Origin of the sequence: Kluyvera sichuanensis (genome assembly GCF_040930405.1) — a bacterium.
Classification (GTDB): Bacteria; Pseudomonadota; Gammaproteobacteria; order Enterobacterales; family Enterobacteriaceae; genus Kluyvera; species Kluyvera sichuanensis.
In genome coordinates, this window is sequence record NZ_CP162271.1 from 4,920,277 (window position 1) to 4,976,903 (window position 56,627).

53 protein-coding genes and 1 other RNA gene (2 of these 54 only partly in view) are annotated in these 56,627 nt (G+C 55.5%); 34 read left to right on the forward strand and 20 right to left on the reverse strand.

Annotation, left to right across the window (positions count from 1 at the left end; all coding sequences use genetic code 11):
* The 9 genes from bolA to AB2B48_RS23400 all read left to right on the forward strand — a co-directional run.
* Positions 1–308: the 3' portion of a transcriptional regulator BolA gene (gene bolA / locus AB2B48_RS23360; protein WP_035894301.1), read on the forward strand. The gene continues 10 nt to the left of window position 1, outside the view; only the last 308 of its 318 coding nucleotides appear in the window; the start codon falls outside the window, past its left edge; its stop codon occupies positions 306–308.
* A gap of 346 nt (positions 309–654) precedes the next feature.
* Positions 655–1,953: a trigger factor gene (gene tig / locus AB2B48_RS23365; protein ID WP_368300395.1), complete on the forward strand. Its 1,299-nt coding sequence runs from the start codon at positions 655–657 to the stop codon at positions 1,951–1,953.
* A gap of 240 nt (positions 1,954–2,193) precedes the next feature.
* The gene (gene clpP / locus AB2B48_RS23370) at positions 2,194–2,817 is read left to right on the forward strand and encodes an ATP-dependent Clp endopeptidase proteolytic subunit ClpP (RefSeq protein WP_185667147.1); all 624 of its coding nucleotides are present in this window, start codon (positions 2,194–2,196) and stop codon (positions 2,815–2,817) included.
* A 134-nt stretch (positions 2,818–2,951) separates the two neighbouring features.
* Complete coding sequence (gene clpX / locus AB2B48_RS23375; protein ID WP_220439719.1) at positions 2,952–4,226, forward strand: ATP-dependent protease ATP-binding subunit ClpX; 1,275 nt, start codon at positions 2,952–2,954, stop codon at positions 4,224–4,226.
* Positions 4,227–4,409: 183 nt separating this feature from the next.
* Positions 4,410–6,764, forward strand: coding sequence for an endopeptidase La (gene lon / locus AB2B48_RS23380; protein ID WP_185667145.1), 2,355 nt, complete (start codon positions 4,410–4,412; stop codon positions 6,762–6,764).
* A 209-nt stretch (positions 6,765–6,973) separates the two neighbouring features.
* Positions 6,974–7,246, forward strand: coding sequence for a nucleoid-associated protein HU-beta (hupB, locus tag AB2B48_RS23385; RefSeq protein ID WP_035895161.1), 273 nt, complete (start codon positions 6,974–6,976; stop codon positions 7,244–7,246).
* Positions 7,247–7,444: 198 nt separating this feature from the next.
* Positions 7,445–9,319 (forward strand): peptidylprolyl isomerase, encoded by a 1,875-nt coding sequence (ppiD, locus tag AB2B48_RS23390; RefSeq protein ID WP_368300396.1) that lies wholly within the window; start codon positions 7,445–7,447, stop codon positions 9,317–9,319.
* Positions 9,320–9,467: 148 nt separating this feature from the next.
* Positions 9,468–9,845: a helix-hairpin-helix domain-containing protein gene (locus AB2B48_RS23395; protein WP_220439721.1), complete on the forward strand. Its 378-nt coding sequence runs from the start codon at positions 9,468–9,470 to the stop codon at positions 9,843–9,845.
* A 109-nt stretch (positions 9,846–9,954) separates the two neighbouring features.
* Positions 9,955–10,353, forward strand: a complete 399-nt coding sequence (locus AB2B48_RS23400) for a YbgC/FadM family acyl-CoA thioesterase (protein WP_185667142.1) — start codon at positions 9,955–9,957, stop codon at positions 10,351–10,353.
* Between the two features lie 86 nt (positions 10,354–10,439).
* Here the strand turns inward: AB2B48_RS23400 and queC are convergent, their stop codons facing one another.
* Both queC and AB2B48_RS23410 read right to left on the reverse strand, forming a co-directional pair.
* Positions 10,440–11,135 (reverse strand): 7-cyano-7-deazaguanine synthase QueC, encoded by a 696-nt coding sequence (gene queC, locus AB2B48_RS23405; RefSeq protein ID WP_333499012.1) that lies wholly within the window; start codon positions 11,133–11,135, stop codon positions 10,440–10,442.
* Between the two features lie 67 nt (positions 11,136–11,202).
* Positions 11,203–12,903: an SgrR family transcriptional regulator gene (locus AB2B48_RS23410; RefSeq protein WP_368300397.1), complete on the reverse strand. Its 1,701-nt coding sequence runs from the start codon at positions 12,901–12,903 to the stop codon at positions 11,203–11,205.
* A gap of 99 nt (positions 12,904–13,002) precedes the next feature.
* On the opposite strand from AB2B48_RS23410, the gene cof reads away from it, so the two are divergent.
* Positions 13,003–13,821: an HMP-PP phosphatase gene (cof, locus tag AB2B48_RS23415; protein WP_368300398.1), complete on the forward strand. Its 819-nt coding sequence runs from the start codon at positions 13,003–13,005 to the stop codon at positions 13,819–13,821.
* Positions 13,822–13,865: 44 nt separating this feature from the next.
* On the opposite strand, the gene AB2B48_RS23420 is transcribed toward cof, so the two are convergent.
* Positions 13,866–14,915, reverse strand: coding sequence for a PLP-dependent cysteine synthase family protein (locus AB2B48_RS23420; protein WP_368300399.1), 1,050 nt, complete (start codon positions 14,913–14,915; stop codon positions 13,866–13,868).
* A 115-nt stretch (positions 14,916–15,030) separates the two neighbouring features.
* Between AB2B48_RS23420 and AB2B48_RS23425 the strand changes: the two genes are divergently transcribed.
* From AB2B48_RS23425 to AB2B48_RS23450, 6 genes are all read left to right on the forward strand, one after another.
* Positions 15,031–15,489 carry an Lrp/AsnC family transcriptional regulator gene (locus AB2B48_RS23425; protein ID WP_185667138.1) on the forward strand — a complete coding sequence of 153 codons (459 nt, stop codon included), beginning with the start codon at positions 15,031–15,033 and terminating at the stop codon, positions 15,487–15,489.
* An 87-nt stretch (positions 15,490–15,576) separates the two neighbouring features.
* Positions 15,577–17,352 (forward strand): SmdA family multidrug ABC transporter permease/ATP-binding protein, encoded by a 1,776-nt coding sequence (locus AB2B48_RS23430; RefSeq protein ID WP_368300400.1) that lies wholly within the window; start codon positions 15,577–15,579, stop codon positions 17,350–17,352.
* Complete coding sequence (locus tag AB2B48_RS23435) at positions 17,345–19,123, forward strand: SmdB family multidrug efflux ABC transporter permease/ATP-binding protein (protein WP_368300401.1); 1,779 nt, start codon at positions 17,345–17,347, stop codon at positions 19,121–19,123. The genes AB2B48_RS23430 and AB2B48_RS23435 overlap by 8 nt, the downstream gene beginning before the upstream one ends.
* Before the next feature lie 209 nt (positions 19,124–19,332).
* Positions 19,333–19,671, forward strand: coding sequence for a P-II family nitrogen regulator (gene glnK / locus AB2B48_RS23440; protein WP_004858743.1), 339 nt, complete (start codon positions 19,333–19,335; stop codon positions 19,669–19,671).
* A gap of 33 nt (positions 19,672–19,704) precedes the next feature.
* Complete coding sequence (gene amtB / locus AB2B48_RS23445; RefSeq protein ID WP_185667316.1) at positions 19,705–20,991, forward strand: ammonium transporter AmtB; 1,287 nt, start codon at positions 19,705–19,707, stop codon at positions 20,989–20,991.
* Between the two features lie 357 nt (positions 20,992–21,348).
* The gene (locus tag AB2B48_RS23450) at positions 21,349–21,609 is read left to right on the forward strand and encodes a hypothetical protein (protein ID WP_368300402.1); all 261 of its coding nucleotides are present in this window, start codon (positions 21,349–21,351) and stop codon (positions 21,607–21,609) included.
* A 54-nt stretch (positions 21,610–21,663) separates the two neighbouring features.
* On the opposite strand, the gene tesB is transcribed toward AB2B48_RS23450, so the two are convergent.
* Positions 21,664–22,524, reverse strand: a complete 861-nt coding sequence (gene tesB, locus AB2B48_RS23455) for an acyl-CoA thioesterase II (protein ID WP_185667134.1) — start codon at positions 22,522–22,524, stop codon at positions 21,664–21,666.
* A 218-nt stretch (positions 22,525–22,742) separates the two neighbouring features.
* Here tesB and AB2B48_RS23460 point away from each other — a divergent pair, with 218 nt between their 5' ends.
* Complete coding sequence (locus AB2B48_RS23460; RefSeq protein ID WP_185667133.1) at positions 22,743–23,243, forward strand: YbaY family lipoprotein; 501 nt, start codon at positions 22,743–22,745, stop codon at positions 23,241–23,243.
* 122 nt (positions 23,244–23,365) lie between these two features.
* On the opposite strand, the gene AB2B48_RS23465 is transcribed toward AB2B48_RS23460, so the two are convergent.
* Positions 23,366–23,677, reverse strand: a complete 312-nt coding sequence (locus tag AB2B48_RS23465; RefSeq protein ID WP_185667132.1) for an MGMT family protein — start codon at positions 23,675–23,677, stop codon at positions 23,366–23,368.
* 165 nt (positions 23,678–23,842) lie between these two features.
* On the opposite strand from AB2B48_RS23465, the gene ffs reads away from it, so the two are divergent.
* The 3 genes from ffs to AB2B48_RS23480 all read left to right on the forward strand — a co-directional run bounded on the left by ffs (position 23,843) and on the right by AB2B48_RS23480 (position 24,739).
* Positions 23,843–23,939: signal recognition particle sRNA small type (ffs, locus tag AB2B48_RS23470), an RNA gene on the forward strand.
* A 339-nt stretch (positions 23,940–24,278) separates the two neighbouring features.
* Positions 24,279–24,527, forward strand: a complete 249-nt coding sequence (locus AB2B48_RS23475; protein WP_185667131.1) for a hypothetical protein — start codon at positions 24,279–24,281, stop codon at positions 24,525–24,527.
* Positions 24,524–24,739 carry a hypothetical protein gene (locus AB2B48_RS23480; protein WP_035895186.1) on the forward strand — a complete coding sequence of 72 codons (216 nt, stop codon included), beginning with the start codon at positions 24,524–24,526 and terminating at the stop codon, positions 24,737–24,739. The genes AB2B48_RS23475 and AB2B48_RS23480 overlap by 4 nt, the downstream gene beginning before the upstream one ends.
* A gap of 88 nt (positions 24,740–24,827) precedes the next feature.
* On the opposite strand, the gene AB2B48_RS23485 is transcribed toward AB2B48_RS23480, so the two are convergent.
* Positions 24,828–26,252, reverse strand: a complete 1,425-nt coding sequence (locus AB2B48_RS23485; protein ID WP_368300403.1) for a PLP-dependent aminotransferase family protein — start codon at positions 26,250–26,252, stop codon at positions 24,828–24,830.
* An 89-nt stretch (positions 26,253–26,341) separates the two neighbouring features.
* Between AB2B48_RS23485 and AB2B48_RS23490 the strand changes: the two genes are divergently transcribed.
* From AB2B48_RS23490 to AB2B48_RS23500, 3 genes are all read left to right on the forward strand, one after another.
* Positions 26,342–26,956: a YczE/YyaS/YitT family protein gene (locus AB2B48_RS23490; protein ID WP_368300404.1), complete on the forward strand. Its 615-nt coding sequence runs from the start codon at positions 26,342–26,344 to the stop codon at positions 26,954–26,956.
* Between the two features lie 75 nt (positions 26,957–27,031).
* On the forward strand, positions 27,032–28,111 hold the full coding sequence (locus tag AB2B48_RS23495) for a LacI family DNA-binding transcriptional regulator (protein ID WP_368300405.1): 1,080 nt from the start codon (positions 27,032–27,034) through the stop codon (positions 28,109–28,111).
* A gap of 93 nt (positions 28,112–28,204) precedes the next feature.
* Positions 28,205–31,288: a beta-galactosidase gene (locus AB2B48_RS23500; RefSeq protein WP_368300406.1), complete on the forward strand. Its 3,084-nt coding sequence runs from the start codon at positions 28,205–28,207 to the stop codon at positions 31,286–31,288.
* Positions 31,289–31,303: 15 nt separating this feature from the next.
* Here the strand turns inward: AB2B48_RS23500 and AB2B48_RS23505 are convergent, their stop codons facing one another.
* Positions 31,304–32,143 (reverse strand): nickel/cobalt efflux protein RcnA, encoded by an 840-nt coding sequence (locus AB2B48_RS23505; protein WP_368300407.1) that lies wholly within the window; start codon positions 32,141–32,143, stop codon positions 31,304–31,306.
* Between the two features lie 135 nt (positions 32,144–32,278).
* On the opposite strand from AB2B48_RS23505, the gene AB2B48_RS23510 reads away from it, so the two are divergent.
* Positions 32,279–32,551, forward strand: a complete 273-nt coding sequence (locus tag AB2B48_RS23510) for a metal-sensing transcriptional repressor (protein WP_185667125.1) — start codon at positions 32,279–32,281, stop codon at positions 32,549–32,551.
* Here the strand turns inward: AB2B48_RS23510 and AB2B48_RS23515 are convergent.
* The 6 genes from AB2B48_RS23515 to AB2B48_RS23540 all read right to left on the reverse strand — a co-directional run bounded on the left by AB2B48_RS23515 (position 32,532) and on the right by AB2B48_RS23540 (position 38,853).
* The gene (locus AB2B48_RS23515) at positions 32,532–34,109 is read right to left on the reverse strand and encodes an EAL domain-containing protein (protein ID WP_368300408.1); all 1,578 of its coding nucleotides are present in this window, start codon (positions 34,107–34,109) and stop codon (positions 32,532–32,534) included. The two genes, AB2B48_RS23510 and AB2B48_RS23515, sit on opposite strands and share 20 nt — an antisense overlap.
* Positions 34,110–34,204: 95 nt before the next feature.
* Positions 34,205–34,864, reverse strand: coding sequence for a methionine ABC transporter permease (locus AB2B48_RS23520; protein WP_368302000.1), 660 nt, complete (start codon positions 34,862–34,864; stop codon positions 34,205–34,207).
* On the reverse strand, positions 34,861–35,652 hold the full coding sequence (locus AB2B48_RS23525; protein ID WP_368300409.1) for a methionine ABC transporter ATP-binding protein: 792 nt from the start codon (positions 35,650–35,652) through the stop codon (positions 34,861–34,863). The genes AB2B48_RS23520 and AB2B48_RS23525 overlap by 4 nt, the downstream gene beginning before the upstream one ends.
* Entirely contained in the window at positions 35,649–36,455 is an 807-nt protein-coding gene (locus tag AB2B48_RS23530) for a MetQ/NlpA family ABC transporter substrate-binding protein (protein ID WP_368300410.1), read from the reverse strand. Before AB2B48_RS23530 ends, AB2B48_RS23525 begins: the two co-directional genes overlap by 4 nt.
* A 25-nt stretch (positions 36,456–36,480) precedes the next feature.
* Entirely contained in the window at positions 36,481–37,512 is a 1,032-nt protein-coding gene (locus tag AB2B48_RS23535) for an isopenicillin N synthase family dioxygenase (RefSeq protein WP_368300411.1), read from the reverse strand.
* Between the two features lie 231 nt (positions 37,513–37,743).
* Entirely contained in the window at positions 37,744–38,853 is a 1,110-nt protein-coding gene (locus AB2B48_RS23540) for an ABC transporter ATP-binding protein (protein WP_368300412.1), read from the reverse strand.
* A 346-nt stretch (positions 38,854–39,199) separates the two neighbouring features.
* Between AB2B48_RS23540 and AB2B48_RS23545 the strand changes: the two genes are divergently transcribed.
* The 6 genes from AB2B48_RS23545 (at position 39,200) to AB2B48_RS23570 (ending at position 46,335) form a co-directional block, all read left to right on the forward strand.
* Positions 39,200–40,432: an extracellular solute-binding protein gene (locus AB2B48_RS23545; protein ID WP_185667119.1), complete on the forward strand. Its 1,233-nt coding sequence runs from the start codon at positions 39,200–39,202 to the stop codon at positions 40,430–40,432.
* A gap of 53 nt (positions 40,433–40,485) precedes the next feature.
* Positions 40,486–41,793 carry a carbohydrate ABC transporter permease gene (locus tag AB2B48_RS23550; RefSeq protein ID WP_185667118.1) on the forward strand — a complete coding sequence of 436 codons (1,308 nt, stop codon included), beginning with the start codon at positions 40,486–40,488 and terminating at the stop codon, positions 41,791–41,793.
* A 9-nt stretch (positions 41,794–41,802) separates the two neighbouring features.
* Complete coding sequence (locus AB2B48_RS23555) at positions 41,803–42,654, forward strand: sugar ABC transporter permease (protein ID WP_035891868.1); 852 nt, start codon at positions 41,803–41,805, stop codon at positions 42,652–42,654.
* 4 nt (positions 42,655–42,658) lie between these two features.
* On the forward strand, positions 42,659–43,861 hold the full coding sequence (locus tag AB2B48_RS23560) for a glycoside hydrolase family 53 protein (RefSeq protein ID WP_220438639.1): 1,203 nt from the start codon (positions 42,659–42,661) through the stop codon (positions 43,859–43,861).
* Positions 43,862–43,890: 29 nt separating this feature from the next.
* Positions 43,891–45,948: a beta-galactosidase gene (locus AB2B48_RS23565; RefSeq protein WP_185667116.1), complete on the forward strand. Its 2,058-nt coding sequence runs from the start codon at positions 43,891–43,893 to the stop codon at positions 45,946–45,948.
* A gap of 72 nt (positions 45,949–46,020) precedes the next feature.
* Complete coding sequence (locus tag AB2B48_RS23570) at positions 46,021–46,335, forward strand: glucose PTS transporter subunit EIIB (RefSeq protein ID WP_220438636.1); 315 nt, start codon at positions 46,021–46,023, stop codon at positions 46,333–46,335.
* Positions 46,336–46,539: 204 nt separating this feature from the next.
* On the opposite strand, the gene AB2B48_RS23575 is transcribed toward AB2B48_RS23570, so the two are convergent.
* A complete protein-coding gene (locus AB2B48_RS23575; protein WP_185667114.1) occupies positions 46,540–47,805 on the reverse strand; it encodes a maltoporin in 1,266 nt (421 codons plus the stop codon).
* 269 nt (positions 47,806–48,074) lie between these two features.
* Between AB2B48_RS23575 and AB2B48_RS23580 the strand changes: the two genes are divergently transcribed.
* The 3 genes from AB2B48_RS23580 to ykgO all read left to right on the forward strand — a co-directional run bounded on the left by AB2B48_RS23580 (position 48,075) and on the right by ykgO (position 49,672).
* Positions 48,075–49,148 (forward strand): LacI family DNA-binding transcriptional regulator, encoded by a 1,074-nt coding sequence (locus AB2B48_RS23580; RefSeq protein ID WP_368300413.1) that lies wholly within the window; start codon positions 48,075–48,077, stop codon positions 49,146–49,148.
* Positions 49,149–49,268: 120 nt separating this feature from the next.
* Entirely contained in the window at positions 49,269–49,532 is a 264-nt protein-coding gene (locus tag AB2B48_RS23585) for a type B 50S ribosomal protein L31 (protein ID WP_035891863.1), read from the forward strand.
* Complete coding sequence (gene ykgO / locus AB2B48_RS23590; RefSeq protein ID WP_003859006.1) at positions 49,532–49,672, forward strand: type B 50S ribosomal protein L36; 141 nt, start codon at positions 49,532–49,534, stop codon at positions 49,670–49,672. Before AB2B48_RS23585 ends, ykgO begins: the two co-directional genes overlap by 1 nt.
* Here ykgO and AB2B48_RS23595 read toward each other — a convergent pair.
* On the reverse strand, positions 49,669–50,379 hold the full coding sequence (locus tag AB2B48_RS23595; protein ID WP_333010170.1) for a GNAT family N-acetyltransferase: 711 nt from the start codon (positions 50,377–50,379) through the stop codon (positions 49,669–49,671). The genes ykgO and AB2B48_RS23595 overlap by 4 nt on opposite strands.
* A 104-nt stretch (positions 50,380–50,483) precedes the next feature.
* Here AB2B48_RS23595 and AB2B48_RS23600 point away from each other — a divergent pair, with 104 nt between their 5' ends.
* Positions 50,484–51,941 carry a PLP-dependent aminotransferase family protein gene (locus AB2B48_RS23600; protein WP_368300414.1) on the forward strand — a complete coding sequence of 486 codons (1,458 nt, stop codon included), beginning with the start codon at positions 50,484–50,486 and terminating at the stop codon, positions 51,939–51,941.
* Here AB2B48_RS23600 and AB2B48_RS23605 read toward each other — a convergent pair.
* From AB2B48_RS23605 to acrB, 5 genes are all read right to left on the reverse strand, one after another.
* Positions 51,910–52,380, reverse strand: coding sequence for a YlaC family protein (locus AB2B48_RS23605; protein ID WP_368300415.1), 471 nt, complete (start codon positions 52,378–52,380; stop codon positions 51,910–51,912). The genes AB2B48_RS23600 and AB2B48_RS23605 overlap by 32 nt on opposite strands.
* A 105-nt stretch (positions 52,381–52,485) precedes the next feature.
* Positions 52,486–53,040 carry a maltose O-acetyltransferase gene (gene maa, locus AB2B48_RS23610; protein ID WP_368300416.1) on the reverse strand — a complete coding sequence of 185 codons (555 nt, stop codon included), beginning with the start codon at positions 53,038–53,040 and terminating at the stop codon, positions 52,486–52,488.
* 139 nt (positions 53,041–53,179) lie between these two features.
* Positions 53,180–53,398, reverse strand: coding sequence for an HHA domain-containing protein (locus AB2B48_RS23615; protein ID WP_064547995.1), 219 nt, complete (start codon positions 53,396–53,398; stop codon positions 53,180–53,182).
* Between the two features lie 25 nt (positions 53,399–53,423).
* The gene (gene tomB, locus AB2B48_RS23620; RefSeq protein ID WP_185667108.1) at positions 53,424–53,798 is read right to left on the reverse strand and encodes an Hha toxicity modulator TomB; all 375 of its coding nucleotides are present in this window, start codon (positions 53,796–53,798) and stop codon (positions 53,424–53,426) included.
* 522 nt (positions 53,799–54,320) lie between these two features.
* Positions 54,321–56,627, reverse strand: partial view of a multidrug efflux RND transporter permease subunit AcrB gene (acrB, locus tag AB2B48_RS23625; protein ID WP_185667107.1) — the 3' portion only. Its footprint extends 840 nt past the window's final position; the window shows 2,307 of its 3,147 coding nt (coding positions 841–3,147); its start codon lies beyond the right edge, outside the window; it ends in the stop codon at positions 54,321–54,323.

The following is a 56,627-nucleotide window of genomic DNA, read 5'->3' on the forward strand; positions in this document are numbered from 1 at the left end:
GTGAACAAATCGAAGAAAAACTGAGGGCAGCGTTTGAACCTGTTTTCCTGGAAGTCGTAGACGAAAGCTACCGCCACAACGTACCGGCCGGCTCTGAGAGCCACTTTAAAGTTGTGCTGGTGAGCGATAAGTTTACCGGGGAACGTTTTCTGAATCGTCATCGGATGATCTACGGAACGTTAACAGAGGAGTTTGCGTCCACCGTCCATGCGCTGGCATTGCATACTTATACGCGAAAAGAGTGGGAAGGTTTGCAAGATACCGTCATTACCTCACCGCCATGCCGCGGAGCGGGTACTATCGCGTAGAAAAGGCATTTGCAACACGGAACTTTTCCAGTATGTTGCGTACAGATTATGAGAAAACGGCCTGCGGGCCGTTTTGTTTTGTCTGAATTTTGAGCTATTTCGACAGCGTTCAGACAAAAATTAGCCGGGAATTGTGAAAAATGCCGCAGCAACGCGTGATAACCGTTCTCGACTCATAAAAGTGATGCCGCTATAATGCTGCGTCTTATTTTTCGGAATGTCTTCGGGATGATTCTGACGACAGGGAATGTGATTGATTACGAGAGCATCCCAGGTCCGCAACGCCAGCTTTTCGAGCTTGCGGAGTAGAGTTGACCGAGCACTGTGATTTTTTTGAGGTAACAAGATGCAAGTTTCAGTTGAAACCACTCAGGGCCTTGGCCGCCGTGTAACGATTACTATCGCTGCTGACAGCATCGAGACCGCTGTAAAAAGCGAGCTGGTCAACGTAGCGAAAAAAGTACGCATTGACGGTTTCCGTAAAGGTAAAGTACCGATGAATGTTGTTGCTCAGCGTTATGGCGCTTCCGTGCGTCAGGACGTTCTGGGTGACCTGATGAGCCGCAACTTCGTTGACGCGATCATCAAAGAGAAGATCAATCCAGCTGGCGCGCCTAACTACGTTCCAGGTGAATACAAGCTGGGTGAAGACTTCACCTACGCAGTAGAATTCGAAGTGTACCCAGAAGTTGAACTGCAGGGTCTGGACGCTATCGAAGTTGAAAAACCAGTCGTTGAAGTGACCGAAGCTGACGTTGACGGCATGCTGGACACTCTGCGTAAGCAGCAGGCAACCTGGAAAGACAAAGACGGCGTTGTTGACGCTGAAGACCGCGTTACCGTTGACTTCTCCGGCTCTGTAGACGGCGAAGAATTCGAAGGCGGCAAAGCGACTGATTTCGTACTGGCAATGGGCCAGGGTCGTATGATCCCAGGCTTTGAAGACGGTATCAAAGGTCACAAAGCAGGCGAAGAGTTCGTCATCGACGTTACCTTCCCAGAAGAATACCACGCTGAAAACCTGAAAGGTAAAGCGGCTAAATTCACGATTACCCTGAAGAAAGTTGAAGAGCGTGAACTGCCAGAACTGACTGCAGAATTCATCAAACGTTTCGGCGTTGAAGATGGTTCCGTTGAAGGCCTGCGCGCTGAAGTGCGTAAAAACATGGAACGCGAACTGAAAGGCGCGGTACGTAACCGCGTTAAATCTCAGGCAATCGAAGGTCTGGTAAAAGCGAACGAAATCGACGTTCCTGCTGCCCTGATCGACAGCGAAATCGACGTTCTGCGCCGTCAGGCTGCACAGCGTTTCGGTGGCAACCAGCAGCAAGCGATGGAACTGCCTCGCGAACTGTTCGAAGAGCAGGCTAAACGCCGCGTAGTTGTTGGCCTGCTGCTGGGCGAAGTGATTCGTACCCACGAGCTGAAAGCTGACGAAGCACGCGTTGCTACCCTGATCGAAGAAATGGCTTCCGCCTACGAAGATCCGAAAGAAGTTATTGAATTCTACAGCAAAAACAAAGAGCTGATGGAAAACATGCGCAGTGTCGCTCTGGAAGAACAGGCTGTTGAAGCGGTTCTGGAAAAAGCGAAAGTGACTGAAAAAGCAACTTCCTTCAATGAACTGATGAACCAGCAGGCGTAATTTCGCTTACCGGTTTACGGTTTTGAGAAAAACCCGTTGCCTTTTGGTGACGGGTTTTTTTATTGCAGTAATAACCAAAGCTTGCGTGATAAAACGGCTTTTCGGTGTTAGCGTATCAACAAAATATTGTTATGCTTGAAATAGGGTAAGATCGTACCCATTACTGAGGGAACGAATCACTCGCCGCATCTCTATAATTAGCAGGCTGTGGCTATTTTATTTATTATCCAGGAGACGGAAATGTCATACAGTGGCGAACGAGATAATTTTGCACCCCACATGGCCCTGGTGCCGATGGTCATTGAACAGACCTCACGTGGCGAACGTTCTTTTGATATCTACTCCCGTCTACTTAAAGAGCGCGTAATCTTTCTGACCGGTCAGGTCGAAGACCACATGGCAAACCTGATTGTGGCGCAAATGCTGTTTCTGGAAGCGGAAAACCCGGAAAAAGACATTTATCTGTACATCAACTCCCCAGGCGGCGTGATCACTGCAGGGATGTCTATTTATGACACCATGCAGTTTATCAAGCCGGATGTCAGCACCATCTGTATGGGGCAAGCGGCATCAATGGGCGCGTTCCTGCTGACGGCAGGCGCAAAAGGTAAGCGTTTCTGCTTACCAAACTCCCGCGTAATGATTCACCAGCCGCTGGGCGGTTATCAGGGCCAGGCGACGGATATCGAAATCCACGCCCGTGAGATCCTGAAGGTGAAAGGACGCATGAATGAGCTTATGGCGCACCATACTGGCAAATCTCTGGAGCAGATTGAGAGCGACACTGAACGTGACCGCTTCCTGTCCGCTTCTGAAGCCGTCGAGTATGGCCTGGTTGACTCAATTTTGAGCAAACGTAACTAATGTCATGACGGCACGTGCCGCTGCACGGTATATACTACTAAGGGCGGCACAACGCTTGCGTAGCAGCTTGCGCTTAAGAATGGCATTTGCGTCGTCATATGCGGCACAAAGAACTTAAAAAGAGGTTTTGACTCATGACAGATAAACGCAAAGATGGCTCGGGCAAACTGTTGTACTGCTCTTTTTGCGGCAAAAGCCAGCACGAAGTGCGTAAGCTCATCGCCGGCCCATCCGTGTATATCTGCGACGAATGCGTCGACTTATGTAACGACATCATTCGCGAAGAGATTAAAGAAGTGGCGCCGCATCGTGAACGCAGTGCTCTGCCGACGCCACACGAAATTCGCCACCACTTAGATGACTACGTTATCGGTCAGGAACAGGCGAAAAAGGTGCTGGCCGTTGCGGTCTACAACCACTACAAACGTCTGCGTAACGGTGATACCAACAACGGCGTTGAGCTCGGCAAAAGTAACATTCTGCTGATTGGCCCAACCGGTTCCGGTAAAACCCTGCTGGCCGAAACGCTGGCACGCCTGCTGGACGTTCCGTTCACCATGGCTGATGCAACCACCCTGACCGAAGCTGGTTACGTGGGTGAAGACGTTGAAAACATTATTCAAAAACTGCTGCAGAAGTGCGACTACGACGTACAGAAAGCCCAGCGCGGTATTGTTTACATCGATGAAATCGACAAGATTTCTCGTAAGTCTGACAACCCGTCGATTACTCGTGACGTGTCCGGCGAAGGCGTACAGCAGGCGCTGCTGAAGCTGATTGAAGGCACCGTGGCAGCCGTTCCGCCGCAGGGTGGCCGTAAACATCCGCAGCAGGAGTTCCTGCAGGTTGATACCTCGAAGATCCTCTTTATCTGCGGCGGCGCGTTTGCCGGTCTGGATAAAGTGATCGGTAACCGCGTTGAAACCGGTTCGGGTATTGGCTTTGGCGCAACGGTGAAATCTAAAACGGATAAAGCCAGCGAAGGCGAACTGCTGACCCAGGTTGAGCCAGAAGATCTGATCAAATTTGGTCTGATCCCTGAGTTCATCGGCCGTCTGCCGGTGGTTGCAACCCTGACTGAGCTGAGCGAAGAAGCGCTGATTCAGATCCTCAAAGAGCCGAAAAATGCCCTGACCAAGCAGTATCAGGCGCTGTTTAACCTCGAAGGCGTGGATCTGGAATTCCGTGACGAAGCGCTGGACGCTATCGCCAAGAAAGCAATGGCGCGTAAAACCGGTGCTCGTGGTCTGCGTTCTATCGTTGAAGCCGCACTGCTCGAAACCATGTACGATCTGCCTTCTATGGAAGACGTCGAAAAAGTGGTTATCGACGAGTCGGTGATTGCCGGTCAAAGCGAACCGCTGCTGATTTACGGCAAGCCGGAAGCGCAGCAGGCATCTGGCGAATAATTCACCAGTTCATACAATCAGTTAACCAAAAAGGGGGGATTTTATCTCCCCTTTTATTTTTCCGTATTCATGGCGTTGAATGTGTGGAATACATCCCCATATACTGGTTACATGTTAATGGTTGTGTGAAGCACAGTCGCATGACCAGTTTACCTGGCGGACACTAAACTAAGAGAGAGCTCTATGAATCCTGAGCGTTCTGAACGCATTGAAATCCCCGTATTGCCGTTGCGCGATGTGGTGGTTTATCCGCACATGGTCATCCCCTTATTTGTAGGGCGGGAAAAATCTATCCGTTGTCTGGAAGCGGCCATGGATCATGATAAAAAAATCATGCTGGTCGCGCAGAAAGATGCTTCAACGGATGAGCCGGGTGTAAACGATCTTTTCACCGTCGGGACCGTGGCCTCTATTTTACAAATGCTGAAGTTGCCTGACGGTACGGTCAAAGTACTGGTTGAAGGGCTGCAGCGTGCGCGTATCTCTACGCTCTCTGATAACGGCGAACACTTCTCCGCGAAAGCAGAGTACCTGGAATCGCCGGCGATTGAAGAGCGCGAGCAGGAAGTGCTGGTACGCACCGCAATCGGTCAGTTTGAAGGCTATATCAAGCTGAACAAAAAAATCCCACCAGAAGTGCTGACGTCGCTGAACAGCATCGACGATCCTGCACGCCTGGCGGATACCATCGCGGCCCACATGCCGTTGAAGCTGGCAGATAAACAGTCTGTACTCGAGATGTCAGACATCAACGAGCGCCTGGAATATCTGATGGCGATGATGGAGTCAGAAATTGATCTGCTGCAGGTTGAGAAGCGTATTCGCAACCGTGTGAAAAAGCAGATGGAAAAATCTCAGCGTGAGTACTATCTGAATGAGCAAATGAAAGCCATTCAGAAAGAACTCGGCGAGATGGACGAAGTTCCTGACGAAAACGAAGCGCTGAAGCGTAAGATCGACGCAGCGAAGATGCCGAAAGAGGCGAAAGAGAAAACCGAAGCCGAACTGCAAAAGCTGAAAATGATGTCGCCGATGTCAGCAGAAGCGACCGTGGTTCGTGGTTATATCGACTGGATGGTGCAGGTGCCGTGGAATACGCGCAGCAAGGTTAAAAAAGACCTTCGCCAGGCGCAGGAAATCCTCGATACCGACCATTACGGCCTCGAGCGCGTCAAAGACCGTATTCTTGAGTATCTCGCGGTTCAAAGCCGTGTGAACAAGCTGAAAGGGCCAATCCTGTGCCTGGTAGGGCCTCCTGGTGTGGGTAAAACCTCTCTGGGGCAGTCCATTGCTCAGGCGACCGGACGTAAATACGTTCGTATGGCGCTGGGCGGCGTGCGTGACGAAGCGGAGATCCGCGGTCACCGTCGTACCTACATCGGCTCTATGCCGGGTAAACTGATCCAGAAAATGGCCAAAGTGGGCGTTAAAAACCCGCTGTTCCTGCTCGATGAAATCGACAAAATGTCTTCGGACATGCGCGGTGACCCGGCCTCCGCTCTGCTGGAAGTGCTTGATCCAGAACAGAACGTAGCGTTCAGCGATCACTACCTGGAAGTGGATTACGATCTCAGCGACGTGATGTTCGTTGCGACCTCGAACTCCATGAACATTCCAGCGCCGCTGCTGGATCGTATGGAAGTGATCCGTCTGTCCGGTTATACCGAAGACGAGAAGCTGAACATTGCTAAACGTCACCTGCTGCCGAAGCAGATCGAACGTAACGCCCTGAAAAAAGGCGAGCTGACGGTAGACGATAGCGCGATTGTTGGCATCATCCGTTACTACACCCGTGAAGCGGGCGTTCGTAGCCTGGAACGTGAAATTTCGAAACTGTGCCGTAAAGCGGTTAAACAGCTGCTGCTGGATAAAGAGCTGAAGCACATCGATATTAACGGCGACAACCTGCACGACTATCTCGGCATTCAGCGCTTCGACTATGGTCGCGCGGATGAAGAAAACCGCGTTGGTCAGGTTACCGGCCTGGCGTGGACGGAAGTGGGCGGCGATCTGCTGACCATCGAAACCGCCTGTGTACCGGGTAAAGGCAAACTGACCTACACCGGCTCTTTAGGTGAAGTGATGCAGGAGTCCATTCAGGCTGCGCTGACCGTGGTGCGCGCGCGCGCAGAAAAACTGGGCATCAACCCAGATTTCTACGAAAAACGCGACATTCACGTTCACGTACCGGAAGGGGCTACGCCGAAAGACGGTCCAAGTGCGGGTATCGCGATGTGTACCGCGCTGGTTTCCTGCCTGACCGGTAACCCGGTGCGTGCAGACGTGGCGATGACAGGGGAAATTACCCTGCGCGGCCTGGTGCTGCCAATCGGTGGCCTGAAGGAAAAACTGCTCGCAGCACACCGTGGCGGCATTAAGACTGTTCTGATTCCTGATGAGAACAAACGCGATCTGGAAGAGATTCCGGACAACGTTCTGGCCGATCTGGAGATTCATCCGGTTAAGCGCATCGAGGAAGTTCTGGCGCTAGCGCTGCAAAATGAGCCGTCTGGCATGCAGGTTGTAAGCGCAAAATAGTGACCTCGCGCAAAGAGCGTTAATAAAAACAAGGCTGGCAAGCGTAAACTGACTTGCCAGCCTTTTTTTGTCTCGCTAATTTAGACGGCTGGCAGGTGTGTCGATGACGACGGGTGTTGTAAGGGCATGGGAGTCCTGATATAACTGCTCCGCGATTGCATCGTGAAGGATTCAGGTGCGATATAAATAATAAAGAGAGGAAGAGAACAGTGAATAAATCTCAACTGATTGACAAGATTGCTGCTGGCGCGGATATCTCCAAAGCTGCAGCTGGACGTGCGTTAGATGCTTTAATTGCTTCTGTTACTGAATCTCTGCAGGCAGGGGATGATGTTGCACTGGTAGGTTTTGGTACCTTTGCTGTTAAAGAGCGTGCTGCCCGTACTGGCCGTAACCCTCAGACTGGTAAAGAGATCACTATCGCCGCTGCTAAAGTACCAGCGTTCCGTGCAGGTAAAGCACTGAAAGACGCGGTAAACTGATCGCTTTCCCGCGTAGGGAATGTGGCACAGTACAAGGGCGCATCATCTGATGTGCCTTTTTTTATGGCTTATTGTGTACTTTTAAGCGTTTATATTCGGTGTCATGCTGACAAGCGCCCCGGTTTCTTGTCAAAATAGCGGCCACACGTGCTATGCTGCACGAGGTATTTGTCACCTACAGCGGAGTGTTGTTACACCATGATGGACAATTTACGCACGGCAGCCAACAGCGTCGTGATCAAAGTCATTTTCGGGCTCATTATCGTGTCGTTCATTTTGACCGGCGTGAGTGGTTACCTGATCGGCGGTAACAATAATTTTGCCGCGAAAGTAAATGGCCAGGAAATTGGCCGCGGCCAGTTTGAAAATGCCGTTGCTAGCGAGCGCAACCGCATGCAGCAGCAGCTTGGCGACCAGTACTCAGAGCTGGCGGCCAATGAAAACTACATCAAAACGATGCGTCAGCAGGTGCTGAACCGCCTGATCGACGAATCGCTGCTGGATCAGTACGCGAAGACTTTAGGTCTTAGCATCAGCGACGAGCAGGTGCGTAAAGCGATTTTCGCCACCCCAGCTTTCCAGACCGACGGCAAATTTGATAACACCCGCTACAACGCGCTGGTGAATCAGATGGGCATGACGGCGGATCAATACGCACAGGCGCTGCGTAACCAACTGACGACCCAACAGCTGATTAACGCCGTTGCCGGTACCGACTTTATGCTGCCGGGTGAAACCGACCAGCTGGCCGAACTGGTTGCGCAGCAGCGCCTGGTTCGCGAAGCGACGATCGACGTGAATGCGCTGGCGGCGAAGCAGCAGGTTTCCGATCAGGAAGTTTCTAGCTACTACGAGCAGAACAAGAGCCAGTTTGTGGCGCCGGAGCAGTTCCGCGTGAGCTACATCAAGCTGGACGCTACCTCCATGAGCGAGCCTGTTTCTGACAACGACATTCAGTCTTACTACGACCAGCATCAGGATCAGTTCACTCAGCCGCAGCGTGACCGCTACAGCGTGATTCAGACCAAAACTGAAGCGGATGCGAAAGCGGTACTGGACGCCCTGAACAAAGGCGCTGACTTCGCTGCTCTGGCAAAAGAGAAATCTGCTGACATCATCTCCGCACGTAACGGCGGCGATATGGGTTGGCTGGAAGCCTCTACCACGCCTGACGAGCTGAAAAATGCCGGCCTGAAAGAAAAAGGCCAGCTGTCCGGGGTGATCAAATCCTCCGTGGGCTTCCTGGTCGCGCGTCTTGACGACGTACAGGCTGCACAGGTGAAACCGCTGGCTGACGTGCGCAAAGAGATTGCGGACAAAGTGAAGCAGGAAAAATCACTCGACGCTTACTATGCACTGCAGCAGAAGGTGAGCGATGCGGCGAGCAACGACAACGACTCTCTGGCGGGTGCAGAGCAGGCGGCTGGCGTGAAAGCGGTTGAGACCGGTTGGTTTGACCGTAACAGCCTGCCGGCTGAACTGAACTTCAAGCCGGTATCTGATGCTATCTTCAACGGTGGTCTGGTTGGCGAGAACGGCATGCCGGGCAGCAACTCAGACATCATCACCGTTGACGGCGACCGCGCCTTCGTCATTCGCGTGAGCGAGCACAAAGCCGAAGCGGTGAAACCGCTGGCGGAAGTGAAAGCGCAGGTGACCGATATCGTTAAGCACAACAAAGCAGAACAGCAGGCCAAACTGGATGCTGAAAAACTGCTGGTGGCGCTGAAAGACGGTAAAGGCGACGACGCGATGAAAGCGGCAGGCCTGACCTTTAGCGCCAGCAAAACCCTGAGCCGTGCCGGTCAGGATCCGCTGAGCCAGGCTGCCTTCGCACTGCCGCTGCCGCAGAAAGACAAACCAAGCTACGGTATCGGCAACGATATGCAGGGCAACGTGGTTCTGCTGGCGCTGGACGAAGTGAAAGCGGGCGAAATGCCGGAAGCGCAGAAGAAAGCGATGGTTCAGGGGATTACCCAGAACAACGCGCAAATCGCCTTCGAAGCGATGATGAACAACCTGCGTAAATCCGCGAAAATTAAGCTCGGCGACATCATCGACCAGCAGCAATAATCGGAATTCGCTTCGCATAATTTTGTAATGCGATGTACATATCAAAGGCCGCTTTCGCGGCCTTTTCCACATTTGAAATCTGCCTTTTGAACCGTTGCGCGCTAACCGTTATGGTGCTTTCGCTATCAATCAACAAGGAGAAATCAAGATGAAACGTGGAATCAAAATGTCTGTTATGGCGGCGGTACTGGCGTGTGCGGGGATGAGCTTTAGCGTTCAGGCGGCAGCGCCTGCTGCGGCGAAAACGCAGGCGGCGCAGACAAAAGCCAGTGCGGATACCGGAGAGCAGGTGAAAGCCGCGCCAGCCGCTAAAACGGCGGAAGATGAAGGGACCAGGGTTAGCATCAATACCGCGTCGGCCGAGGCGTTAGCGCAGGCGATGAACGGCGTAGGGTTGAAAAAGGCGCAGGCCATCGTTAGCTATCGTGAAGAGTACGGCCCGTTCAAAACGGTGGACGATCTCAAGCAGGTGCCGGGAATGGGTAGCTCGCTCGTTGAGCGTAATCTGGCGCATCTCACGCTTTAATTTGCATCAAGTGTTTGCACTCGTCTGAAAATTTGCCAGACTAAAGAGGTCATACCAGTGGTGTGACCTCTGACTCTATGTAAAAACAAAATAATAAGGCTATGGCGCTATGCAGACACAAATCAAAGTTCGCGGTTATCACCTGGACGTCTATCAGCACGTTAACAACGCTCGCTATCTGGAGTTTCTTGAAGAGGCCCGCTGGGATGGGCTGGAGAGCAGCGCGGGGTTCCAGTGGATGAGCGCGAACCACATCGCCTTTGTGGTGGTGAATATCAATATTAACTACCGTCGTCCGGCGGTGCTGGGCGATCTGCTGACGGTGACCAGCAAGGTGCAGCAACTGAACGGTAAAAGCGGCGTATTAAGCCAGGTGGTCACGCTGGAGCCCGAAGGGCAGGTGGTTGCCGACGCGCTGATTACCTTCGTCTGTATCGACTTAAAAACGCAGAAGGCGTTGGCGCTGGAAGGGGAATTGCGGGAGCATCTGGAAGCGATGGTTGAGTAATGTGCTTGTCCCGGGAACGGCGTAAACGCCTTGCCCGGAACAGGTAGCCCGGGCGAGCGCAAGCGACCCCGGGAACGTCTCCAGACCTATTTCAGCCCGGTTTTCTGCTTCATCGCTGCCATCACCCCTGGCTTATCCGCCAGATAATGATTCAGGCCATTTGCGCGCAGATTACAGGCCGCGCAGTGGCCGCAGCCATTGCCTTTGATGCCGTTGTAGCAGGTGAGCGTTTCGGTACGCACCAGGTCCAGTTTGTCCCAGTAGTCCGCCAGCGCCCAGGTCTGCGCTTTATCGAGCCACATCAGCGGCGTTTCGAAGCGAATGTCTTTTGCCATGCCCAGGCTAACCGCATGGTTCAGCGCCTTCACGAACTCATCGCGACAGTCCGGATACCCGGAGAAGTCGGTCTCGCAGACGCCGGTGATGACGGCTTCTGCCTTCACCTGATAGGCATAAATAGCCGCTAGCGTCAGGAACAGAATATTGCGCCCCGGTACGAAAGTATTGGGAATACCGTTGGCATCCGGTTCGTAGTCCGGCACGGGAATGCTATCGCGGGTCAGGCTGCTGACCGCCAGTTCATTGAGCAGGGTAACGTCCAACACCTTGTGCGCGCGCGCGCCCAACGTTAAGGCCAGTTCACGGGCGACATCAATTTCAGCGCGATGGCGCTGGCCATAATCAAACGTGACGCAGTGAACTTCATCATATTGATGCAGCGCCTGTACCAGGCATGTTGTGGAATCTTGTCCACCGCTAAAGACGACAACGGCACGTTTCATGGCTTTTCCTGTTTGTGGTTCTAAAGGCCGTTATGGTAACGCCTGTACATCGCGGCGACCAGCTCCTTCACCGCGTGGTTGGCGGCAGCCAGGCGGCGGAAAAATCAAACCAGCCGCGCGCGTTCAGGCGAATACCGTTGACCCCGGGCGGCGCGCTGATCTGGTATTGGTAGTTAAACAGCGGCGTCAGCATCGCGTCACTCATCAGGCGGGTAAAGATGTGCTTCAGCGCGGCGATTCGCTGGCTATCGTTTGGCAACGCCTGAGCGTCGTCTAATGCCAGACGAACGCGGCTTGCCTGCTGTTCGGTAAACAGCGCGGGCCATAGCGCATCGCAGCGTAGCCACTGCTCCAGGGCGTACTCCGGCATCTCGCCAATCAGGCGGTCGCCCATAAACAGGTCGGCTTTTGGCAGGTCCGGACAGCCGGTCCAGCTTTTAGCATCATAAAAAATCACCGTCAGCTCGCAGCCCAGTTTCGCCAGGGCTGTTTTTAGCTCTTCGGCCATGGTGTGCAGTTCTACCGGCAAATGGTAGAGAAGCGTCAGGTGGGGCGGTAGGGCAACATCGGGGGCGTCTTTCGGCAGCGGGATATCCCAGCCGGGCAGCATCTCTTCGCTGGGGGTAATCAGGTTTTCCCCCAGCGGTAGGCTTTGCAGCAGGCCGGAGCGGTGAATCAGCCCGATGACTCGCTGTGCCTGTGCGCTGCTCAGGCGTGGGCTCTGGCGCAGTGCCAGATAGCAAAACCCCAGGCTGATGCTGTGGCTGACGAGCCGCAGTTCGCCAAGCTCCTCAGGTTTGCCAATGGCAATCTGCACCGGGTGCTGGCAGCTGGTCCCCAGCCCCTGCTCGAAAAGCTGCGGGGTGATCCAGTATTCAATGGCCTGCAGCAGCGGGTGGCCCTGGTGATAGCGATGATGGCTCTCAATGCGCACCAGTTCCGGCTCAAAAATTTTCAGCATAAACGGGCCGGTGCCCTGCGACGGTTCGTCCGGATGTGCCAGCACGCTACAGTAGCTTGCCAGCCGATGCGGTAGCCAATAATCCGGATGATGCAGCGTGAAGGTCAGACACTGCGGATGCGTCTGCGTAATGGCTTTCACGCTGGAAAAGAGCTTCGCCAGTTCGGGCAGTTTCAGCAGCATCAGCAATCGTCGGCGAAGCTGCTCGGTCTCAACGGCATCGCCGTTATGCCAGTGCAGGGTTGAACGAATATAAAACTGCCAGCACAACCCATCGTCGGAAACCGACCAATGGTGCGCCAGGTCGCCCTGCGGCTGTGAGGCTTCATGGTTAAAGCGGGTTAGGCCAGAGTAAATCTGCCCGGCAAGGTGCTGCTCGGCACGACCGGCAAGGAAGCCAGGATGCAGTGGATCTAGCGGGCGGTAATAGGGAATACGCAGCGTCGGCGTGTTGTTTTGCCACTGGCCGCCGAGAAACGGGTGCAGCAACGCCCTCAGCTCAACCGGGGCAATCTGCGCCAGCTCCAGCGCATTATGCTGCTCGCCGCGATTCAGTGCGGTTTCCATCATCTCATTGCGCAGCGTCTCCGGCGCGGTGTGAAACCGTAACCGCCCGCGCTTGCCGCGCCCGGACTGCGCTTGCCAGCTCAGCCAGCCCGCCTCTTGTGCCTGACGCAGCAGGGTGCGCACGTGCCGCTCGCTGCAAAAACAGCGGGCGGCCAGTTCGGCGATGGTGACCTGTTGATCTTCTCCCTGCGACGGTAGCCACAGGCGCTGGAACTGATTTAAACGGTTTAACTGGCGCATAGAAACCCGGAACAATAAATATCAACTATTCAGTATTACTTCCGTATATCCCAGCAGATACTGGGTGGCAAGAGAGAACGATCACAGGCGGGATAAAAGATGGCAAGACTGGCAGCATTTGATATGGATGGCACCCTTTTGATGCCGGACCATCGTTTAGGCGAGAGAACCGTGGCGGTGCTGAAGCGCCTGCGCGAACGGAACATCACGCTGACCTTTGCCACCGGTCGTCACGTGCTGGAAATGCGCCCGCTGGTGGAGAAACTGTCGCTGAATGCCTTCCTGATAACCGGCAACGGTACGCGTATTCATACCCAGCAGGGTGAAGTGCTGCACCGTAGCGATCTCTCCCCGGACGTAGCGGAAGAGGTGCTGCACACCCATTGGGATACGCAGGCTAGCGTCCATGTCTTTAACGACGGCGGCTGGTTTACCGGGCACGAAATCCCAGAAATGTTAAAGGCGCACGTGTATAGCGGCTTCCGCTATCAGCTTCGTGACCTGCGCATGATGCCAGCGCATCAGGTGACAAAGATCTGCTTCTGTGGCGATCACGACGATCTCTGCCGTCTGCGGGTGCAATTAGTCGAGGCGTTCGATAAGCGCGCAGATATCTGTTTCTCCGCCATCGACTGCCTGGAAGTGTTGCCGCTCGGCAGCAATAAAGGGGCGGCGCTGTCGGTGCTGAGTCGCCATCTGGGCGTGAGTATGGATGAATGCATGGCCTTTGGCGATGCGATGAATGACCGTGAAATGCTGGGGCTCGTAGGGCGCGGCGTGATCATGGGGAATGCAATGGGGCAGCTTAAAGCGGCGCTCCCCCATCTACCGATTATCGGAAACTGCAAAAACCAGGCGGTTTCTCACTATTTAACGCATTGGCTGGACACACCTAATCTTCCTTATTCCCCCGAATAGAGAGACCTTCCAGCAAGCCAGGCTCAGTTGATGCCTGGCTTTTTTTATTTCCCAAGCAGAGTGTTAATAGCCTGTAGCCACGGTGCCGTGTCGCCGATGTTATTCGCCACCCATTCGGCGTTGTAGTAGGTGTCGAGGTAGCGCTCACCGCTGTCGCACAGCAGCGTCACGATCGAGCCGGTTTTCCCTTCATCTCGCATCTGTGCGGCTAACTGTAGCGCACCCCACATATTCGTTCCGGTAGATGCGCCAACCTTACGGCCAAGCTGCGTTTCCAGCCACTGAGCGGTGGCTACGCTTGCGGCATCCGGCACGCGCAGCATGCTATCAACCACATCAGGAATAAACGACGGCTCGACGCGAGGGCGACCAATGCCTTCAATTTTACTGCCGACGCTGCCGCGAAGATTCACATCGCGGTGCTGCCAGTAGTCCATAAACACGGAGTTCTCCGGGTCGACCACCATCAGCTGGGTTTCATAGCCCTGGCAGCGAATGTAGCGGCCAATGGTAGCTGAGGTACCGCCGGTGCCCGCGCTCATCACTATCCACGTCGGTACCGGGTTGGGTTCGTGCGACATCTGACGGAAAATGCTGTCGGCAATGTTGTTGTTGCCGCGCCAGTCGGTGGCGCGCTCGGCGTAGGTGAACTGATCCATATAGTGGCCGTTCAGCTCGCGGGCCAGGGTTTCCGAAGCGGCGTAGATTTCACACGCGCTCTCGACGAAGTGGCAGCGGCCGCCGTAAAACTCAATCTGTTCAACCTTACGTTTCGCCGTGCAGGAGGGCATCACCGCGATAAACGGCAGGCCAAGCAGGCGGGCGAAATAGGCTTCGGAAACCGCCGTCGAGCCGGACGACGATTCAATAATGGTGGTGCCTTCTTTGATCCAGCCGTTGCACAGGCCGTAAAGGAACAGCGAACGCGCCAGACGGTGCTTGAGGCTGCCGGTCGGGTGCGTGCTTTCATCTTTCAGGTAGAGCTGAATGCCGGGAAAAGCGGGCAGCGCCAGGCGGATTAAATGCGTGTCGGCGCTGCGTTGGTAATCGGCGTTAATTTCGCTGATGGCATGTTTGACCCAGGTGCTATTCATCGTTATTTTCCGTTTGTCATTTTGTGCCCAGCTTAGCGAAAAGTGCAGAAAAATTTGTTGCCATCTGACCTTTAAAATAGAATTAAGAGAGAAAAATTTTCTCCCGGTGACCGAAATGTTAGATAAAATTGACCGAAAGCTGCTGGCCCTACTACAAAATGACTGCACGCTCTCTTTGCAGGCGTTAGCAGATGCCGTTAATCTGACCACCACACCGTGCTGGAAACGACTAAAACGTCTGGAAGATGACGGTATACTGCTTGGCCGCGTCGCCTTACTGGATGCGGAAAAGCTTGGGCTTGGGTTAACGGCATTTGTGCTGATAAAGACCCAGCACCACAGCAGCGATTGGTACAGCCTTTTTGTGAGCGAAGTGACGCAAATGCCCGAAGTGTTGGGCTTCTGGCGCATGGCCGGGGAGTATGACTACCTGATGCGCGTCCAGGTGGCGGACATGAAACGCTACGATGATTTTTATAAAAGCCTGGTGAACCGCGTCCCCGGACTGTCGGATGTCACCTCAAGCTTTGCGATGGAACAGATTAAATACACCACTGCTCTCCCCATCGAATAATACTTTTTCTGGGATTTTCTCTTTGCCCGTCGAGCTGCCAGGGCGGCAGCGCAGGACGAAGAGAATCGACGTTCAGGATTTTACCGCGTGCGATTATTTGCTCAACTAAGTTGGTACTTCCGCCGGGAATGGCGGCGCTATCTCGGCGCTGTCGCCTTGCTGATTATCATCGCCATACTCCAGCTCATCCCGCCGAAAGTGGTCGGGATCGTGGTGGATGGCGTCACACAACACCATTTCACCACCGGGAAGGTGATGATGTGGCTTGGCACCATGGTACTGATTGCCGTGGTGGTCTACCTGCTGCGCTACGTCTGGCGCGTATTGTTGTTCGGTGCCTCCTACCAGTTGGCGGTCGAACTGCGTGAAGATTTCTACCGGCAGCTAAGCCGCCAGCATCCGGAATTCTATTTACGTCACCGCACTGGCGACCTGATGGCCCGCGCCACCAACGATGTAGACCGCGTGGTATTTGCCGCCGGGGAAGGGGTGCTGACGCTGGTGGACTCGCTGGTCATGGGCTGCGCGGTGCTGATTGTGATGTCCACACAGCTGAGCTGGCAGTTAACTCTGCTGGCGCTGCTGCCGATGCCCATTATGGCGTTGGTGATTAAACGCTATGGCGATCTGCTGCACGAACGCTTCAAAGTGGCGCAGGCAGCGTTCTCCAGTCTGAACGACCGGACCCAGGAAAGCCTGACCAGCATCCGTATGATCAAAGCCTTTGGCCTTGAGGACCGGCAGTCCGCCCAGTTTGCCGCCGATGCGGCTGACACCGGGGTGAAAAACATGCGCGTGGCGCGTATTGACGCCCGTTTTGACCCGACGATTTACATCGCCATTGGGATGGCTAACCTGCTGGCGATTGCCGGCGGCAGCTGGATGGTGATGCAGGGCGAGCTGACCCTCGGCCAGCTCACCAGCTTTATGATGTACCTCGGGTTGATGATCTGGCCCATGCTAGCGCTGGCCTGGATGTTCAACATCGTCGAGCGCGGCAGCGCCGCCTATAGCCGTATTCGCACTCTGCTGGCGGAAGCGCCAGTGGTGGATGACGGCACGCAACCGGTGCCCGAAGGGCGCGGTACGCTGGAACTGGCGATTGGTCGCTTTAGCTACCCGCAAACCGACAAGCCAACGCTCTGCGACGTCAGCGTGACCCTGAAACCGGGCCATATGCTCGGCATTTGCGGGCCGACGGGGTCGGGGAAATCCACTATTCTGTCGCTTATCCAGCGCCATTTTGACGTTGATGAAGGTGAGATCCGCTTCCACGATATTCCCCTGCGTCAATTGCAGCTGGACGCCTGGCGCAGCCGCCTGGCAGTGGTCAGCCAGACACCGTTCCTCTTTTCCGACACCGTTGCCAGCAACATTGCGCTGGGCCATCCGAGCGCGACGCAGGAAGAGATTGAGCACGCGGCGCGACTGGCCTGCGTGCACGAGGACATTCTGCGTCTGCCGCAGGGTTACGATACCGAAGTCGGCGAGCGCGGCGTGATGCTCTCCGGCGGGCAGAAGCAGCGTATCTCCATTGCGCGCGCGCTGCTGCTGGAGGCGGAAATTCTGATCCTCGACGATGCGCTGTCGGCGGTTGATGGCCGCACCGAGCATCAGATTCTGCACAACCTGCGCCAGTGGGGCGAAGGCCGCACGGTGATTATCAGCGCGCACCGTCTCTCGGCGCTGTCGGATGCCAGCGAAATCATAGTGATGCAGCACGGGCATATTGCCCAGCGCGGCCAGCATGACCAGCTAGCAGCGGAGCAGGGCTGGTACCGCGATATGCACCGTTATCAACAGCTGGAGGCCGCGCTGAACGACGTGCCGGAAGAAGATAAGCAGGAGGTGGCCGATGCGTAGTTTTGGGCAACTGTGGCCAACCCTGAAGCGGCTGCTGGCCTATGGCTCGCCGTGGCGTAAACCGCTGTCGATTGCGGTGGTGATGCTGTGGGTGGCCGCTGCCGCCGAAGTGAGTGGGCCGCTGCTAATTAGTTATTTTATCGACAACATGGTGGCGAAAAATAGTCTGCCGCTGGGGACGGTCGCCGGGCTGGCGGCTGCTTATATCGGGCTGCAACTGCTGGCGGCTTCGCTGCACTACAGCCAGTCGCTGCTGTTTAACCGCGCGGCGGTTGGCGTGGTGCAACAACTGCGTAGTGACGTGATGGATGCCGCGCTGCGCCAGCCGCTGAGCGAATTTGACACGCAGCCGGTAGGCCAGCTTATCTCCCGCGTCACCAATGATACGGAAGTGATCCGCGATCTGTACGTGACGGTGGTGGCGACGGTGCTGCGCAGTGCGGCGTTGATCGGCGCGATGCTGGTGGCGATGTTCAGTCTCGACTGGCGCATGGCGCTGGTGGCGATCGCGATCTTCCCGGCGGTGATGATCGTGATGGTGATTTATCAGCGCTACAGCACGCCTATCGTGCGTCGCGTTCGCGCCTATCTGGCGGATATTAACGATGGCTTCAACGAAGTCATCAACGGCATGAGCGTGATTCAGCAGTTCCGCCAGCAGGTACGCTTCGGCGAGCGGATCGGTGACGTGAGCCGCTCACACTATCTGGCGCGCATGCAAACGCTGCGTCTGGACGGCTTCCTGCTGCGCCCGCTGCTGAGCCTGTTCTCTTCGCTGGTGCTGTGCGGCCTGCTGATGCTGTTCGGCTTTAGCGCGCAGGGCTCTATTGAGGTCGGTGTACTGTACGCGTTTATCAGCTATCTGGGGCGTCTGAACGAGCCGCTGATTGAACTCACCACTCAGCAGTCGATGTTACAGCAGGCGGTAGTGGCCGGTGAGCGCGTGTTTGAACTGATGGACCGCCCGCGCCAGCAGTACGGAACCGATATGGCACCGTTGGCGCGCGGTGATATTGATATCGACGATGTTTCATTTGCCTATCGTGATGACAAGCTGGTGCTGCAAAACATTTCGCTGTCGATTCCAGCACGCAGCTTTGTGGCGCTGGTAGGGCACACCGGCAGTGGTAAAAGTACGCTTGCCAGCCTGCTGATGGGTTATTACCCGCCCAACTCCGGTGAAATTCGCCTCGGTGGCCGCCCGTTACAAAGCCTGAGTCATCAGGTGCTGCGACAGGGCATCGCCGTGGTGCAACAGGATCCGGTGGTGCTGGCCGACTCCTTCTTTGCCAACGTCACGCTGGGGCGCGATATCAGCGAAGCACAGGTCTGGCAGGTGCTGGAAACGGTACAGCTGGCCGAGCTGGCGCGAGGGATGAGTGAGGGTATCTATACTCATCTGGGCGAGCAGGGTAACAACCTGTCGGTCGGGCAGAAGCAGCTACTGGCGCTGGCCCGTGTGCTGGTCGAGACGCCGCAAGTGCTGATCCTGGACGAAGCCACCGCGAATATTGACTCCGGCACCGAGCGTGCGATTCAACATGCGTTGGCCGCCGTACGTCAGCGCACGACGCTGGTGGTGATCGCTCACCGTCTGTCGACCATCGTGGACGCGGATACCATTATGGTGCTTCACCGTGGACAGGCCGTCGAGCAGGGGACTCACCAGCAACTGCTTGAAGCCAAAGGGCGTTACTGGCAGATGTATCAGCTACAGCTGGCCGGTGAAGAGCTGGCGGCCAGCACCCAGGAGGATGTGCTGACCGCGTAATGCACCACCGTCAGGCATTTTTCTAACAGATTGCTGTTGTGACACGCATCATGCACCCGCATGGTGCGTTTTTCTTTTAACGCCCGCCATCTTGCCGCCATAAACCCTGATTTTTACCGCAGAGCAGGGTGGTTTTCATTTCTGGCATGACCCTTGCTTTACCTCTTACGTGTTCGTAGCCATTACCGAATTCTGACTGGAGGGGATCTATGAAGCTGGTTACCGTGGTAATTAAACCATTCAAACTCGAAGACGTTCGCGAAGCGCTGTCTTCCATTGGCATTCAGGGCTTAACGGTGACGGAAGTGAAAGGCTTCGGTCGTCAGAAAGGTCATGCAGAGCTTTATCGCGGCGCGGAATACAGCGTCAACTTCCTGCCGAAAGTAAAAATTGATGTGGCTATCGCCGACGATCAGCTTGATGAGGTTGTCGATGTGATTAGCAAAGCCGCTTACACCGGAAAAATTGGCGACGGTAAGATTTTTGTCGCCGAACTGCAGCGCGTAATCCGTATTCGTACCGGCGAAGCCGACGAAGCGGCGCTGTAATTCCCAGCCAGCACAGTGATAGGGATCGAGATGATGAAAAAAACAATGGTAAAAACGGGGTTGAGCGCACTGGCGCTGCTGCCGGGTCTGGCGATGGCGGCACCGGCGGTGGTCGATAAAGCCGATAACGCCTTTATGATGCTGTGTACCGCACTGGTGCTGTTTATGACCATCCCGGGGATTGCGCTGTTTTACGGCGGCCTGATCCGCGGCAAGAACGTGCTCTCCATGCTGACCCAGGTCGCGGTGACCTTTGCGGTAGTCTGCGTACTGTGGGTGGTTTACGGCTACTCTCTGGCCTTCGGCACCGGCGGCAGCTTCTTCGGCAGCTTCGACTGGGTGATGCTGAAAAATATCAAGATTACTGATCTGATGGGCTCGTTCTATCAGTACATCCACGTGGCATTCCAGGGCTCCTTTGCCTGTATCACCGTGGGCCTGATCGTTGGCGCGCTGGCGGAGCGTATTCGCTTCTCCGCAGTGCTGATTTTCGTGGTGATTTGGCTGACCCTCTCCTACGTGCCGATTGCGCACATGGTCTGGGGCGGCGGTCTGCTGGCGAGCCACGGTGCGCTCGACTTTGCGGGCGGTACAGTGGTGCACATTAACGCCGCGGTGGCAGGCCTGGTGGGTGCTTACCTGATTGGCAAACGCGTGGGCTTTGGCAAAGAAGCGTTCAAACCGCACAACCTGCCGATGGTGTTTATCGGTACCGCGATCCTCTACTTTGGCTGGTTTGGCTTCAACGCCGGTTCCGCCAGTGCGGCGAACGAAATTGCCGGTCTGGCCTTCGTGAACACCGTGGTAGCAACCGCTGCGGCGATCCTTGGCTGGGTATTCGGTGAGTGGGCGCTGCGCGGTAAGCCTTCTCTGCTGGGCGCGTGCTCTGGTGCGATTGCGGGTCTGGTCGGTATCACCCCAGCCTGTGGCTATATCGGGGTCGGCGGTGCGTTGATTCTGGGTATCGTGGTCGGTCTGGCGGGTCTGTGGGGCGTGACCTCTCTGAAACGCTGGCTGCGCGTGGATGACCCATGTGACGTGTTCGGTGTTCACGGCGTGTGCGGCATCATCGGCTGTATCCTGACCGGTATCTTTGCTTCTACGGCGCTGGGCGGCGTGGGTTATGCGGAAGGCGTGACCATGAGCCATCAGGTGCTGGTGCAGCTTGAAAGTATCGCCATCACCATCGTCTGGTCCGGCATCGTAGCCTTCATCGGCTATAAAGTGGCAGATTTAACCGTCGGTCTGCGCGTACCGGAAGACCAGGAGCGCGAAGGTCTGGACGTGAACAGCCACGGCGAGAATGCCTACAACGCTTGATATCGGCAACCCGGGTGAGGCGTTTACGCCGACCCCGGGGAATGCTTCAGACGTTGAAAAACAAAAGATTTATTTTGACCGTTATTTAACCCGCCCTGGTGCGGGTTTCTTGTTTATACGGTTGTGCCATTGATTTTTGTGATCGTTATCACAATGGTTGCTGGTATGGTGTCTGTAAAACCTTACGAACCGTAAGTAATTACATACGTTTGCGTAAAAGTCTTTTACTTTAAACGGCTTTTTATCTTTTACGCTGGGGAGTATTCTTCCACCCCGCCGATGTGATCGGCAAAGATTTGCGGGCAAAGCCAGCTTTACCCGCGCCAGGATGGCACAACAATTCAAGGAACGTTTCAAATGCATAGCAGCACATTATTTATCGATGGTCACAAAGCCCGCGTTAAATACGACCCCATTATTGAAATGTTTCGCGGTGAGTTTTTGAACACCGATCGCAGGGCAACGTTTATCGCCGGAGACGCGAAAGAGTTGAACATTGCCGCCCGCGACGCGTTCGATTGCTACTGCAATAACTGCCGCGCAACCGGCGTTAAGCCGTTCGATAAGAAAAAACGCCTGCCTGGAATTAGCTCCCTGCTGAGCCGTATCATCCATTAATTACCCAGCTGCAACTGTACGCCCGCGCGATATCGCGGGCGTGGTTGATATCACCTAGTTGCGGTTACGCATAACCCCTTCCTGCACTGTCGACGCCACCAGAATACCATCCTGAGTGTAAAACTCGCCGCGTACAAAACCGCGGGCGCTGGAGGCGGAGGTGCTCTCGACGCTGTACAGCAGCCATTCGTTCATATCGAACGGGCGGTGGAACCACATTGAGTGGTCGATGGTCGCAACCTGCATACCGGGTTCGAGGAAGCCCACGCCGTGTGGCTGCAGGGCAACCGGCAGGAAGTTGAAATCAGAGGCATAACCGAGCAGGTACTGATGAATATGCAGTGAATCCGGTACGGTGCCGTTGGCGCGCATCCACACCTGACGGCGAGGCTCAGCCACGTGTCCTTTCAGCGGGTTGTGGAACTCCACCGGACGAATCTCCAGCGGCTTATCGCAAAGAAACTTCTCTTTGGCCTGTGGCGGCAGCAGGTGTGCCAGCGAGCGGGCGATGTCGGTTTCCGACGGCAGGCCGTCCGGTGACGGCGCGGCGGGCATGGTTTTTTGATGCTCGTAGCCGGATTCCGGGCCCTGGAAGGAGGCGGTCATATAGAAAATCGGTTTCCCGTTCTGGATAGCCGCCACGCGACGCGCGCTGAAACTGTTGCCATCGCGCAGTACTTCAACGTCATAGACGATAGGCTTCTGGCTGTCGCCCGGGCGCAGGAAGTAGCTGTGGAAGGAGTGCACCAGACGGTCGGCAGGGACGGTCTCTTTTGCCGCATACAGCGCCTGGCCGACAACCTGGCCGCCAAAGACCTGACGCAGCCCCAGATCTTCACTCTGGCCACGGAACAGTCCTTCTTCAATTCTTTCCAGATTTAATAATGTCAGCAGATTAGAAAGCGCTTGGCTCATTGATACCCTCTACAATTTTACGGTCGCAACATCAGGTGAATGCTCTCATTATAACGTAGTTTCGCGAGTGGTCCGATGGGTTCAATTGTCTGAATAATGGGGTGTTTGCAGGTAATCATGTGAATTATATGCCACACTAAAGCGGTTACGTTTGTTAATGCATTGTCACTCAAATGAGAAAACAGCCTCAGAATGGGTGAGCAATAAGGAGAATGCTAATGAAACTCGTGCCGATCTTAAGCGGTTTGGCGATTGCACTGGCCCTGGCGGGCTGTGCGAAGACGCACCAGCAAAGTCAGAATCAGACACCTGCGCCAGAAGCAGCAGCGGCCACTCAGGCCGTGTCGGGACCGAATGTCTCCGGTAACGTGTGGATCCGCCAGAAAGTGGCGCTGCCGCCGGATGCCGTACTGACCGTAACGCTGTCCGACGCGTCGTTGGCCGATGCACCATCGAAAGTGCTGTCGCAGAAAGTGACGCGTACCGAAGGGAAACAGGCGCCGTTTAGCTTTGCCCTGCCGTACAACCCGGCAGATATTCAGCCGAACGCCCGTATCCTGCTGAGCGCGGCGGTGACCATTAACGATAAACTGGTCTTTATTACTGATACCGTGCAGGAAGTGATTAACCACGGCGGCACTAAAGCTGACCTGACGCTGGTTCCCGTGCAGCAAACGCCGGTGCCGGTTCAGGATACCTCGCCGGTTCAGGTTCCATAAACGCGAATGCCCTCTACGTGAGGGCATTTTTTTGCCGTGAATTCAGGGTAGCCCAGGCGACGCGCTTTAGCGCTGGCCCCGGGATTTTCCCGGCGTCGTTTTGCTCGGCCGGGCTACAGTTGCTAGTAGTTCCAGCGATACTTCTGCATATCAATCTGCCCGCTGCCCGACACCTGCACCCCTTCAGAAAGCAATGCCTGGCGTTGACGCTGGAGATCCGGGCCGGTCAGGGATATCACGCCGTGCCGATTCACCACCCGATGCCACGGCAGCGTGGAACCCTCCGGCAGGCGTTTCAATACGCCGCCGACCTGACGCGCAGCGCGCGGAGAGCCAGCCAGCCGGGCAATATCGCCGTAGGTGGTGACGTAGCCTTCCGGGATGGAAGCGATGATTTGCCAAACGCGCTGAGGGAAAGAGCCAAAATCGTCCATAGTGAGTTCCTTAAAGCAGAACCTTCAGCATAATCAGCCTGATGCCCCCTGTGAAGGGTGGATTGCGCAAGAATCCAGCAGGCAGTAGCGGATAGCTTGCAATTGCCCGTCTCAGCAGTGATAATGCGCCAGCGCGTTGGATAACAACGCTCTCAATGGGGGCCCTGTTGGTTCTCCCGCAACGCTACTCTGTTCACCAGGTCAGGTCCGGAAGGAAGCAGCCAGGGCAGATGACGCGTGTGCCGGGATGTAGCTGGCAGGGCCCCCACCCATTTCTACCGCCGTAAAATTCCCTCTCGCTAAGACCAATCTAATCCCTGTATTAATTGTGGCTATTTGTCGTCAACAACCTTTTGTATTCAAATAACATTCATCCATTTGTAATATTACTGTCATTTATGTGTCATAAATTGCCTTTAGATTAACATTGGGTATTTATATTACCCTTTATGTTATAAATATATTTCTGGAATGTGCTGTTGGTTTCATGTATTAGTTATTACAGAAATAATACAGAAACCATTTTTGCCGCGTCGCTTTGCGAGTTTTGTTAACACAAACTCGCCTACGAGACGGCGCGTCTTTACGGGAAGGGGTTTATATGACAGTCGCAGTGCTTAACGTAAAAATTGATGAAGCGGTAAAAGAGAGACTTCGCCACTTTGCTGAAGTCCACGGCCTGACTTTAGGCGCTGCGGCAGAAAAGCTGCTGCTGCTGGGGTTTGTAGCAGAAGAAGAGGCGGGCGTGTGTGAAGATGACATCGACAGCCAGCATACGGAAGAAGATGTTGCTCCATTCACACCTAAAGAAATCAAAGCATTACGTAAAATCCTGAAGAAGAGAAAATGAAACAGCAAACGTCGATAGCGTGTAACTATAGCGAAGCCTGCGACCTGTTACGTTCAGGCTACGTGAAGCATGTTCTTCTCAACTGGAATGTAGGCAGCGATGAGTTCTTTCGTATTGCCTCTGACTGGTGCGATACCGGTGCTAAGATTAAAAAAGAGGGGGAATCTTTCGTTATTTCCCTGAAAGGCTTTCCGATCCCTCCACAGCACTAATATATTCTTTAGCCGTACTTTATTACGTTAAAGAATATAATGTTTCAGGCCGGTTATGTTATTGGGGGCGTTCTCCCCTTGCGCGCGGTTAAATTATTTTCCGCACTTTGTTTGCGCCATGCTGGCCTGCTAACGTTGCCCAAATCGGCTGTAATGTCGAAAAGGCGCGACGCAGGGTTTCATCGTCCAGTGTAAACGGAATGCGTAAGTTGCGCTCTCCGCTGCCCGCTAGACCAAATCGTGTTCCCACGCCAAGATGAATCGCGCTGGCTTCCGCTCGCGCAGCAAACCGCGTTGCCATCATCTCCGGCAGTTCAACCCAGAACGACAGTCCTCCCTCCGGCAGCACAAATTTCCACTGCGGAAAGTATTCATGCATTAACGCCGCGCACATATCCCGCCGCGCCGTCAGCAGTCGACGCCGTTCGGGTAGCAACTGATGCTCATTGTCCAGTAGCCAGCAGGTGGCCAGTTGTTCCAGCAGCGGCGAACCTAAATCAAGGGTATCGCGGGTCTGAACCAGTGCCGCAATGGTGCGCGATGAAGCGCGGATCCAACCCAGGCGCAGCCCACCCCAGAAGCTTTTCCCGGTTGAACCCACGGTGATGATCGGCGCATCGCGATTAAACGCGGCCAGCGGCGGCGGCGGCGGGGCGTTGTACCACAAATCCACCATCGTTTCGTCGACGACCAGCGTCGTGCAGGTTCGTGCCGCCAGGTCCGCTACTATCTGCCGGGTGGTGCTGTCCATGCACTGGCCGGTAGGGTTTTGAAAATCGGGCATCAGATACGCCAGCCGCGGTGCGGTCTGGGCGATAACCGCTGCCAGGCCGTCGGTGTCCCAGCCTTTATCGGGCAATGGCAGCGCCACCGGGCGGCAGGATGCGCCCTCAATAGCAGAAATCGCCAGTGGATAAGTCGGTGTTTCAACCACCACCCGGTCGCCCGGCCCGGTGAGGTTGCGCAGAATCAGCGCCAGCCCGCTAACCGCGCCGTTTACCAGCATAATCTCGTCGGCCCGTGTTGGCAGCCCGCGCGCGCTATAGCGCTGGGCGATGGCTTCACGCAGGGCGGGGAGTCCCTGCTGATCGTAGCCGGTATTGCTGAGGTAGCCGGGCAGCACCGCCAGCGCGTGGCAGTAAGCCTGGTGGATTTCCGCACCGGCCGCCAGCGCGGCGGTAGACATATCCAGCGTCGGCGAGGTCGGCATACGCGGCACGCGCTGGTAGCCTTCGGCGCTGAGTGTGACCGTCGAGCCGCTACCCTGCTTGCTCTGCACATAGCCTTCGTCGCGCAGTTGGGCCAGCGCGCTGGCGATGGTGGTGCGGCTGACCCCTAACGCACTGGCAAACTCCCGTTCTCCTGGCAGACGCGTGCCGAGCGGCAGGCGGCCATCGAGAATCAGCAGCCGCAGTGCATCGGTGAGCTGTCGCCACAGCGGCGTCGGGGAGGGGCCGTCCTGCCAGTGGCCCAGCAGGCGAACTAACGATTGGGTGGCGGAGCGTCGAATCATGGGAGCAGTCCACTTTTTAAAAACTGGTCATTAATCATAATGCCATTTTTACTGATGATGGAAGCCTCATTCTACAGGCCGAGGTCTCTATGCTACGCCGACTGATTCAGCTCTACATTGGGTTAATACTCTACGGAGTTTCGACCGCCGTCTATGTTCGTGCCAATCTCGGGGCTGACCCGTGGAACGTGTTCCACCTTGGCGTATCCGGGTTAACCTCCCTCGATATTGGGATGGTGATGATCCTCACCGGCGCAGCCGTACTGCTGTTATGGATTCCACTGCGTCAGCGTCCGGGACTCGGCACCATCAGCAACGTTATCGTGCTGGGACTGGCGGCCGATGCCACGCTCTCGCTGATGCCGCCGCTGGAATCGCTCTGGCTTCGCGCTGTGTTGCTGCTGTTGGCGGTAGTGCTGAATGGGATGGCGACCGGTATGTATATCGGTGCCGGTTTTGGCGCCGGGCCGCGCGATGGCCTGATGACCGGCATTCACGCCCGTACCGGTTGGCCAATTCGCCGTATTCGTACCACTATCGAACTGTCGGTGCTGGTTATCGGTATGCTGCTGGGTGGCACCTTCGGCGTGGGCACCGTGCTGTATGCGCTGGCGATTGGCCCGTTGATTCAGATTTTCCTGCCGTGGTTCCAGTTGCCTTGTGTGGCGCAGCGTCGCACGACTGCGGTGGAGCAAGTTTCCTGATTTTACGAAGCGCTCACAGCATGGTGTTCGTTTTCCGGTTACACTGCACCTGGTACGCCAGTTAAACGGAAAAGTATGAAAACAATCACGCTGTATGATGTAGCCCGCGTCGCCGGTGTCTCCTACCAGACCGTGTCGCGGGTGATAAACCAGGCCGCGCACGTGTCGCCGCGCACGCGGGAAAAGGTACAGGCCGCGATGCAGGAACTGCACTATGTTCCCAATCGCGGCGCGCAGCAGTTGGCCGGAAAGGCCACGCGCGCGCTGGGCTTGCTGACCACTGACCTGGCGCTGCACGCGCCTTCGCAAATCGCCTCGGCGGTGAAACGCCGTGCCGGAGAAGTGGGCTTTTCCGTGCTGATTTCGATGGTGGAAAGCCACGACCGGGAAGCCTGCTTCAATGCCTTGCAGGAGCTTCAGGCGCAGCGTGTGGAAGGGCTGCTGGTGAATGTGCCGCTGGAGCGTGAGGATGCGCAAGCGCTGGCCGCCGCTTCGCCGGTGCCGATACTGTTTCTCGACGTGGGGCGTGATGCCGAGGTGAATAGCCTCGTGTTTGACGCCGAGCAGGGCGCTCGCCTTGGCGTTGAACATCTGCTCGCGCTGGGGCATCGACAGATTGCGCTGTTGGCAGGCCCGCAAAGCTCTGTCTCCGCCCGTGCCCGACTCGCGGGCTGGCAGCATGCCTTACAACAGGCAGCGGTACAGCCGGTTTCCGTGGCCTATGGCGACTGGAGCGCGGCCTCTGGCTATGAAAAAGCGCACCTTTTACTGAGTGAAAAACCCTACCCTGATGCACTGCTGGTGGCCAACGATCAGATGGCATTGGGCGCGCTGCGCGCCTGCGCAGAGAAAGGCATTCGCGTGCCGGGTCAGCTATCGGTAGTGGGTTATGACGATACCACCGACAGCGCCTGGTTTACGCCGCCGCTGACCACCATCCGCCAGCGCTTTAAAGAGGCCGGACGAATGAGCGTGGATTGGCTTATTGCGCAGGAGGGCAGAGTACCGGCACAGAGCCAGACTTGCCTGGAGGTTGAGCTGATTGCCCGCAGTTCCAGTGCCGAACGGCAACCGGAGAGTCTTCAGGATGACGATCTGGCGCATTGCTTGCAGGAGCTAGCGACCCGGATAGCCAGACGATCGCGCGAATTGTGATCTGACTCGCTTACTCTCGATCCGATCCTTTACCTCGTGGTGAGATCCGTGCACTCTCATTAAAAATTGTGAGCGCTTCGCAACGAGGTTTCCATGCCGCATTCTTCTCTGACGCTGTCTGCTTTACTCTCCCGCCGTGACTGGGAAAATCCCCAGCTTACCCAGTGGCACCGACTGCCCGCCCACGCGCCGTTTAACAGTTGGCGTGAAGCGAGCGCAGCGCGGCTGGATAGCGCATCGGCCTCGCGCCTGTCGTTAAACGGTAACTGGCGCTTCAACTTCTTTTCTGCCCCCGAAGCCGTACCGGAGGGGTGGGTTGAGCAGGATCTTCACGATGCAGTCGCCATGGCGGTGCCGTCTAACTGGCAAATGCACGGTTTTGATACGCCTATCTACACCAACGTGACGTATCCGATTCCGGTGACGCCGCCACAGGTGCCCGTAGAGAACCCGACGGGCTGCTACTCGTACACCTTTACCGTAGAAGATGAATGGCTGACGCAGGGACAAACGCGGATTATTTTTGACGGCGTAAACTCGGCGTTTCATCTGTGGTGCAATGGTCAATGGGTGGGTTACTCCCAGGATAGCCGCCTGCCCGCCGAGTTTGACCTGAGTGCGGTGCTGAAACCTGGCGAGAACCGACTGGCGGTGATGGTGCTGCGCTGGTGCGATGGCAGCTACCTGGAAGATCAGGATATGTGGCGCATGAGCGGTATTTTCCGCGATGTGACGCTGCTGCATAAACCGGCAACCCGCATTGCCGACTATCAGTTTACGCCTCGGCTGTCTGAGCGCTTTACCTTCGGTGAACTGGATATTCAGGTGACCGTCGAAGGTTCTGCCGCTGCCGCAACCGACGTGGAAGCCGTGCTGTGGTGGGGTGACAACGCCGTTGCCAGCCTGCAACAGGCCGTGGGCATTCCGTTTGTGGATGAACGCGGCGGCTGGGCAGAGCGCCTGAAGGTGACGCTGCCGCTGGAGCAGCCCGCGTTATGGAGCGCCGAAACGCCAAACCTTTATCGGCTGGTGCTCACGCTGCGTGATGCCGACGGTAAGCCGCTGGAGTCGGAAGCCTGCGATGTTGGTTTCCGTCAGGTGGCGATAGAGGGCGGGTTGCTGAAGCTGAACGGTAAACCGCTGCTGATCCGCGGCGTTAACCGCCATGAACATCACCCGGAAACCGGGCAGGCGGTGGATGAAGCCACCATGCGCCGCGATATTGAGCTGATGAAGCAGCACAACTTTAACGCCGTTCGCTGCTCCCACTATCCGAACCATCCGCTGTGGTACCGCCTGTGCGACCACTACGGGCTGTACGTAGTGGATGAAGCCAATATTGAAACCCATGGCATGGTGCCGATGAGTCGCCTGGCGGACGACCCGCGCTGGCTACCGGCGATGAGCGAACGCGTGACCCGAATGGTTGCGCGTGACCGCAACCATCCCTCCATTATCATCTGGTCGCTCGGCAACGAATCCGGGCACGGCGCGAACCATGACGCACTCTACCGCTGGATAAAAACCGCCGATCCGTCACGCCCGGTGCAGTATGAGGGCGGCGGCGCGAATACGGCGGCGACGGATATCGTCTGCCCGATGTACGCTCGCGTCGATGCCGATCAGCCGCACCCGACGGTGCCGAAGTGGAGCATCAAAAAGTGGATTGCGCTGCCGGAAGAGACGCGTCCGCTGATCCTCTGCGAGTACGCCCACGCGATGGGCAACAGCTTTGGCGGTTTTGCGAAATACTGGCAGGCGTTTCGCGACAACCCACGCCTGCAGGGCGGCTTTGTCTGGGACTGGGTTGACCAGGCGTTAAGCAAAACCAATGAACAGGGCGAGCGCTTTTGGGCCTACGGCGGCGATTTTGGCGATACGCCAAACGATCGTCAGTTCTGTATGAATGGCCTGGTATTCCCGGATCGTACGCCGCATCCGGCGCTGTTTGAGGCGCAAAGGGCGCAGCAGTTCTTCCAGTTCAGGCTGGTGGGGCGCGCGCCGCTGGAAATAGAAGTGAGCAGTGAATTCCTGTTCCGTCGCACGGATAACGAGCGTCTGCGCTGGTCGATTACCGTTGATGGCAAAACGCTGACGCAGGGCGAGGAAGCGCTTGATATCGCTCCGCAGGGGCAGCAACGAATCGTGCTGCCGTTCACCGATAGCGCCGCGCTCAGCGAAAATAGCTGGCTTAACGTTGAGGTATATCAGCCGCAGGCGACCGGGTGGTCGGCGGCTAACCATCTGTGCGCCTGGGAGCAGTGGCCGTTGCCGACCGCGCTGTCGCTGCCGGTACGGCAAGAGACAGGCACCGCCCCGCAGCTGCACGTTGAGGCGCAGGCGTTTGTTATCACTCACGGCAGTCAGCGTTGGCAGTTTAGCCGTGAAAGTGGCGATTTGACGCAGTGGTGGCGCAACGACAAACCGGAGCTGCTGTCGCCGCTGCGCGATAATTTCACCCGCGCGCCGCTGGATAACGATATCGGCGTGAGTGAAGTGACCCGCATCGACCCGAACGCCTGGGTAGAGCGCTGGAAGGCGGCGGGGATGTATGCCATGACGCCGCGGTTGTTACAGTGCCGGGCAGCGTCGCAGGAACAAGGGGTTGAGGTCGAGACGCAGCAGAGCTGGGAATATCAGGGGAAAATTCTGTTTATCAGCCACAAACGCTGGCGCATTGACGATTACGGCGTGCTGCATGGCGATGTGACGGTGCAGGTGGCGGAAGATATTCCGCACCCGGCGAGAATTGGTCTGCATTGCCAGCTGGCCGCCGTGGAAGAACAGGTGAGCTGGCTGGGGTTGGGGCCGCATGAAAACTATCCAGACCGCCGTCTGGCGGCGCGCCAGGGATGGTGGACTCTGCCGCTGTCGGCGCTGCATACGCCGTATATCTACCCGACGGAAAATGGGCTGCGCTGCGACACCCGACAGCTGGAATATGGCGCGCACTGCTGGCGCGGGGAGTTCCACTTTGGCCTCAGCCGCTACAGCCAGCGTCAGTTGCATGAAACCACCCATCACCATCTGTTGCACGAGGAGCCGGGCTGCTGGCTGAACCTCGATGCCTTCCATATGGGCGTGGGCGGCGATGACTCCTGGAGCCCGAGCGTGGGGCCAGAGTTTTTACTGCCTGCCCGCCGGGTTCGCTACCAGTTTAGCTGGCAGCTAGCCTAAGCTCTGCACACGGCATCAGATCAGTGCGCTGATGCCGTGTCCCATCATGTAAAGCCCCACCAGAATAATCAGCGCGCCGGAGAACCACGGCGCTTTTCGCGATAGCTCCCCAAACCCGCTCCAGCGTTTGCTCACATGCTTCAGGCCAATGGCGGCAATGGCCCCGGAGGCGACCAGCGTGAGCGCCAGCCCGACGCTAAAGCTCAGCACCAGCGTAGCCCCCAGCGCCACATGTTTAAGCTGCAGGCAGATAAGCAGAATGGTAATCGAGGCCGGGCAGGGGATGAGCCCGCCGGTCAGGCCGAACACCACAATTTGCCCGGTGGTGACTTCCTGGCCTTTGAAGCGGCGGTTGATCTCTTCGGCGTGGGCGCGCTGGTGGGCATCCTGCCAGTCGGCCTCCACCAGATCGTGGTGGCGATCGTGGTTATGATGATGCTCATGCTCATGTTCATGTTCATGTTCATGATCGTGGTGGTGATCATGGTCGTGATGATGATGATCGTGCGCTCCGCGCGACTCACGCCAGGTGCGCCATAGCATCCACAGCGCGATAACAATAATGATTACCCCGGAAAGCAGCTGAAACCACGGCTCGGCGGTTTGTGCATCCCAGCCGCGGCCAAACCACATCCCGGCCATGGCGATCACCCACACCACCACGGTGTGCGACAGCGTCGCCGCCAGCCCCAGCAATATCGCCTGTTTTAGCGTACCGCGGATCGCCACGATAAACGCCGCCATCATGGTTTTGGAATGGCCAGGCTCCAGGCCGTGCAGCGCCCCAAGCAGAATGGCGCCGGGGATAAAGAACCAGGCATTGCCCTGTTGTAAGAGTGTCGTGAAGTCGTTCATCGCGAAGGATCCTTGCAAAAAAGTGAAATCACTATACTCCCACCCAGTATTGTAATACTACCCCCTAGTATAAAAATGCGCAGTCAGAGCCGCGCGTGGTATGCTTGCGCAGGAGTTAAGAACAGGATCCCGGCCATGTCACATACCGTTCGTCACAAGAAGATGTTATTGACGCGTCTGAAGAAAATTCAGGGGCAGAGCGTTGCGCTTGAGAAAATGCTCAATCGCGAGCACGAGTGTGCGGAGGTGCTACAGCAGCTGGCGGCGATTCGCGGCGCAGTCAACGGCATGATGCTGCAGGTGATTCAGGGCCATCTGACCGATCACGTGGTCAAAGAGCCCGAAGAGGGTCAGCGCGAAGCTGACCTCGAGGTGGTGATGCAGGTGATTAAGTCCTATCTGAAGTAGCGTGCGCCCGCAGGTTGCTTTCCGCCCAGAGAATAAACGCCTCTTTCGGCAGGGCCTTGCTGTAAAGCCAGCCCTGTCCAAACTGCACGCCGTGCTCGCGCAGCCACTTCTCCTGGCAGGGACTCTCAATCCCTTCCGCCACTACGTTCAGCTGCAGGGTTTTTGCCATTTCAATGATGTATGGCGTTACCTGCGCGTACTCCAGCGCATCAACGAAGGATTTATCGAGTTTTAAGGTATCGACCTCAAGGTCCTGCAGGTAGCGCAGGCTGGAGTAGCCGGTGCCGAAGTCGTCGATATAGATGGCGTGCCCGGCTTTACGGTAAGCGGTCATCGCCGGCAGCGTGGTTTTCGGGTCAGCAAAGCCGCGCTCGGTTAATTCAAGGGCTATTTGCTGCGGCTGCACGTGCCAGATGCGCATCTGCTGGTGCAACAGCGTTTGCAGTACGACAGAGTGGAAATCGGCGACGGAGAGGTTGATGGAGACATGCTGATCCGGATGCAGGCTGAGCCATTTCCCGAGATCGCGGAAAACGGATTTCACCACGTTTTCCGTCAGGTTGGTGATGAGCCCGGTCTGTTCGGCAAGTGGAATAAAAATCTCTGGCGACAGGTAGCTGCCGTCCGGCTGCTTCCAGCGTGCCAGCGCTTCACATCCCACCACTTTGCCATCGGTAAGCGACACGATGGGCTGGTAGTAGACGGTAATCGCGGCATTGTTCAGCGCATCAAGCATACGCTGGCGTGGCGACTGCAAACGGCGCAGCACCTGGAAAATCAACCAGCTTGCCAGCAGGCTCATGAGTATACCGACCGGTAACCACAGCATCAGCTGGTGACGCAGGCGTTCTGACAACGGCAGAGTCGAAGACCAGGTCATGATCGACACCTGCAGATCGGGATACTGGCGTACCGTATAAACGATATTGTCTTTGGTCAGCGTTTCCAGATGCTGTAGCTGAATTTGCTGCCAGGCCTGCTGATCCAGCGGCGCGCTGCTGGCGAGCACCCGGCTGTTATGGGTGCTGATAAGCGCCACCTGGGTTTTCGAGTTGCTGAACGGGATAACGTCGATAAACGAGACGGGGTCGATAATCACCATATGGTGATCGGAAGCGAAGGCGGCCATATAGCGACGGATGCCGAGATCGTTGCGTTCGGTGTACCAGGCGCGATAGCCGGATGGGATGATGCGATCCGGCTCCGGGAAGGTGAACGGCTTACCGCTGTTCTCGAGCGAGGAGCACCTGGCTGTCAGCCCATCGAGATAGAGCACTTCCTGAATATAGCGCCACGAGTAGGAGAGACGGCGCATCTCCTGGAGATGCGCAGGGCTGCAGCCCGCATCCTTCAGAGCATCCATCTGCAGTAGTGCCCCTTTGGCCTGGTCCATGACCTGCTCGGTACGTATGAGGACCCGCGACGCGTAGGTTTCCTGCTCGGTGATAAATTGCCGATGCGCTTCCCGCTGGGCAAGCCAGATGCTCAACAGGATAGGCAGGAGAATCGCCATAATCAGCACACCGGTTATCAGACCGATCAGGTGTCGAGTTGTCACTGCCAGTCCTTTTCCGGGGCAAAGTAGTACAAGTATACCCGACATTTCCTACGCTTATTACGCGAATTCTCTTGCTCCATCAGAATTATCTTGAATTAACGGCGGTGTGCTAACGCGCGGACTAACCTGTCACCTCCCATCTGCACGCCCTGCACCATCAGCACCAGAATCAGTACCGTGCCAACCATAATCTGGTCGTTAAACCGCTGATAGCCATAGCGAATGGCTAAATCACCCAGCCCGCCACCGCCGATGACGCCCGCCATCGACGAAAAGCCAATCAGCATGACGATAGTCAGCGTGGTGCCCGCCAGCAGCGCCGGGAGCGCTTCGGGCAGCAGCGCTTTGCTTACCACGTGCCAGGCGTTACCGCCCATCGACAGCACCGCTTCAATGCGCCCGTAGTCCACCTCATCCAGCGCGCTTTCGGTCAGGCGAGCAAAGAAAGGAAACGCCCCGATGGTAATCGGCACAATGGCTGCCGTGCTACCGAGCGTGGTGCCAACCAGCAGACGGGTGAAGGGGATAAGGGCAATCAGCAGCACAATAAACGGCAGCGAGCGCCCGGTGTTGATAATCGCCCCCAGCACCGCATTCAGGCGCGGCATGGGGACAATCCCCTGGCGGCGGGAGAGAAACAGCAGCACGCCCAGCGGCAGGCCGATTAAGACGGTAAACAGGGTGGCGAATCCCACCATGTAAAGCGTATCCAGCGTGCCGCCGACCAGCAGCGGCCATAAATCTTCCCAGCTCATGCGACTATGCATAGGTGTCTCCCTTCAATGCCGTGGCGGGCGAGGAAGCGGCGTTCTTCATCGCCGTCTCCCAGTAAAATGTCCCGCAGGCGTGACCAGGGGGAAGCCAGCAGGTCGGCGATTTTCCCGCTCTCCTGCAATTCCCCACCTTCCAGCAGCGCCGCGTGATCGCAAAGGTTTTTGACCACTTCAAGCTGATGGGTGATCAGCACAATGGTCAGCCCCAGCTGGCGGTTTATCGTCTCCAGTAGCGCCAGTACGCTGGCGGTGGTTTCGGCATCCAGCGCGCTGGTGGCCTCATCGCACAGCAACACATCGGGTTCAGCGGCCAGCGCGCGGGCAATGCCTACGCGCTGCTTTTGCCCACCGGAAAGCTGGGAGGGGAAGGCATTGGCTTTATCGCCAAGCCCGACCAGTGCGAGCAGTTCCGTTACGCGCTGTTGACGCTGCGCTTTCGGGACGCCGGCTATCTCCAGCGGCACGGCAACGTTGTCGGCTACACTTCGGGCGTGCAGCAGATTGAAGTGCTGAAAAATCATGCCGGTGCGCAGACGATGGGCGCGAAGCTGCGCCTTATCGTACTGCACGATATTTTCCCCGTTGAACAGGATGCGGCCCGCGCTGGGCCGCTCCAGTAAGTTCAGACAGCGAATCAGGGTGCTTTTACCCGCGCCGCTCCGCCCAAGAATGCCGTAAATGGCGCCTTTGGGAACGGTAAACGAAACGTCGTTGAGTGCCGGGTGGCCGCTTCCGGCATACTGCTTGCTCAGCCCTTCTATGACGATCATGACTGCGGCGCGCTAACCGGGATCACCGAGCCGTTGTAGTGCTGGTGAATAAATTCCGCCACCTGCGGCGACGTCAGGTCTTTAGCGAGTTGTTTGATGCGCGGATCGTTGGCCAGTTGCGGGGTCGTGACCAGAATATTGGCGTATGGGTTATGCGTGGCGCTCTCCAGCCCCAGCGAATCTTTGGCCGGGTTCAGCCCTGCCTCCAGTGCGTAGTTGCCGTTGATCACCGCCAGGTCGACGTCGTCCAGCGAGCGTGGGATCTGCGGGGATTCCACCTCGAGGATCTTCAGCTTATGCGGGTTTTCGGCGATATCTTTTGGCGTGGCAAGCGTTGTCGCCGGGTCGGTAAACTTCGCCGCCAGCTTAATCAGCCCTTTGCTCTGCAGCAGGAACAGCGCGCGGCTCAGGTTGGTGGTGTTATTCGGCACCGCCACGGTGGCCCCTTCCGGCAGCGATTGCAGATCTTTATGTTTATGCGAATAGATGCCCAGCGGCTCGATATGTACCGTGGCGGCAACGGCAAAGGTTTTGCCCAGCGCTTTTTCCTGATCTTTTAGGTACGGCACGTGCTGAAAGTAGTTGGCATCGACGTCGCCGTTAGCCAGCAGTTCGTTGGCGTTAACGCCGCTGGTCAGTTCGACAATTTTCAGATCCAGCTTCGGATCCTGCTTTTTAATAAAGTTGAGAATTTCTGCGTGCGGCACCGGGTCAGCGGCGATACGCAGCGGCGCGGCAGACGCGCTCCAGGCCAGAGAAAGAGACAGTGCAACCCCTGCCAGTTTGAATGCGGCATGTTTCATGGTGTGTTCCTTGTTTTAATGGTTATCAGGCAATCAGCTGTTCACTGCGCGCGCGCAGTACATCGCGGTAATAGCGTTCCGCCACGTCCGGGTGGGAGCGCAGGCGGCCTTTCAGATAGTTCCAGCCTACGTCGCGCAGCAGTGGGTTCTGCGGGTCGCTTTGCGGGCCGTTGGCTTCTTGCGCCAGTGATTCGGGCAGGGAGTAAACCGGCACTACGGCGTCCAGCTGTGCGCCCAGGAAGAAGGCGATGGAGAGGCGCTGCTTGTTGGCCGGTGGTGAGATCACGCGGTGAACGGTGGCGCGCAGGTAGCCGTTGGTTGCCAGCTCAAGCAGCTCGCCAATATTGACCACAAAGCTGCCGGGCAGCGGTTTGGCGTCAATCCACTGGCCGTCGCTGACTTCCACCTGTAGCCCTTGCTGGTCGTCCTGCAGCAGGAAGCTCAGGAAGCCGGAGTCTTTATGCGCCCCCACGCCCTGGGTGCTGTTTTGCGTCTCCTGCTGGCCGGGATAGCGGATCAGCTTGATATGTTCGTTGGGCTTTTGGCCGTACAGGGTGTCAAACGCCTCGGGCGGTAGCTGCAGCGCCTCAGCAAAGGCGCGCAGCAGCGTCATCGCCATCTCGGTCATTGACCGCTGCCACTGCAGCAGGACCGGGCGTAAGGTGGGCAGCGCCTCAGGCCACAGGTTAGGGCCCTGTAGCTGAAGCCAGCGCGGGTCGTGCTCTCGCAGCGAAACGGCCTGACGTTCGGCGCCGATATCAAACTGTTCCCGCCAGTCCGGCTGGCCGCGCGTCAGTTCGGCTGCGCTGCGGTTGTAGCCGCGAAAGTGCGGGGAGTGGATCATCGCCACCTGCTGTTTTTGTTCGTCGGACAGGGCGAAGAAGCGGCGTGATTCCGACTGCAGAGACTGCTGCAGGGCATCGTTGATACCGTGATCGGTCAGGTAGAAAAAGCCGACGTCGCGGGCGGCGTGGCGAAGCGCTAGCAGAAACTCAGCGCGTTCAGACGGCTGGTGGTAGCGCGCCAGGCTGAGAATAGGCAGGGTGGTCAGACTCATTGAACTCTCCATTTTGCAGATGAATGCCGTAATGTTGGGGTGGTGCAAATGCGGGGTGACAACAACAGCGCTGCATGGGATATCTCCGTCGGGTTGATAACGACAGCCTGCCTGATGGCGAAGGGCGCGACCAATAACGTTATTTTCTAATTTATGACGGAGTGAGGGTCTGAGCTTTTGCGAAAATTAGCTAAAGCGCACGGCGGCAGGCCGTGCGCGGAAGGCTGGGGATTAATGCTGGTTAGGGGCGGCAATATCGGCGCTGATGCGCAGGCCGTTTTCGTCGAAGATCATGCAGTGCTGCGGGTCGAAGGCGAGGTCAATTTGCTGCCACGGGCGAAAATGGACATCCCCCGGCAGCAGGATTTTCACGTTGTCGTGGCCGTAGCACTGACCGAACAGATAGGTGTTGTTGCCAAGACGCTCAACCACTTCACAGTTAAAGGCCAGTACCGTACCGCGGCGGGTATCGGTAGAGAGGTGTTCCGGGCGAATACCCAGGGTCACGGTGGCACCCGGGGTGAGCGGGGCGGTCTCTATCGCCAGGGTCAGCGTATGCTGCTGAGCCAGGTTCACGGTCAAGGAACCTGGCTGCCACTTGGCGACGGTGGCCGGCAGGAAGTTCATTTTCGGTGAGCCGATAAACCCGGCGACGAATTTGTTGATCGGGTTGTAGTAGAGATCCATCGGTGAGCCCATTTGCTCCACCTTACCGTAGTTCATCACCACGATTTTATCGGCCAGCGTCATCGCTTCGACCTGATCGTGGGTAACATACACCATGGTGGTTTTCAGCTCCTGGTGCAGGCGCGCAATGTGCAGGCGCATATCCACGCGCAGTTCGGCATCGAGGTTTGACAGCGGTTCATCGAACATAAAGACGCGCGGATTACGCACAATGGCACGGCCAATAGCCACACGCTGACGCTGGCCGCCGGAAAGCTGCTTTGGCTTGCGGTCCAGCAGGTGCGAAAGCTGCAGCGTTTTGGCCACCATCTCTACCTGTCGGCGGATCTCCTCTTTCGGCACTTTGTTGACCTTCAGGCCGTAGCCCATGTTCTCCGCAACCGTCATATGTGGGTAGAGCGCATACGACTGGAACACCATCGCCACGCCGCGATGGGACGGCGCAACATCGTTCATGACCTCGTCACCAATCAGCACTTCGCCGTCGCTGACCTCTTCCAGCCCGGCAATCATGCGTAGCAGCGTCGACTTACCGCAGCCGGATGGGCCAACAAACACGGCAAACTCGCCGTCTTCAATATCGAGATTGACATTATGCAGCGTGACGGTGCTGCCAAAGCGTTTCGTGACATTCCTCAGTCGGATATTAGACATCGACGTTCCCCGAAGTTATTAACCTTTGCCTGCCGTTGGGATGAGGGCCGCTGAATGTCATTTGTGTAGTACGTATGACAATTTGGCTAAGCGATGCTCAACAGCGTGAAAATCATGATGCGACTATAACTTCCGCTATTTATGCGCCCTATATCGATGTTTCATTTCTGCAATGACGATCACACAACTCGCAGTTGTCAGTGGTTTTATCATCACTCAAAGCGTAGCGTATAACAAAATGTAAGAAACCAGTAGCACGGTGCAAAGCAAGCATTATAAGCGTTAAAACATGCTGTACCTTGTAGTTAAAAACGATAAATTGTTACACCTTCACATGAGGTTGATAATGAAAAAGAACACCATTGCCGCACTTATCCTTACGACTCTGGCCGCGGGGCAGTTGATTAGCCTGCAGGCTCATGCGGCTACGCAGCTTAACGTCTGGGAAGACATAAAGAAATCCGCCGGAATTAAGGATGCCATCGCCGATTTCGAAAAACAGTACGACGTTAAGGTCAACGTGCAGGAGATGCCTTACGCGCAGCAGCTGGAAAAGCTGCGTCTTGATGGCCCGGCGGGGATTGGCCCGGACGTACTGGTCATTCCAAACGATCAGCTCGGTGGGGCGGTGGTTCAGGGACTGCTGACGCCGATTAAGCTCGACCAGAAGCAGATTGATGAGTTTACGCCTGCGTCAATTAATGCTTTTCGTATGGACAACGCTCTGTATGGCGTGCCGAAGGCGGTCGAAACGCTGGTGCTGATTTACAACAAAGAGTTAATCGACAAGCCGTTAGCCAGCCTGCCGGAATGGTATGACTTCTCCAAAGCTCAGCGCGCGCAGAACAAGTACGGGCTGCTCGCCAAGTTCGACCAGATTTACTACAGCTGGGGGGCGATTGGCCCGATGGGCGGCTACATCTTTGGTGATAACGGCAAAGGTGGTTACAACGCTCAGGACGTTGGCCTGAACAAGCCGGGTGCGGTAGAAGCGGTCACTTATCTGAAGAAATTCTATGCCGATAAGATCTTCCCGGCGGGGATTATCGGTGACAACGGGCTGAATGCTATCGACTCGCTGTTCACCGAGAAGAAAGCCGCGGCGGTGATCAACGGGCCATGGGCCTTCCAGCCGTATGAAGCAGCGGGCATCAACTACGGCGTGGCACCGTTGCCAAACCTGCCGGACGGCAAACCGATGAGCTCCTTCCTTGGCGTGAAGGGCTACGTGGTGTCGACCTGGAGCAAAGATAAAGCGATGGCGCAGAAGTTCATCGAATTTATCAACCAGCCGCAGTATGTGAAAACGCGCTATATCGCGACGCGTGAAATCCCGCCGCAGAAGGCGATGATTGACGATCCGATTATCAAGAACGACGAGAAAGCCAGCGCCGTTGCGGTGCAGGCCGCCCGCGCCACGGCGATGCCGGGGATCCCAGAGATGGGCGAAGTGTGGGGCCCTGCCAACGCAGCGCTTGAACTGAGCCTGACCGGTAAGCAAGAGCCGAAGGCTGCGCTCGATAACGCCGAAAAACAGATCAAAATGCAGATCGAAGCCATGCAGGCGAGTAACCAGTAAGCACTGACGTCACGGACGGGAGGGGGACCTCCCGTTTTCAGAAGGAGCCGTGTGTGATTATCAATCCCAGCGAAAATGTAAACAGAGCACAGGGGGCCGGACGCCATGCGTGGTGCGGCCTGCTGTTGGCCATTGTGCCTGGCTTTGGCCAGTTTTATCACCGCCAGTGGCTGAAGGGACTTATCTTCCTGGTGCTGCTTAGCAGCTTTATGGGCGTGTTTTACGACTTCCTGAGCGAAGGACTGTGGGGGCTGTACACGCTGGGAGAAGAGGTCCCGCGCGATAACTCTATCTTCCTGTTAGCCGAAGGGATCATCAGCGTGCTGATTATCGGCTTTGGCGTCACGATTTATTATCTCTCCCTGCGCGATGCGTGGGCGAACGGTAAGAAGCGTGATGAGGGCCAGCAGCTGAACAGCGTGCGTAAACAGTATCAGATGCTGCTGAGCGATGGCTTTCCCTATTTAATGATCACCCCAGGATTCATCCTTCTGGTGTTCGTGGTGATTTTCCCGATTCTGTTTGGCTTCTCTATCGCCTTTACCAACTACAACCTTTACCACACCCCTCCGGCGAAGCTGGTGGACTGGGTTGGGCTGAAGAACTTCGTCAATATTTTCACGCTCTCCATCTGGCGCTCGACCTTCTTCGACGTGCTGCAGTGGACGGTGGTCTGGACGCTGCTGGCCACCACGCTGCAATGCACCGTGGGCGTGCTGCTGGCGATTCTGGTGAACCAGAAAGATCTGCGCTTTAAACCGCTTATCCGCACTATCTTCATTCTGCCGTGGGCGGTGCCGGGCTTTGTCACCATTCTGGTATTTGCCGGAATGTTCAACGACTCGTTTGGCGTCATTAACAATGCCATTCTGTCGTTCTTTGGGATCAGCCCAAAAGCGTGGATGACCGACCCATTCTGGACCAAAACCGCGCTGATTATGATGCAGACCTGGCTTGGTTTCCCGTTTGTGTTTGCGATGACCACGGGGGTATTGCAGGCGATACCTGACGATCTCTACGAGGCGGCAACGATGGACGGTGCCAGCACGACGACCAAGCTGCGCACGATTACGCTGCCGCTGGTGCTCTACTCGATTGCGCCCATCATCATCACGCAATACACCTTCAACTTTAACAACTTCAATATCATCTACCTGTTTAACAACGGTGGGCCGGCGGTGGCCGGGTCGAACGCGGGCGGTACGGATATTCTGGTGTCGTGGATCTATAAGCTGACCATGTCCTCTTCCCAGTACGCCATTGCGGCGACCATTACCATCCTGCTGTCGATTTTTGTCGTCGGTCTGGCGCTGTGGCAGTTCCGCGCCACGAAATCTTTCAAAAACGACGATATGGCGTAAGGGAATCACATGGCTAAATCACAAAGTATTAAACGTGAAAAATGGGTGCGGCTGTCGCTCTCCTGGCTGGTTATTGTGCTGGTTTCCACCATCATTATTTACCCGCTGATCTGGACCATTGGCGCGTCGCTCAACGCCGGGAACAGCCTGCTGAGTACGTCGATTATTCCGGAAAACCTGTCGTTCCAGCACTACGCCGACCTGTTTAACGGCCAGGTGAACTACATGACCTGGTACTGGAACTCGATGAAAATCAGCTTCCTGACCATGGTGCTAACGCTGATTAGCGTCAGCTTTACCGCCTATGCGTTTTCACGCTTTCGTTTTAAAGGGCGTCAGAATGGGCTGATGCTGTTTTTACTGCTGCAGATGATCCCGCAGTTTTCTGCGCTGATTGCTATTTTCGTGCTCTCCCAGCTGCTGGGATTGATCAATAGCCACTTCGCGTTGGTGCTGATCTACGTGGCAGGGATGATCCCGATGAATACCTATCTGATGAAGGGCTATCTCGACGCGATCCCTAAAGATCTCGATGAGTCCGCCCGCATGGACGGGGCCAGCAACTTCCGCATCTTCATTGAAATCATCATGCCGCTGTCGAAGCCGATTGTGGCGGTGGTGGCGCTGTTCTCCTTCACCGGCCCGCTGGGGGATTTCATTCTCTCCAGCACCATCCTGCGTACGCCGGATAAATACACGCTGCCTATCGGGTTGTACAACCTGGTGGCGCAAAAAATGGGCGCCAGCTACACCACCTACGCGGCAGGAGCCGTACTGATTGCCGTACCGGTGGCGATTCTCTATCTGGCATTACAGAAATACTTCGTGTCCGGCCTGACCTCCGGCAGCACCAAAGGATAACCACATGAAAAGATTTGCACCCGCTCTGCTTGCTGTTTGTCTCTCCTGTAGTTTTTCCGCCTCTTCGCTGGCGGCCGAGACGCTGCAAACGAAGCCGTTTAACGCCATGCCAGCGGATTTTATTAAAGGGGCCGATATCTCGACGCTGCTGGATGCTGAGAAGCACGGCGCCCGTTTCTACAACGAACAAAATCAACCGCAGGACGCGCTGGCGATTCTCAAAGCCAACGGCGTGAACTATGTTCGTCTGCGCCTGTGGGTTGACCCGAAAGATGCCGACGGTAAGGCGTACGGCGGCGGTGATAACGATCTTGCCAGCACGCTGGCGCTGGCGAAGCGGGCAAAAGCGCAGGGCATGAAGTTGCTGCTGGACTTCCACTACAGCGATTTTTGGACTGACCCTGGCAAACAGTACAAACCCAAAGCGTGGGAGAAGATGGATTACCCGCAGCTGAAAACCGTGATTCACGACTATACCCGTGACACCATCGCCCGCTTCAAACAGGAGGGTGTGCTGCCGGATATGGTGCAGATTGGCAACGAAATTAACGGCGGGATTCTCTGGCCGGAAGGCAAAAGCTGGGGGCAGGGCGGCGGTGAGTTTGACCGTTTAGCCGGCCTGCTGAATGCGGCGATTTCCGGGCTGAAAGAGAATCTGAAGGGCGGGGAGCAGGTGAAAATTATGCTCCATCTGGCCGAAGGCACCAAAAATGACACCTTCCGCTGGTGGTTTGATGAAATCAGCAAACGCAATGTGCCGTATGACGTGATTGGCCTGTCGATGTACACCTACTGGAACGGCCCTATCAGCGCGCTGAAGGCCAACATGGATGACATCAGCAAACGCTACAACAAAGATGTCATTGTGGTCGAAGCCGCTTATGGCTACACGCTGGAAAACTGCGATAACGCGGAAAACAGCTTCCAGGCGAAAGAAGAGAAAGACGGCGGCTATCCGGGCACGGTTCAGGGGCAATATAACTATATTCATGACTTAATGCAGGCCGTTATTGATGTTCCGGACCATCGTGGCAAAGGGATATTTTATTGGGAACCGACCTGGATTGCTGTTCCGGGAAATACCTGGGCCACGAAAGCGGGCATGAAATATATCCATGACGAATGGAAAGAAGGTAATGCCCGCGAGAATCAGGCCTTATTTGACTGCAAAGGAAAAGTCCTGCCGTCGGTAAAAGTATTTAATTAATTAGCAACACTCTTTTTCAGGATTTTATTATGCAAAAATTTCCGCCTTTGAGCCCAAAGGTTAATGCATTATTGCATGGCGCAGATTATAACCCGGAGCAGTGGGAGAATTATCCCGGTATTATCGACCAGGATATTACGATGATGCAGCAGGCAAATTGTAATGTCATGTCGGTGGGGATATTTAGCTGGGCCAAACTTGAACCGCAAGAGGGCGTATTTGAGTTTGGCTGGTTGGATGAGGTTATCGATAAACTGTATGCCGCAGGGATCCACGTCTTTTTAGCGACGCCGAGCGGCGCGCGGCCTGCATGGATGTCAAAAGCCTACCCGGAAGTGCTGCGCGTAGGGCGCGATCGGGTGCCTGCGCTGCACGGTGGCCGACATAACCACTGCATGACCTCGCCGGTTTACCGTGAAAAAACGCTGAAAATCAACACGCTGTTGGCGGAGCGTTATTCACAGCACCCGGCGGTGCTGGGCTGGCATATCTCTAACGAATACGGCGGTGAATGCCATTGCCCACGCTGCCAGGTGAAGTTCCGCGACTGGCTGAAGGCGCGCTACAAGACGCTGGATAACCTGAACCATGCCTGGTGGAGCACTTTCTGGAGCCACACTTACACCGACTGGCAGCAGATTGAGTCGCCGTCGCCGCAGGGTGAAGTCTCAATTCATGGTCTGAATCTTGACTGGCGGCGCTTTAACACTGCGCAGGTGACCGAATTTTGTCGTCATGAAATCGCGCCGTTAAAGGCGGTGAACCCGGATCTGCCGGTGACCACCAACTTTATGGAGTATTTCTACGACTACGATTATTCGCAGCTCGCCGAACCGCTGGACTTTATCTCCTGGGATAGCTACCCAATGTGGCATCGCGATAAAGACGAGACCACGCTGGCCTGCTATACCGCGATGTACCACGACATGATGCGCACCCTGAAGGGCGGCAAGCCGTTCGTGCTGATGGAGTCGACGCCGAGCGTGACGAACTGGCAGCCGACCAGCAAGCTGAAAAAACCGGGCATGCACATCCTCTCTTCGCTGCAGGCGGTGGCCCACGGTGCGGATTCGGTGCAGTACTTCCAGTGGCGTAAGAGTCGCGGTTCGGTGGAGAAATTCCACGGCGCGATTATTGACCACGTGGGGCATCTTGATACCCGTGTGGGCCGCGAAGTCAGCAAGCTGGGGAGTATTCTGAGCCAGTTACCGGGCGTTGTCGGCTGTCGCACTGATGCGAAGGTCGCCATTATCTTTGACCAGCAGAGCCGCTGGGCGATGGATGATGCACAGGGGCCGCGCAACAAGGGCATGGAGTATGAGCAGACGGTGAATGAGCACTACCGTCCGTTCTGGGAGCAGGGGGTTGCGGTCGATGTCATTGATGCTGACGGTGATCTGAGCGCCTATAAGCTGGTGATTGCACCGATGCTGTATATGGTGCGCGACGGTTTTGCCGAGCGTGCCGAAGCCTTTGTCGCGAACGGCGGCCATCTGGTGACCACCTACTGGACGGGGATCGTGAATGAGAGCGATCTGTGCCACCTCGGCGGTTTCCCTGGCCCGTTGCGTAAGCTGTTGGGTATCTGGGCGGAAGAGATTGATTGCCTCGACGACGGCGAACGTAATCAGATTCAGGGGCTGGCGGGCAATATGGCCGGGCTGCAGGGGCCATACCAGGTGCGACACCTGTGCGAGCTGATTCACACCGAGACGGCGCAGGCGTTGGCCTCCTATCGTGATGATTTCTACGCAGGTCGCCCGGCGGTGACGGTGAATAGCGTTGGTAAGGGGAAAGCGTGGCATATTGCGTCTCGCAACGATCTGGCCTTCCAGCGTGATTTCTTCACTTCACTGATGGATGACCTGGCGCTGCCGCGAGCGGTGGCAAGCGACTTCCCGCCGGGGGTGGTCGCGACGGCGCGAACCGACGGTGAAAGCGCCTTTGTCTTTGTGCAGAACTTTACCGCGCAGACGCAGACTATCTCGCTGCCGGAAGGTTATGAACTTGCCGCTACGGGTGCCGATGCCAGCGGTGCACAGGTGCTTCAGCCCTGGGACTGCCGTATCGTTCGCCGTAAAGCTTAATCCGCTGTAATCCATAGCCTGCTCAACCGAGCAGGCTTTTTTACCTCTGTAGATAATTAAGGAGCGTCGAAGATGGTCAGCCTTAAATCTTTCCTGCACTACTTCTCCCAACCCAAGCCATCGGTGCCGTTAAGCGAGGGGGAGCAGCAGCAAATTCAGCGTCTGATTAGCGCCTTTGGCGGTCAGAATAATATTGAGAATGTCGATGCCTGTATTACCCGCCTGCGCGTCACGGTAAAAGATTTGGCAGTGGTTGATTCTCAGGCGTTACAGAATGAAGGTGCGCTGGGGGTGATTATTCTGGGGCAGCAGGTACACGCGATATTTGGCAAACAGTCTGATACGTTACGCCAGTTATTAGATGAGCATTTCGCTGGAAATAATTAACGGTACGGTCTGTTGTATTAATAACCCCGGTTTGATGCTGGGGTTTTTATTGCCTGAAATATAAAAAAAAAGGGATAACCCAATAATAGCGCTATCCCAAAGGCCAGATGATAGAAACAATGATGGAGTGGCAAATAGTAAAATTGTTGCCAATAACAGAAGATAGAATTAATGCAAAAATAATGACTCAGTCAGATAAACACATTACCACCAGGCTTCCACCTGCACACCGAAGTTCCAGGTATCGCTGGCAGTACCATCGTTAAACGCATTGCCCTGCTCAGAATCATTCAGGTAAGAGGCAAATACGCGCAGCTCCGGACGAGACATAAAGTCTGGGCCGTCCGCCAGGCCTAATGCGATGGTGTATTTCTCGCCGCTCTGCTTATAGCTGGTGCCGTTGGTGTAAGAATCTTTCTGGTAGAAACCACCCACTTCACCGATCAAGCGTACGTACTCGGTGAACTGATACTGCGCACGACCAACCAGTGACACCAGACGTGATTTATCGGTGTATTCGGTGGTGTCATCCGCTGAACCATAAGTCAGCACGTGGTTTAAGGAGAACTTGTCGGTAATCGGAATCAGGCCGGTGTTGATAACGCGGTAACCGGTGGCATCGTTGACGTTGTTCCACATGTCGTACCAACCGCCGCCCTGGGAGACCATGTTCTGCGCCAGGCCCTTATTCGCATACTGCAGCACCAGTTTGTTGTAGCCGCCGAACATATCCTGGCTGATTTCGCCGGTCAGCATCACGCCGTTGTCAGCATCATACAGGCCACCGTAATCTTTCTGCTTCTTGGTTGGGTTTGGCATGGCGTAGTCGATACCGAACTCAGTCCAGGCACCGCTCCATGGCTTCCAGCCCGCGTAGCGAAGGTCGATGTAGTTGATGTTGACATCGTTATCGCCATCTACGCGATAGTCGACATCGTTGGCGTCGCCGCGGATCCAGGCCAATGACACTGCGCCAGGGCCGACCGTGTAGTTTTCGATCCCGGCGCCGGAGCCGGAAATATTCCAGTATTTAGTATCAATGATGTGCAGATCGTGACGCTGGTAGTAGCGTTTACCGCCCCAAATCACCGCGTTCGGATCGCCTGGTACAAGCCCTTTGATCTGCAGGTTCAACTGGCGTAAACCAAACTGCGCATCGTCGTCTAACGTGGTTTCGTTATCGTTTGATCCATCGGAGACCATGCTGACCATCGAATCGAGGTAGAAGCTGACATCATTTTTCTTATACACCTCAGAACCGAGTTCCAGCTCACCGTAGGTGTCGGCTTCGTTCCCCAGACGACCCAGTTTATTTTTTTGCCATTCCTGCATTCCACCATCGCTAGAAACCCCCACGCCGGAGCGGAGGTAGCCGTGGAAATCAATTGGTACTGACGTTGCTGCCAGCAGTGAAGGTGAAGTCAGCGCAGTAGCCAACGCAATAGAAAGCGTGCGTAGGGTAGTTTTCATTGTTATCCTCATTTTGTTTTGTAGTACGTTCACATAACGTGTGTAATAAAATGCCTAAATGTAAAAACAGGCAAACATTTGATTCGTGATGTGTGATTAACTGCAAATAAATTAGCCATTTCTGACTAATTGTGTAAGAGGGTTCTTATTGTGTTGGTGTGTGAGCGTGTATCTTTTTTGTGTTATCGTATGCCATGAGTCAGGTCGGTAGACGTTTTTTGGAGTGACCCCTGTTACAATCTAGCGATAACAACATAAGGAACCGGACGATGAAGTCTAAAAGCGCAACTTTGGAAGATGTTGCTCGCCATGCGGGCGTCTCCTACCAGACTGTGTCCAGGGTACTCAATAAATCTGCCAATGTATCCGAAGCCACACGCCACAAGGTGGAGAAATCCATTGAGGTCCTCCGCTATGTCCCAAATAGACTGGCACAACAGCTGGTTGGAAAGACCAGTCAGACGCTTGGACTGGTCACCACTTCTCTGGCGCTGCACGCGCCTTCTCAGGTCGCAGCTGCGGTGAAACGCTATGCAAATCTGGAGGGGTATCAGGTACTGATTTCGATGATTGATGAGAGCGTCAATCATAGCATTCAGGATTCAATCAATGAGCTGAAATCGCAGCTGGTCAGCAAAGTGATTATCAACGTGCCGCTGGAGACCGAAACGGCGCAGAAAATCGCGGATGATAATGATGACATCGTCTGTCTTTTCCTCGACGTTGACCCCTACAGCTCCGTGTATAACGTTTCGTTTAACCCAGCGGATGGCACCCGTGCCAGCGTGAAATATTTGTATGAGTCCGGGCATCGTGAGATGGCTATCCTGGCCGGGCCGGCGAGTTCCGTTTCCGCTAATCTGCGTCTGAGGAGCTGGCTGGATACGCTGAACAGTTACGGCCTGAAGCCCGTCACCGTACTTCACGGTAACTGGGATGCGCAAAGCGGCTACGCCTGCGCGCTGCAGATGCTGCGCGAGACGCCAGATTTTTCAGCGGTGCTGGTGGGCAACGATCAGATGGCGCTGGGGGTATTGAGTGCGTTCCATCAGCATCAGGTGGCGATCCCCGGTGAAAAGTCGGTGATTGGCTACGATGACACCTATGAAAGTTCGTTCTTCTATCCGGCATTGACCACCGTCTCGCTTGACCTTGATTTGCAGGGTAAAGAGGCGGTGCGTCGTATTCTGGAGAGTGACGATAACGCCTCGTCGCGCACCTCATCCATTCTTCCGGCTCGCCTGGTCGTTCGCCACTCCACCGGGGCAAAAGTGGAGCAGGGCAAAGATATGCAGGCGATTGTGGAGCAGTTGCGCGCCATCGCGCATCAGCTTAGCCGCTGACCTCTTTGTCCGGAGCGTGTTCTGCGCTCCGGCTATCCCCCTTTAATTTGTAGGGTTGCAAAGCCCGGTTTCGCGGCGTATCGTAATTGTTATGTTATAACATATGATATCGAGGGTCAGATGAAAGCCAATATCCATCCCCATTACCGCACCGTGGTGTTTCATGACACCAGTGCCAACGAGTATTTCAAAGTAGGTTCGACCATAAAAACCGACCGGGAGATTGAGCTGGAAGGTGTGACATATCCGTATGTCACCATTGATGTGTCGTCCAAATCGCACCCGTACTACACCGGGAAACAGAGAACGGCCTCTACCGAGGGTAGCGTGGCGCGCTTCAGCCAGCGTTTTGGCCGCTTTATTGATGTGAAAAGAGGTTCATGATGCAGGTACTTAACTCATTGCGCAGCGCCAAACAGCGCCACCCGGATTGTCAGATTGTGAAACGCAAAGGACGACTGTACGTTATCTGCAAGTCGAACCCTCGCTTTAAGGCCGTTCAGGGGCGCAAGAAGCGCCGTTAAGCGGACAACTGTCGCAGCGACTCCAGGGTGTGGCGTTGCTTGCCGTCGGCGGTAAAATTGTCGGCGGCAAGCCATTTCTGGAAGGCGGCGTTCAGCGCTGACCACTCACCGTCGATAATTGAAAACCAGTCGGTATCGCGGTTATGACCTTTAATCACCAGCGCCTGGCGAAAATGACCTTCAAACTGGAAACCTAAACGCAGCGCGGCTTTGCGTGAGGGTTCATTGAAGCTGTTGCATTTCCACTCATAGCGGCGATAGCCCAGGGTATCGAACGCATAGCGCATCAGCAGCCATTGGGCTTCCGTAGACGCAGGCGTTCTGCTCAACAGCGGTGAGAAGTGGACATGGCCGACTTCCATTACCCCGTTATTCGGGTCGATGCGCATTAATGCCAGCGAACCGACTGGCAGATTGGTTTGCCTGTCGATGACCGCAAAATGAACCGGATCCTGCAGGTTTTCCACGCTCGCTACCCACTGACGATATTCCTCTACCGAACTTTCCGGCTCGCGCAGCAGCCACGTCCAGTTACGGGTATCCGTTGCCTGCTGGTGGGCGGCAAACAGCGCATCGGCGTGCACAAGGCTCAGCGGTTCAAGGCGGCAAAACTTCCCTTCCAGCACCACGCGCTCAGGACGTGGACGTGGCTGCCAATCCGGCAGAGCATCGCCAATTAACTGACCAAATTGATTAAGCTGACTCATAACCTCTCCTTGGGGAAAATAAACAATACGCTGAGCGTAGGGGTTTACTGGTTCCATAAGAAGTGCCACCAGGTTATCTTTTGATGGTACCACGAGGAGCTGAGATGAATATTCCTGACGATCCCTTTTTTGCCCTGCTTTCCCGCGCGCTGCAGTCGCGTGGAACAGAGACGCTTCAGCGCAGCCTGTATGCTGCGCTGCGAGAGGCCATTATGCAGGGGCAACTCCAGGCGCAGAGTTGGCTGCCGGGTTCGCGAGCGATCGCCGAGCGGCTGCAGGTATCGCGTAATACAGTCAATGCTGCGCTGGAGCAGTTGACGATTGAAGGCTACCTGCGGCGAGACCGTCGGGGTTCGCGGGTGGCCGCGCTGCCGCAGCCGGAAAACCACAAGGCGTCGATACCGGCGCCCGTCAAGCTTCCGTCACGGTTACAGCGGCTGCCGCAGGTCATGCCGCGCGATACGCCGCCATTGTTGTTCACCCCCGGCACACCGGCCATTAACTATTTTCCCTTGCCGCTCTGGCGACGATTGCTTGACCGCGTCATGCGTGAAGAGGGGAGCTCGTTGCTTGGCTATGGCGATGCGGCAGGTGAGTGGCCGTTGCGGGTGGCGATAGCCCGCCATCTTGCGTTATCGCGCGGCATCGACTGCGATGCCCGGCAAATTGTCATCACTGAAGGAGCGCTGGAAGGCGTAAACCTGTGCACGCAGCTGCTCAGCGAACCGGGACAAACCGCCTGGGTAGAAGAGCCGGGCTATTTTGGTGCCAAAAGCGCATTCCTGGCGGCGGGGTTAGCGCTGGAAACGATACCGGTGGATGAAGAAGGTATGCAGATTGCCGTCAATCTGCCGCCACCGACGATGATCTTTACCTCTCCCTCTCACCAGTATCCCATTGGCAGCGTGCTCAGCGCGACGCGGCGTCTGGCGCTGCTGGACTATGCCCGTCAGCATGGGGCGTGGATCGTTGAGGATGACTACGACAGTGAATTTCGCTTTAGCGGCGAGCCGATTCCGGCCATGCGCGGAATGGTCGATAACGCCCCAGTGGTCTACCTGGGGACTTTCAGTAAGACGCTGTTCCCGTCGCTGCGCATTGGGTTTATGGTGCTGCCATCAATGCTGGTTGAGGTGGCGCAGCCTGCCATACGTGCGCTATTGCGCGGTGGACACCGTGCCGAGCAGCGTGCGCTGGCCTGTTTTATTGAAGAGGGGCACTATGCGCGCCATCTGGCGGCGATGCGTCGTCTTTATCGTAAACGCCAGGCGCAACTGCATGATGCGTTGGAGCAGGAACTGACCGTTCCGCATCAACTGATGGCAGGAGAAGGGGGGCTACATATGACGGTAGCTATTGACGGGATTGATGACGTGGCTCTGGTGCGTCAGGCGCGGCTGCATCAGATGGCGCCCAGTGCGCTCAGCAGCTTTTATCTTAACCGCCAACAGGCGCGAACCGGGCTGGTGCTGGGCTATGGCAATACGTCCGCATCGCAGTTTACGACGGCGATACGGACGTTACAGCGGCTTATTGTGCCGCTTCGGCGCGGGCAAGGGTGAAGACATCGTAGAACGACAGTTCGCCCTTGGTGGAGACCATTTTCTGTAGTTGGGCCTTCGCCTGGCCGTCCACGCGGGCGGAGTTCAGGATCCGCTCGACAAGCTGTTTGGGGACAAAGCGGGTGTTGTACCACTCGCCGTTGTAGCAGACACGGAAATCCAGGACGTCGATATCTTCATAGCGGTAGCGCGGATAGACGTCGAAAAAGAAGAAGCCGTTCAGCAGCGCAAACAGCAGCCATAGCAGCCAGACGGTATCGGCCAGGGTTTCAGAGCGCATCATCACCACGAGCGTTGCGAAGAACGCAAGGTACATGGCGATGAATAGACCTGGGTGGTTGCGGATAAAGCTAATGCTAAAGCGCGGCCGGTTGTCGCGCTTTTCAGTCACGTTTAGTTCATCAATGGTTTGCGTGAGTAATCGCTGGATCTCTGACATCTTTTGCTCGGCAACGAAGGGCGGAATAGCCTATTGTATGTTGCGCCAATCAATACAGAAAGTAACAGATCGGTTGCAAAAAAGCATAACAGTCCGCGTCTGTTATCAGGCCAGCATTTTGATGACGTTAGCGGGATTACCACCGACGACGGCATTTGCTGGCACGTCTTTAACCACGACTGCACCAGAAGCTATAACCGCGTTATCACCAATGGTCACGCCGGGATTAATCACCGCTCGTCCACCAATCCACACATTATGACCAATCTTCACCGGTTTGCCATATTCAATGCCGCTGTTGCGCTCAGTCGCATCAAGCGGATGGGTGGCGGTGTAGATATGAACGCCGGGCGCCAGCATACAGTTATCGCCGATATAAATAGGGCAGACATCGAGCATCACGCAGTCGAAATTCGCGTAGAAGTTGGTACCGAGATGGATATTGTAGCCGTAGTCGCAGCGGAATGTCGGTTCAATATAGGCATCGTGGGGGTTGCCTAATAGCTCTGTCAACAACGCTGCCCGTTCGGATTTCTCGTCCGGCTCGGTATGGTTATACCGATGGATAAGGTGCCGGGCGCGTAGCCGGTCCATTCTCAGCGTGTCATCAGCCGGGCGATAATATTCACCCGCAATCATCTTACGTTTTTCTTCACTCATAGGGCCTCCTGTACGGGAAGCCATCACCATAAAAGGCGATCAGAGATTTGGGAACGTTCCCAGTTCATCGCTGTGATACAAATCACAGAGATTCGACAAAATACACGGAGTGGGGTACGTGCCTGTAAATGAATAAAAATTAACGAATATACTTCCAGACGGTTGAAGGAATTTTGTCGTACAGTTTATTCATGGTCAATTCAGCCAGACGATGATCGGCCGCTGAGTAAAATACCGCCAGTTCGTTATCGGACAGTTCATATTTATTTTTTTCAATGACACGTTCTAACGTATCAATTGACTGACAGCGTCGTAGGCGCATCAAATAATCAGTTTTAGTTAGTGGTTTATCAGACATAATTCACCCATTGATTGTAATAATTTTAACAAGAGAGGCTAACAGGGTTAGCTCGGCTAGCGTTGACGAAACAGCGGAAAAGTTTGTTCCCTGACTTACGCCATTTTTGCAGGTCGCTGCTATTAATGCCGTAGTTACCGAACAACATGAAAGTATCATCCAGATATTCGTCGATCTGCGCAATCAGTTTATTATCTTCGTCGTACTTAATTTTATAATTAAGTGCAAACGTTGCAATATGTTCAATCAGCTCATTAAGCTGCAGGTTAACCGCCGAGGTAGGGTCATTCACCCAACCATGGTTGCTCTCTTCAAGCGTGACAAGACAGTCATGATACAGGGTTTCACAAAGAAACTTAAGCTGTGCGATATCGTGTCTTTTTGGTGAGTATTCGTCCATAACGCATCCCCCTGATTGCAGTTCAAACAACGAGTAACAAATACCGGTGTGGGATGGGTACTACTGGTTAACCTGAAACATGCACGTGTTCCCGATCTGCAGTAACTATAATCTACTCCGCAAAAGATTTCACCGAGCTATTACGAAAAATTACAATTAAGTCTCAAATGGTTAGTTTTTTTATAAACAATGACCGGGCAGGGCGGGCATAGGCCGCGCTTTATCATACTTTCGCATGATAAAGATAACATTCATAGACTTAGACCGCGGGTGCTGTGATGTCGTTCGATTAAATATTATAGGATTAATCTTAATTCGTTTCTATCGTCGGAGGGGCTACAGATTATTCAAAATGAATTAAAGACAAATCTCAATAAAGCGAGATAGGAGAGGGGACTATATTTTAATATATAGGGTAACCACAATATCTATTTTTTATGATTGATTAAAAAATAGACGCCAGGACTGGTGGCGTAGGGATAAAAAAAGGGCCGCAATAGCGGCCCTTTCGGTAGCATAGCTTTAGTGGTGCTCTACTTTATGGCTGTGCTCGAGGTCTTCGTTTTTACGGCTGAAACGACGACGTACAACCACGAAGAACACCGGTACGAAGAAGATAGCCAGAACGGTTGCTGTCACCATCCCGCCCATTACGCCGGTACCAACAGCGTTCTGCGCACCGGAGCCTGCGCCGGAGCTGATAACCAGCGGCATGACACCGAGGATAAACGCCAGCGAGGTCATCAGGATTGGGCGCAGACGCATACGTACGGCTTCCAGCGTCGCTTCAATCAGCCCTTTGCCTTCTTTATCCATCAGGTCTTTGGCGAATTCAACGATCAGTATCGCGTTCTTCGCCGACAGGCCAATGGTGGTCAACAGGCCCACCTGGAAGTAAACGTCGTTAGTTAACCCGCGAAGCGTTGCTGCCAACAGCGCACCAACCACCCCCAGTGGAACAACCAGCATAACCGAGAACGGAATAGACCAGCTCTCATACAACGCTGCCAGACACAGGAAGACGACAATCAGCGAGATGGCGTACAGGGCAGGGGCCTGGTTACCAGACAGACGTTCCTGGTAGGACATCCCCGTCCAGTCGTAGCCGATACCCGCAGGCAGTTTACCCGCCAGCTCTTCCATCAGGTTCATGGCTTCACCGGTACTCTTACCTTCAGCCGCCTGACCCAGAATTTCCATGGATGGCAGACCGTTGTAACGTTCCAGACGCGGTGAACCGTATTCCCAACGTGAAGTAGAGAAGGCGGAGAACGGCACCATCTGACCATCGCTACCACGAACGTACCATTTGCCAATATCTTCCGGCAGCATACGGTATTTCGCTTCGGACATCAGGTACACCTTCTTCACACGACCGCGGTCGATGAAGTCGTTGACGTAGCTACCGCCCCAGGCTGTGCCGAGAGTGGTATTGATGTCGCTGATGGAAACGCCCAGCGCCTGCGCTTTTTCCTGATCGATATCGATCTTGAACTGCGGCGTATCTTCCAGGCCGTTAGGACGCACGCCGGTCAGCACGTCAGGGTGCTGGGCAATCATCCCGAACAGCTGGTTACGCGCCTGGGTCAGTTTTTCGTGGCCCAGACCCGCCTGGTCGATCAGCTGGAAGTCGAAGCCGGTAGCGGTACCCAGTTCCACGATAGCTGGCAGGTTAAAGGCGAACACCATCGCATCTTTAATTGTCGAGAAGTAGCCCATCGCACGACCGGTAATCGCTTCAACTTTGTTCTCTGCGCCCGGACGTTCACTCCAGTCTTTCAGCGACACGAAGGCGATACCGGTGTTCTGGCCGCGACCCGCGAAGCCGAAGCCGTTTACGGCAAAGACGGATTCAACGTTGTTCTTCTCTTTGGTGAGATAGTAATTGGTCATCTCATCCAGCACTTTCTGCGTACGTTCCTGGGTTGCACCGGCAGGCAGCTGCGCCATGCTCAGGAATACGCCCTGGTCTTCGTCTGGCAGGAAGGAGCTTGGCAGACGCACGAACAGGTATGCCATGCCAACCACGATGATCAGATACAGCAGCAGGTAACGACCGGTGCTGCGCAGGATGTTGCCTACGCTATCGGTGTAATGGTGCGTGCTCTTCTCGAACATGTTGTTGAACCAACCGAAGAAGCCTTTGGTAGAACCGTGGCTGCCTTTGGCGATTGGCTTCAGCATCGTGGCACACAGTGCCGGCGTCAGGATCAACGCCACCAGTACCGACAGCGCCATCGCGGAAACGATAGTGATGGAGAACTGGCGATAGATTGCCCCGGTGGAACCACCGAAGAAGGCCATCGGGATAAATACCGCTGACAGCACCATCGCAATACCCACCAGTGCGCCCTGAATCTGGCCCATGGATTTACGCGTTGCTTCTTTCGGCGGTAGCCCTTCTTCGGCCATCACACGCTCGACGTTCTCGACCACCACGATGGCGTCATCCACCAGAAGGCCGATGGCGAGCACCATCCCGAACATCGTTAGGGTGTTTATCGAGAAGCCAAACGCGGCAAGTACCGCAAAGGTCCCGAGCAGTACCACCGGCACCGCGATAGTTGGGATCAGCGTCGCACGGAAGTTCTGCAGGAACAGATACATCACCAGGAACACCAGGATGATCGCCTCGACCAGCGTTTTCACCACTTCGTGAATTGAGATCTTAACGAACGGGGTGGTGTCGTATGGGTAAACGATTTTCAGGCCTGACGGGAAGAACGGCTCCATTTTCGCCAGTTCAGCGCGAATCGCGTTCGCGGTGTCCAGGGCGTTTGCGCCGGTCGCCAGTTTAATACCCAGACCGGAAGCCGGCTGGCCGTTAAA

What these genes read in the sequence shown, in the direction of transcription:
- tig (WP_368300395.1), top strand. Translation starts at nt 655, where the DNA reads ATGCAAGTTTCAGTTGAAACCACTCAGGGCCTTGGCCGCCGTGTAACG.
- clpP (WP_185667147.1), top strand. Translation starts at nt 2,194, where the DNA reads ATGTCATACAGTGGCGAACGAGATAATTTTGCACCCCACATGGCCCTG.
- clpX (WP_220439719.1), top strand. Translation starts at nt 2,952, where the DNA reads ATGACAGATAAACGCAAAGATGGCTCGGGCAAACTGTTGTACTGCTCT.
- lon (WP_185667145.1), top strand. Translation starts at nt 4,410, where the DNA reads ATGAATCCTGAGCGTTCTGAACGCATTGAAATCCCCGTATTGCCGTTG.
- ppiD (WP_368300396.1), top strand. Translation starts at nt 7,445, where the DNA reads ATGATGGACAATTTACGCACGGCAGCCAACAGCGTCGTGATCAAAGTC.
- AB2B48_RS23395 (WP_220439721.1), top strand. Translation starts at nt 9,468, where the DNA reads ATGAAACGTGGAATCAAAATGTCTGTTATGGCGGCGGTACTGGCGTGT.
- AB2B48_RS23400 (WP_185667142.1), top strand. Translation starts at nt 9,955, where the DNA reads ATGCAGACACAAATCAAAGTTCGCGGTTATCACCTGGACGTCTATCAG.
- queC (WP_333499012.1), bottom strand. Translation starts at nt 11,135, where the DNA reads ATGAAACGTGCCGTTGTCGTCTTTAGCGGTGGACAAGATTCCACAACA.
- AB2B48_RS23410 (WP_368300397.1), bottom strand. Translation starts at nt 12,903, where the DNA reads ATGCGCCAGTTAAACCGTTTAAATCAGTTCCAGCGCCTGTGGCTACCG.
- cof (WP_368300398.1), top strand. Translation starts at nt 13,003, where the DNA reads ATGGCAAGACTGGCAGCATTTGATATGGATGGCACCCTTTTGATGCCG.
- AB2B48_RS23420 (WP_368300399.1), bottom strand. Translation starts at nt 14,915, where the DNA reads ATGAATAGCACCTGGGTCAAACATGCCATCAGCGAAATTAACGCCGAT.
- AB2B48_RS23425 (WP_185667138.1), top strand. Translation starts at nt 15,031, where the DNA reads ATGTTAGATAAAATTGACCGAAAGCTGCTGGCCCTACTACAAAATGAC.
- AB2B48_RS23435 (WP_368300401.1), top strand. Translation starts at nt 17,345, where the DNA reads ATGCGTAGTTTTGGGCAACTGTGGCCAACCCTGAAGCGGCTGCTGGCC.
- glnK (WP_004858743.1), top strand. Translation starts at nt 19,333, where the DNA reads ATGAAGCTGGTTACCGTGGTAATTAAACCATTCAAACTCGAAGACGTT.
- amtB (WP_185667316.1), top strand. Translation starts at nt 19,705, where the DNA reads ATGAAAAAAACAATGGTAAAAACGGGGTTGAGCGCACTGGCGCTGCTG.
- AB2B48_RS23450 (WP_368300402.1), top strand. Translation starts at nt 21,349, where the DNA reads ATGCATAGCAGCACATTATTTATCGATGGTCACAAAGCCCGCGTTAAA.
- tesB (WP_185667134.1), bottom strand. Translation starts at nt 22,524, where the DNA reads ATGAGCCAAGCGCTTTCTAATCTGCTGACATTATTAAATCTGGAAAGA.
- AB2B48_RS23460 (WP_185667133.1), top strand. Translation starts at nt 22,743, where the DNA reads ATGAAACTCGTGCCGATCTTAAGCGGTTTGGCGATTGCACTGGCCCTG.
- AB2B48_RS23465 (WP_185667132.1), bottom strand. Translation starts at nt 23,677, where the DNA reads ATGGACGATTTTGGCTCTTTCCCTCAGCGCGTTTGGCAAATCATCGCT.
- AB2B48_RS23475 (WP_185667131.1), top strand. Translation starts at nt 24,279, where the DNA reads ATGACAGTCGCAGTGCTTAACGTAAAAATTGATGAAGCGGTAAAAGAG.
- AB2B48_RS23480 (WP_035895186.1), top strand. Translation starts at nt 24,524, where the DNA reads ATGAAACAGCAAACGTCGATAGCGTGTAACTATAGCGAAGCCTGCGAC.
- AB2B48_RS23485 (WP_368300403.1), bottom strand. Translation starts at nt 26,252, where the DNA reads ATGATTCGACGCTCCGCCACCCAATCGTTAGTTCGCCTGCTGGGCCAC.
- AB2B48_RS23490 (WP_368300404.1), top strand. Translation starts at nt 26,342, where the DNA reads ATGCTACGCCGACTGATTCAGCTCTACATTGGGTTAATACTCTACGGA.
- AB2B48_RS23495 (WP_368300405.1), top strand. Translation starts at nt 27,032, where the DNA reads ATGAAAACAATCACGCTGTATGATGTAGCCCGCGTCGCCGGTGTCTCC.
- AB2B48_RS23500 (WP_368300406.1), top strand. Translation starts at nt 28,205, where the DNA reads ATGCCGCATTCTTCTCTGACGCTGTCTGCTTTACTCTCCCGCCGTGAC.
- AB2B48_RS23505 (WP_368300407.1), bottom strand. Translation starts at nt 32,143, where the DNA reads ATGAACGACTTCACGACACTCTTACAACAGGGCAATGCCTGGTTCTTT.
- AB2B48_RS23510 (WP_185667125.1), top strand. Translation starts at nt 32,279, where the DNA reads ATGTCACATACCGTTCGTCACAAGAAGATGTTATTGACGCGTCTGAAG.
- AB2B48_RS23520 (WP_368302000.1), bottom strand. Translation starts at nt 34,864, where the DNA reads ATGAGCTGGGAAGATTTATGGCCGCTGCTGGTCGGCGGCACGCTGGAT.
- AB2B48_RS23525 (WP_368300409.1), bottom strand. Translation starts at nt 35,652, where the DNA reads ATGATCGTCATAGAAGGGCTGAGCAAGCAGTATGCCGGAAGCGGCCAC.
- AB2B48_RS23530 (WP_368300410.1), bottom strand. Translation starts at nt 36,455, where the DNA reads ATGAAACATGCCGCATTCAAACTGGCAGGGGTTGCACTGTCTCTTTCT.
- AB2B48_RS23535 (WP_368300411.1), bottom strand. Translation starts at nt 37,512, where the DNA reads ATGAGTCTGACCACCCTGCCTATTCTCAGCCTGGCGCGCTACCACCAG.
- AB2B48_RS23540 (WP_368300412.1), bottom strand. Translation starts at nt 38,853, where the DNA reads ATGTCTAATATCCGACTGAGGAATGTCACGAAACGCTTTGGCAGCACC.
- AB2B48_RS23545 (WP_185667119.1), top strand. Translation starts at nt 39,200, where the DNA reads ATGAAAAAGAACACCATTGCCGCACTTATCCTTACGACTCTGGCCGCG.
- AB2B48_RS23555 (WP_035891868.1), top strand. Translation starts at nt 41,803, where the DNA reads ATGGCTAAATCACAAAGTATTAAACGTGAAAAATGGGTGCGGCTGTCG.
- AB2B48_RS23560 (WP_220438639.1), top strand. Translation starts at nt 42,659, where the DNA reads ATGAAAAGATTTGCACCCGCTCTGCTTGCTGTTTGTCTCTCCTGTAGT.
- AB2B48_RS23565 (WP_185667116.1), top strand. Translation starts at nt 43,891, where the DNA reads ATGCAAAAATTTCCGCCTTTGAGCCCAAAGGTTAATGCATTATTGCAT.
- AB2B48_RS23570 (WP_220438636.1), top strand. Translation starts at nt 46,021, where the DNA reads ATGGTCAGCCTTAAATCTTTCCTGCACTACTTCTCCCAACCCAAGCCA.
- AB2B48_RS23575 (WP_185667114.1), bottom strand. Translation starts at nt 47,805, where the DNA reads ATGAAAACTACCCTACGCACGCTTTCTATTGCGTTGGCTACTGCGCTG.
- AB2B48_RS23580 (WP_368300413.1), top strand. Translation starts at nt 48,075, where the DNA reads ATGAAGTCTAAAAGCGCAACTTTGGAAGATGTTGCTCGCCATGCGGGC.
- AB2B48_RS23585 (WP_035891863.1), top strand. Translation starts at nt 49,269, where the DNA reads ATGAAAGCCAATATCCATCCCCATTACCGCACCGTGGTGTTTCATGAC.
- ykgO (WP_003859006.1), top strand. Translation starts at nt 49,532, where the DNA reads ATGCAGGTACTTAACTCATTGCGCAGCGCCAAACAGCGCCACCCGGAT.
- AB2B48_RS23595 (WP_333010170.1), bottom strand. Translation starts at nt 50,379, where the DNA reads ATGAGTCAGCTTAATCAATTTGGTCAGTTAATTGGCGATGCTCTGCCG.
- AB2B48_RS23600 (WP_368300414.1), top strand. Translation starts at nt 50,484, where the DNA reads ATGAATATTCCTGACGATCCCTTTTTTGCCCTGCTTTCCCGCGCGCTG.
- AB2B48_RS23605 (WP_368300415.1), bottom strand. Translation starts at nt 52,380, where the DNA reads ATGTCAGAGATCCAGCGATTACTCACGCAAACCATTGATGAACTAAAC.
- maa (WP_368300416.1), bottom strand. Translation starts at nt 53,040, where the DNA reads ATGAGTGAAGAAAAACGTAAGATGATTGCGGGTGAATATTATCGCCCG.
- AB2B48_RS23615 (WP_064547995.1), bottom strand. Translation starts at nt 53,398, where the DNA reads ATGTCTGATAAACCACTAACTAAAACTGATTATTTGATGCGCCTACGA.
- tomB (WP_185667108.1), bottom strand. Translation starts at nt 53,798, where the DNA reads ATGGACGAATACTCACCAAAAAGACACGATATCGCACAGCTTAAGTTT.